This window comes from Jatrophihabitans sp. YIM 134969 (genome assembly GCF_054456675.1).
Genome location: NZ_JBTJEQ010000012.1, coordinates 57,672 through 101,789, shown reverse-complemented (window position 1 = coordinate 101,789; position 44,118 = coordinate 57,672). Strand labels below are relative to the sequence as shown.

Annotated in this window: 41 protein-coding genes and 1 tRNA gene (1 of these 42 cut by a window edge); 22 read left to right on the top strand and 20 right to left on the bottom strand. The window is 69.4% G+C overall.

Annotation, left to right across the window (positions count from 1 at the left end; genetic code table 11):
- The first annotated feature begins 236 nt into the window (after positions 1-236).
- Together ACXR2U_RS08900 and ACXR2U_RS08895 are read left to right on the top strand one after the other, a co-directional pair.
- Positions 237-986, top strand: a complete 750-nt coding sequence (locus tag ACXR2U_RS08900) for a beta-phosphoglucomutase family hydrolase (RefSeq protein ID WP_458824620.1) — start codon at positions 237-239, stop codon at positions 984-986.
- The gene (locus tag ACXR2U_RS08895; RefSeq protein WP_458824613.1) at positions 983-3,370 is read left to right on the top strand and encodes a glycoside hydrolase family 65 protein; all 2,388 of its coding nucleotides are present in this window, start codon (positions 983-985) and stop codon (positions 3,368-3,370) included. Before ACXR2U_RS08900 ends, ACXR2U_RS08895 begins: the two co-directional genes overlap by 4 nt.
- A 23-nt stretch (positions 3,371-3,393) precedes the next feature.
- On the opposite strand, the gene ACXR2U_RS08890 is transcribed toward ACXR2U_RS08895, so the two are convergent.
- Genes ACXR2U_RS08890 through ACXR2U_RS08880 form a run of 3 tightly spaced genes read right to left on the bottom strand, consistent with a single transcriptional unit; the run spans position 3,394 to position 6,026 of the window.
- The gene (locus tag ACXR2U_RS08890) at positions 3,394-3,600 is read right to left on the bottom strand and encodes a hypervirulence associated TUDOR domain-containing protein (RefSeq protein WP_458824612.1); all 207 of its coding nucleotides are present in this window, start codon (positions 3,598-3,600) and stop codon (positions 3,394-3,396) included.
- Between the two features lie 19 nt (positions 3,601-3,619).
- Positions 3,620-4,510: an alpha/beta fold hydrolase gene (locus tag ACXR2U_RS08885; protein ID WP_458824611.1), complete on the bottom strand. Its 891-nt coding sequence runs from the start codon at positions 4,508-4,510 to the stop codon at positions 3,620-3,622.
- 25 nt (positions 4,511-4,535) lie between these two features.
- Positions 4,536-6,026 carry a cryptochrome/photolyase family protein gene (locus tag ACXR2U_RS08880; RefSeq protein WP_458824619.1) on the bottom strand — a complete coding sequence of 497 codons (1,491 nt, stop codon included), beginning with the start codon at positions 6,024-6,026 and terminating at the stop codon, positions 4,536-4,538.
- Between the two features lie 71 nt (positions 6,027-6,097).
- Between ACXR2U_RS08880 and ACXR2U_RS08875 the strand changes: the two genes are divergently transcribed.
- The 4 genes from ACXR2U_RS08875 (at position 6,098) to ACXR2U_RS08860 (ending at position 9,375) form a co-directional block, all read left to right on the top strand.
- Complete coding sequence (locus tag ACXR2U_RS08875) at positions 6,098-6,877, top strand: response regulator (RefSeq protein WP_458824610.1); 780 nt, start codon at positions 6,098-6,100, stop codon at positions 6,875-6,877.
- The gene (locus ACXR2U_RS08870) at positions 6,874-8,082 is read left to right on the top strand and encodes a sensor histidine kinase (protein ID WP_458824609.1); all 1,209 of its coding nucleotides are present in this window, start codon (positions 6,874-6,876) and stop codon (positions 8,080-8,082) included. Before ACXR2U_RS08875 ends, ACXR2U_RS08870 begins: the two co-directional genes overlap by 4 nt.
- A 28-nt stretch (positions 8,083-8,110) precedes the next feature.
- Positions 8,111-8,365 (top strand): DUF2630 family protein, encoded by a 255-nt coding sequence (locus ACXR2U_RS08865; RefSeq protein ID WP_458824608.1) that lies wholly within the window; start codon positions 8,111-8,113, stop codon positions 8,363-8,365.
- Positions 8,366-8,493: 128 nt separating this feature from the next.
- Complete coding sequence (locus ACXR2U_RS08860) at positions 8,494-9,375, top strand: DUF559 domain-containing protein (protein WP_458824607.1); 882 nt, start codon at positions 8,494-8,496, stop codon at positions 9,373-9,375.
- Positions 9,376-9,399: 24 nt separating this feature from the next.
- Here ACXR2U_RS08860 and ACXR2U_RS08855 read toward each other — a convergent pair whose 3' ends face one another.
- Complete coding sequence (locus ACXR2U_RS08855; protein WP_458824606.1) at positions 9,400-10,479, bottom strand: LolA family protein; 1,080 nt, start codon at positions 10,477-10,479, stop codon at positions 9,400-9,402.
- A 79-nt stretch (positions 10,480-10,558) separates the two neighbouring features.
- Here ACXR2U_RS08855 and ACXR2U_RS08850 point away from each other — a divergent pair, with 79 nt between their 5' ends.
- Both ACXR2U_RS08850 and ACXR2U_RS08845 read left to right on the top strand, forming a co-directional pair.
- Positions 10,559-11,236 (top strand): response regulator, encoded by a 678-nt coding sequence (locus ACXR2U_RS08850; RefSeq protein ID WP_458824605.1) that lies wholly within the window; start codon positions 10,559-10,561, stop codon positions 11,234-11,236.
- A gap of 10 nt (positions 11,237-11,246) precedes the next feature.
- Positions 11,247-12,716 (top strand): sensor histidine kinase, encoded by a 1,470-nt coding sequence (locus tag ACXR2U_RS08845; RefSeq protein WP_458824604.1) that lies wholly within the window; start codon positions 11,247-11,249, stop codon positions 12,714-12,716.
- Positions 12,717-12,772: 56 nt separating this feature from the next.
- On the opposite strand, the gene pknB is transcribed toward ACXR2U_RS08845, so the two are convergent.
- The 7 genes from pknB to ACXR2U_RS08810 form a co-directional block, all read right to left on the bottom strand.
- Positions 12,773-14,647, bottom strand: coding sequence for a Stk1 family PASTA domain-containing Ser/Thr kinase (gene pknB, locus ACXR2U_RS08840; RefSeq protein WP_458824618.1), 1,875 nt, complete (start codon positions 14,645-14,647; stop codon positions 12,773-12,775).
- 18 nt (positions 14,648-14,665) lie between these two features.
- On the bottom strand, positions 14,666-16,144 hold the full coding sequence (locus tag ACXR2U_RS08835) for a peptidoglycan D,D-transpeptidase FtsI family protein (RefSeq protein ID WP_458824603.1): 1,479 nt from the start codon (positions 16,142-16,144) through the stop codon (positions 14,666-14,668).
- The gene (locus tag ACXR2U_RS08830; RefSeq protein WP_458824617.1) at positions 16,141-17,508 is read right to left on the bottom strand and encodes an FtsW/RodA/SpoVE family cell cycle protein; all 1,368 of its coding nucleotides are present in this window, start codon (positions 17,506-17,508) and stop codon (positions 16,141-16,143) included. Before ACXR2U_RS08830 ends, ACXR2U_RS08835 begins: the two co-directional genes overlap by 4 nt.
- Positions 17,509-17,558: 50 nt before the next feature.
- Positions 17,559-18,983: a PP2C family protein-serine/threonine phosphatase gene (locus ACXR2U_RS08825; RefSeq protein WP_458824602.1), complete on the bottom strand. Its 1,425-nt coding sequence runs from the start codon at positions 18,981-18,983 to the stop codon at positions 17,559-17,561.
- A gap of 1 nt (position 18,984) precedes the next feature.
- Positions 18,985-19,467: an FHA domain-containing protein FhaB/FipA gene (locus ACXR2U_RS08820; protein WP_458824601.1), complete on the bottom strand. Its 483-nt coding sequence runs from the start codon at positions 19,465-19,467 to the stop codon at positions 18,985-18,987.
- Positions 19,468-19,489: 22 nt separating this feature from the next.
- Positions 19,490-20,425: an FhaA domain-containing protein gene (locus ACXR2U_RS08815; RefSeq protein ID WP_458824600.1), complete on the bottom strand. Its 936-nt coding sequence runs from the start codon at positions 20,423-20,425 to the stop codon at positions 19,490-19,492.
- Between the two features lie 168 nt (positions 20,426-20,593).
- Positions 20,594-20,676, bottom strand: a tRNA-Leu gene (locus ACXR2U_RS08810).
- A gap of 61 nt (positions 20,677-20,737) precedes the next feature.
- Between ACXR2U_RS08810 and ACXR2U_RS08805 the strand changes: the two genes are divergently transcribed.
- Complete coding sequence (locus tag ACXR2U_RS08805) at positions 20,738-21,826, top strand: SGNH/GDSL hydrolase family protein (RefSeq protein WP_458824599.1); 1,089 nt, start codon at positions 20,738-20,740, stop codon at positions 21,824-21,826.
- Between the two features lie 26 nt (positions 21,827-21,852).
- Positions 21,853-22,917 carry an aldo/keto reductase gene (locus ACXR2U_RS08800; protein WP_458824598.1) on the top strand — a complete coding sequence of 355 codons (1,065 nt, stop codon included), beginning with the start codon at positions 21,853-21,855 and terminating at the stop codon, positions 22,915-22,917.
- A gap of 68 nt (positions 22,918-22,985) precedes the next feature.
- Here the strand turns inward: ACXR2U_RS08800 and ACXR2U_RS08795 are convergent, their stop codons facing one another.
- Both ACXR2U_RS08795 and ACXR2U_RS08790 read right to left on the bottom strand, forming a co-directional pair.
- A complete protein-coding gene (locus tag ACXR2U_RS08795) occupies positions 22,986-23,558 on the bottom strand; it encodes an adenylate kinase (RefSeq protein ID WP_458824597.1) in 573 nt (190 codons plus the stop codon).
- Between the two features lie 65 nt (positions 23,559-23,623).
- A complete protein-coding gene (locus ACXR2U_RS08790; RefSeq protein WP_458824596.1) occupies positions 23,624-23,827 on the bottom strand; it encodes a hypothetical protein in 204 nt (67 codons plus the stop codon).
- Between the two features lie 169 nt (positions 23,828-23,996).
- On the opposite strand from ACXR2U_RS08790, the gene ACXR2U_RS08785 reads away from it, so the two are divergent.
- The 3 genes from ACXR2U_RS08785 to ACXR2U_RS08775 are packed head-to-tail and all read left to right on the top strand — an operon-like array spanning position 23,997 to position 27,550.
- Positions 23,997-25,493: a S1C family serine protease gene (locus tag ACXR2U_RS08785; RefSeq protein ID WP_458824595.1), complete on the top strand. Its 1,497-nt coding sequence runs from the start codon at positions 23,997-23,999 to the stop codon at positions 25,491-25,493.
- A gap of 25 nt (positions 25,494-25,518) precedes the next feature.
- Entirely contained in the window at positions 25,519-27,114 is a 1,596-nt protein-coding gene (locus tag ACXR2U_RS08780) for an acyl-CoA dehydrogenase family protein (RefSeq protein WP_458824594.1), read from the top strand.
- A 7-nt stretch (positions 27,115-27,121) separates the two neighbouring features.
- Positions 27,122-27,550 carry a hypothetical protein gene (locus tag ACXR2U_RS08775; protein ID WP_458824593.1) on the top strand — a complete coding sequence of 143 codons (429 nt, stop codon included), beginning with the start codon at positions 27,122-27,124 and terminating at the stop codon, positions 27,548-27,550.
- A 101-nt stretch (positions 27,551-27,651) separates the two neighbouring features.
- On the opposite strand, the gene ACXR2U_RS08770 is transcribed toward ACXR2U_RS08775, so the two are convergent.
- Entirely contained in the window at positions 27,652-27,900 is a 249-nt protein-coding gene (locus ACXR2U_RS08770; RefSeq protein ID WP_458824592.1) for a hypothetical protein, read from the bottom strand.
- A gap of 115 nt (positions 27,901-28,015) precedes the next feature.
- Positions 28,016-28,885, bottom strand: coding sequence for an Fpg/Nei family DNA glycosylase (locus ACXR2U_RS08765; RefSeq protein ID WP_458824591.1), 870 nt, complete (start codon positions 28,883-28,885; stop codon positions 28,016-28,018).
- A gap of 149 nt (positions 28,886-29,034) precedes the next feature.
- Between ACXR2U_RS08765 and ACXR2U_RS08760 the strand changes: the two genes are divergently transcribed.
- The 5 genes from ACXR2U_RS08760 to ACXR2U_RS08740 all read left to right on the top strand — a co-directional run bounded on the left by ACXR2U_RS08760 (position 29,035) and on the right by ACXR2U_RS08740 (position 36,413).
- Positions 29,035-30,537 (top strand): DUF1800 domain-containing protein, encoded by a 1,503-nt coding sequence (locus tag ACXR2U_RS08760; protein ID WP_458824590.1) that lies wholly within the window; start codon positions 29,035-29,037, stop codon positions 30,535-30,537.
- Positions 30,538-30,581: 44 nt separating this feature from the next.
- Positions 30,582-31,895, top strand: coding sequence for a DUF1501 domain-containing protein (locus ACXR2U_RS08755; RefSeq protein WP_458824589.1), 1,314 nt, complete (start codon positions 30,582-30,584; stop codon positions 31,893-31,895).
- A 254-nt stretch (positions 31,896-32,149) separates the two neighbouring features.
- Positions 32,150-34,144: a glycosyltransferase gene (locus ACXR2U_RS08750; protein ID WP_458824588.1), complete on the top strand. Its 1,995-nt coding sequence runs from the start codon at positions 32,150-32,152 to the stop codon at positions 34,142-34,144.
- Entirely contained in the window at positions 34,141-35,172 is a 1,032-nt protein-coding gene (locus tag ACXR2U_RS08745; protein ID WP_458824587.1) for a polysaccharide pyruvyl transferase family protein, read from the top strand. Before ACXR2U_RS08750 ends, ACXR2U_RS08745 begins: the two co-directional genes overlap by 4 nt.
- Before the next feature lie 41 nt (positions 35,173-35,213).
- Positions 35,214-36,413, top strand: coding sequence for a polysaccharide biosynthesis protein (locus tag ACXR2U_RS08740; RefSeq protein WP_458824586.1), 1,200 nt, complete (start codon positions 35,214-35,216; stop codon positions 36,411-36,413).
- Here ACXR2U_RS08740 and ACXR2U_RS08735 read toward each other — a convergent pair.
- From ACXR2U_RS08735 to ACXR2U_RS08725, 3 genes are read right to left on the bottom strand one after another with little or no spacing between them, the layout of a single operon-like run.
- Complete coding sequence (locus tag ACXR2U_RS08735; RefSeq protein ID WP_458824585.1) at positions 36,319-37,545, bottom strand: acyltransferase family protein; 1,227 nt, start codon at positions 37,543-37,545, stop codon at positions 36,319-36,321. The two genes, ACXR2U_RS08740 and ACXR2U_RS08735, sit on opposite strands and share 95 nt — an antisense overlap.
- Positions 37,542-38,921, bottom strand: a complete 1,380-nt coding sequence (locus tag ACXR2U_RS08730; protein ID WP_458824584.1) for a tyrosine-protein kinase domain-containing protein — start codon at positions 38,919-38,921, stop codon at positions 37,542-37,544. The genes ACXR2U_RS08735 and ACXR2U_RS08730 overlap by 4 nt, the downstream gene beginning before the upstream one ends.
- A complete protein-coding gene (locus tag ACXR2U_RS08725; RefSeq protein ID WP_458824583.1) occupies positions 38,918-40,366 on the bottom strand; it encodes a hypothetical protein in 1,449 nt (482 codons plus the stop codon). Before ACXR2U_RS08725 ends, ACXR2U_RS08730 begins: the two co-directional genes overlap by 4 nt.
- Before the next feature lie 181 nt (positions 40,367-40,547).
- On the opposite strand from ACXR2U_RS08725, the gene ACXR2U_RS08720 reads away from it, so the two are divergent.
- Together ACXR2U_RS08720 and ACXR2U_RS08715 are read left to right on the top strand one after the other, a co-directional pair.
- A complete protein-coding gene (locus ACXR2U_RS08720) occupies positions 40,548-41,501 on the top strand; it encodes a TIGR00730 family Rossman fold protein (RefSeq protein WP_458824582.1) in 954 nt (317 codons plus the stop codon).
- Positions 41,498-42,055: a YdcF family protein gene (locus tag ACXR2U_RS08715; RefSeq protein ID WP_458824581.1), complete on the top strand. Its 558-nt coding sequence runs from the start codon at positions 41,498-41,500 to the stop codon at positions 42,053-42,055. The genes ACXR2U_RS08720 and ACXR2U_RS08715 overlap by 4 nt, the downstream gene beginning before the upstream one ends.
- A gap of 3 nt (positions 42,056-42,058) precedes the next feature.
- Here the strand turns inward: ACXR2U_RS08715 and ACXR2U_RS08710 are convergent, their stop codons facing one another.
- A complete protein-coding gene (locus tag ACXR2U_RS08710) occupies positions 42,059-42,565 on the bottom strand; it encodes a DUF6191 domain-containing protein (protein ID WP_458824580.1) in 507 nt (168 codons plus the stop codon).
- Between the two features lie 78 nt (positions 42,566-42,643).
- A complete protein-coding gene (locus ACXR2U_RS08705; protein ID WP_458824579.1) occupies positions 42,644-42,853 on the bottom strand; it encodes a hypothetical protein in 210 nt (69 codons plus the stop codon).
- 96 nt (positions 42,854-42,949) lie between these two features.
- Between ACXR2U_RS08705 and ACXR2U_RS08700 the strand changes: the two genes are divergently transcribed.
- Together ACXR2U_RS08700 and ACXR2U_RS08695 are read left to right on the top strand one after the other, a co-directional pair.
- Positions 42,950-43,297 (top strand): rhodanese-like domain-containing protein, encoded by a 348-nt coding sequence (locus ACXR2U_RS08700; RefSeq protein WP_458824578.1) that lies wholly within the window; start codon positions 42,950-42,952, stop codon positions 43,295-43,297.
- A gap of 278 nt (positions 43,298-43,575) precedes the next feature.
- Positions 43,576-44,118: the beginning of a sugar transferase gene (locus ACXR2U_RS08695; protein WP_458824577.1), read on the top strand. Its footprint extends 1,002 nt past the window's final position; 543 of the gene's 1,545 nt are visible here — the first part of the coding sequence; its start codon is at positions 43,576-43,578; the stop codon falls past the right edge of the window.

Sequence of the window (44,118 nt, the reverse complement as noted above, 5' to 3'; positions counted from 1 at the left end):
GCCAGGGCCGAGTCCAGCGCCGCGGCCACCTCGGCGCGGGCGGCGGCGAGCCGGGGGTCGACGACCCGGGCCGGGCCACGACGCCCGCCGGACGTCTTGGCCTCGCTGGGCGGGAGCAGCACGCGCACCCGGACACTCTCGCACCACGTCCCGATCCCGCTCGGCCGGTCCGGGGCACTCGGCCGGTCCAGGACGCTCGGCCGGTCGGCGGGACGCCGGGCGGGACGGGGGGCATGCTGTGGACCGTGCTCGGACTCCCTGACGGCGTGACCGCCCTGCTGTTCGACCTCGACGGTGTGCTGACCCAGACCGCGAAGGTCCACTTCGCGGCGTGGAAGCAGACCTTCGACGAGGTCCTCACCGCACACGGCGACGACCGCCCGTTCACCCAGGACGACTACAACACGTACGTGGACGGCAAACCGCGCGAGGACGGCGTCCGCGACTTCCTCGCCAGCCGTGACATCCACCCCGACCGCGGCGCGGTCGACGACTCGGCCGACACGCCGACGATCTTCGGCATCGGCAACCGCAAGAACGACCTGCTCCTGGAGAAGATCCACCAGGACGGCGTCGAGACCTACGCCGGTTCGGTGCGCTACCTCGACGCCGCCATCGCCGCCGGCTTGCGCCGCGCGGTGGTCTCGGCGAGCAAGAACACCGAGGACGTGCTGAAGGTGACCGGGCTCCGCGACAAGGTCGAGATCGTCGTCGACGGCAACACCGTCGCCGCCAAGGGCCTCGCCGGCAAGCCCGCGCCGGACCCCTACCTCGAGGGCGCGCGCGAACTCGGCGTGCCGGCGAGCGCCGCCGCGGTGTTCGAGGACGCCCTGGCCGGTGTCGAGGCCGGGCGGGCCGGCCACTTCGGTTACGTGATCGGGGTGAACCGCGTCGACCAGGCGGACGCGCTGAAGGCCCACGGCGCCGACGTCGTGGTCGACGACCTGTCCGATCTGCTCGACGACGCCCCGGAGGCCTCCTCGTGATCCGCCAGTCCCGCTTCCCCGTCGAACCCTGGGCGGTGCGCGAGATCGGGCTCGACCTCGCGTCCATGCCGCAGACCGAGTCGGTCTTCGCGCTGTCGAACGGCCACATCGGCCTGCGCGGCAACCTCGACGAAGGCGACCCCAACGGCCTGCCCGGCACCTACCTCAACTCGTTCTTCGAGCTGCGGCCGTTGCCGTACGCGGAAGCGGGCTACGGCTACCCGGAGTCGGGTCAGACGATCGTCAACGTCACGAACGGCAAGCTCATCCGCCTGCTCGTCGACGACGAACCGTTCGACCTCCGGTACGGCGACCTGCTGCACCACGAGCGGATCTTCGACCTGCGCGCGGGCGTGCTGCGCCGGGTCGTCGAGTGGGCCACCCCGTCCGGCAAGCGGATCCGGCTGCGGACCACCCGGCTGGTGTCGTTCACGCAGCGGGCGATCGCCGCGATCGACTGGGAGGTCGAGGCGGTCGACGACACCCGCGTCGTCGTCCAGTCCGAGTTGGTCACGAACGAGGAACTCCCGCGCCAGTCGAAGGATCCGCGGGTGGCGGCGGCGCTCAAGGAGCCGCTCCAGGCCGTCGCCCACTACGAGAACGACCTGCGCGCGATCCTGATCCACAAGACCCGCGCCAGTGAGCTGACCATGGCCGCGGGGATGGACCACGAGATCGTCGGTCCGGACCACGCCACCCAGCGCATGCAGACCGACCAGGACTTCGCGCGGATGACCTACGGCACCTTCCTCAAGAAGGGCGAGAAGCTCCGGATCACCAAGTACCTCGCCTACGGCTGGTCCTCGCAGCGTTCGGTCCCCGCTCTCTACGACCAGGTCGACGCCGCGCTGGTGGCCGTCCGCCACACCGGGTGGCACGGGTTGGTCGAGGAGCAGCGGGCCTACCTCGACGACTACTGGGACGGCGCCGACGTCCACGTCGACGGCGACCCGGCGCTGCAGCAGGCCGTGCGGTTCGGCATGTACCACGTGCTGCAGGCCGGTGCCCGCGCCGAACGCCGCGCCATCCCCGCGAAGGGACTCACGGGCCCCGGCTACGACGGCCACTCCTTCTGGGACACCGAGATGTTCGTCCTGCCGGTGCTCACCGCGACCAACCCGGGTGCCGCCGCCGACGCCCTGGCCTGGCGGTACTCGATCCTGCCCGACGCGCGGGAGCGCGCCGCGACCCTGCACCACAACGGTGCGGCCTTCCCGTGGCGCACGATCCGCGGCCAGGAGTGCTCGGCCTACTGGCCCGCGGGCACCGCCGCGTTCCACATCGACGCCGACATCGCCGCCGCGGTGATCCGCCAGTACGAGTGGACTCACGACGCCCAGTTCGCGAAGGACTACGGGCTGCCGATCATCGTCGAAACGGCCCGCCTGCTCGACTCGATCGGATTCGTCGACGACCACGGCGGATTCCACATCCACGGCGTCACCGGGCCGGACGAGTACACGGCCATCGTGGACGACAACATCTACACGAACCTCATGGCGGCCCACAACTTCAAGCACGCCGCGAAGTGGGTCCGGCAGTGGCCCGACGACGCGTCGAAACTCGACGTCACCGACGAGGAACTCGCCCGCTGGGAGCACGCCGCCACCCACCGCGTCCTGCCGTTCGACGACGAACTCGGCGTGTACCAGCAGGATCTCGGCTCGACCCGCAAGGAGGTGTGGGACTTCGAGCGCACCGAGGAGATGGGTCACTACCCGCTGCTGCTGCACGCGACGTACTTCGACATCTACCGCAAGCAGGTCGTCAAGCAGGCCGACCTCGCGCTCGCGATGCACTGGACGGGCGACCAGTTCTCGTTCGAGGAGAAGGCCAAGGCGTTCGAGTACTACGACCGGCTGACGGTCCGCGACTCCTCGCTGTCGGCGTGTACGCAGGCGGTGCTGGCGGCCGAGGTCGGCCACCTCGAACTCTCGCACGCCTACGCCCTCGAGGCGGCCCTGATGGACCTGCGCGACCTCGAGCGCAACACCGGCGACGGCGTCCACGTGGCGTCGCTGGCCGGGGCGTGGATCGCGCTCGTGGCGGGCTTCGGCGGGTTGCGGGACTACGGCGGCGCGCTGTCGTTCCGCCCGCAGCTGCCGGCCCGCATTCAGCGCATCGCGTTCACGGTGCGGTGGCGGGGCGCCCGGCTGCGGGTGACCGTCATGTCGGACTCCGTGACCTACCTGCTCGAGGACGCCCTCAACGACGGCGCGACGTCGCTGCGCATCACCCACCAGGGCGACGCGGTCGACCTCGAGACCGGCACGGCGCAGACCGTCTCGATCGCCCGGATCGAGCCGATCACCCCCGAGCCGACCCAGCCCGCCGGGCGCCGGCCGATGCCGGTCGACGAGGTCGAGGACGCCGGCGAGGGCTGAGTCGCGTCCGAGCCCGCCGCTCGCTACTTCTTCGAGACCGAACTGGCCTTGTGGGCGGCCTTCTTGCCGCTCTTGTCCGATTCGATGATCACGTAGGGCTCGTCGTCGCTGGCCTTGAACTTCTGGCCGTCGAAGGTGAACTCGGCGTGCTTCACCTCGACGACCTTGCCGTGGGTCTTGCCCTGCGAGGTGTTCCAGGTGACCTCGTCACCCTTGCTGATGTCTGCCACGTCAGAAGACCTACCCAGGTCAGCGCAGGAACGTCAGGGCTTCCTCGACCATCTCGTCGAACCGGCCGATGCCGACCGAGAGGTGACCCTCGCCGGGCAGCAGGTGCACCCGGGCGTCGGGCAGGTGCTCCGCGAGCCACTGGCCGTGCGCGTACGGCACCATCCGGTCCTCGCTGCCCTGCCAGACCGCGACCGGCACCGTGACGTCGGTGAGCTCGAACCCCCAGGGCGTCGTGAACGCGAGGTCGTCGTCGGCCCAGCCGTCGACCCCGCTGGAGACCGATTCCCGGAACGACGCCGCGACGTGCTCGGCGTACCCGCCGGTGAGCACGGCCAGATCGGGCGCGTCGACGAGGCCGCCCAGGGCCTCCCCGACCTGCGCGCCGGTGACGCCGACCAGTTCGGCCGCCTGCGGCTCGAGGTAGGTGCGCAGCGCCTGCTCGCTCTCGAGCGCGGCCCCGAACTCCTCGTGGTTCTCGGGGCCCGTGCCCTCGAGGAAGTCCAGACCGGACTCCGCGGCGCCGACGTACGGGGCGACCCCGGCGATCGACACCACGCCGGCGCACCGCGGCGCCAGCACCGCGCCGCTGGCCAACGCGTGCGGGCCACCACCGGACCACCCCATCGACAGGAACCGCTCGACCCCGAGGGCGTCGAGCACGGCGGCGACGTCGTCGGCGTCGTCGCGCACCGTGCGTCCGGGGCGGCGGGTGGACCCGCCGTACCCGGGCCGGCTACGGGCGATCCAGCGCAGCCCGCGGCTGGTGACGGCCTCGACCAGCGGCGGGTACTCCTCGTGCGCCTGCGGTGTGCCGTGGTGGAACACCACCGCCGGGGCGGTCGGGTCGCCCGCCAGGGCGAGGTCGACGTTGCGGCCGTCGGGCAGGGTGTGGGTCCGGTGCTCGATCACGGCCGCGAGGCTACGTCGGTGGTCCTCACGGCGCCCGCGAGCCCCGGCGCTCCTCCTGCTCGACGACGACCGGGAGGTCCTTCAGCCGCTGCGCGCCGGCCAGGGCGCGGGCGATGCGCTGGTTGCCCTGGAGCTCGGGCCTGTTGCGTTCGAGGAACCACCAGTAGCCGGCGGTGAACGGGCAGGCGTCCTCCCCGACCCGCTTCTTCGGGTCGTACCGGCACCCGCCGCAGTAGTCGCTCATCCGGTCGATGTACGCGCCGCCACCGGCGTAGGGCTTGGTGGCCATGACCCCGCCGTCGGCGTACTGGGACATGCCGATGGCGTTCGGGACCATCACCCAGTCGTAGCCGTCCACGAAGCTGCGGTGGAACCAGTCGAGGACGGCCGCGGGCCGCCAGCCGCGTTGCATGGCGTAGTTGCCCAGCACCATGAGGCGCGGGATGTGGTGGACCCAGCCGTGGTCGCGCACACCACGCAGGACGTCGGACAGGCACCGGGCCTCGACGGCATCGGCGTCCAGGTCGTCGAACCACTTCGGCAGTTTCGTTGCAGCATGCAACGCGTTGCGCCGCTGGTACGACGCGGGCTGGTACCAGTAGAGGTGCCACACGTAGTCGCGCCAGCCGATGACCTGCCGCACGAAGCCCTCGACGGAGGCCAGCGGTGCCTCGCCGTCGCGGTAAGCCTGCTCGGCGCGGTGCACGACCTCGAGCGGATCGAGCAACCCGAGGTTCATCGGTGCACTGAGCAACGAATGGGCCATCCAGTCGTCGCCGGCGAGCATGGCGTCCTCGTACGGGCCGAACGTCGCGAGCCGGTCGGTGACGAACCGGCGCAGGACCGACACGGCCTCGGACCGGGTGGCGGCGAACCGGCGCGGGCCGTCGTTGCCGACGAACGACACGTCACCGTCGCGTTCCCACCGGTCGAGGTCGTGGCGCACCTCCTCGTCGATCTCGTCCTCGGTCGGCCACCAGGGCTCGCGCACGTCGAGCCGCTCGGCGCCCTTGGGCGGGGGTTCACGGTTCTCGGCGTCGAGGTTCCACTTCCCGCCCGCGGGCTCGCGGCCGTCCATCAGCACGTCGAGGCGGCGGCGGGCGTCGCGGTAGAAGTCCTCCATGAGCAGGCGGCCCTTGCGGGCGTCCGCCCACCGGGCGAAGTCGGCCATCGGGCTCGCGTACCCGCGCGGGTCGAGGGCCTCGACGTCCGGCAGCGAGCTCACGAGGCGCAGGGCGCCCCGCGAGGTCGGGTGGCAGACGCTCACCGGCCCGCCCGGGAGCGCGTCGCGGTACCCGCCGTCGGTGCGGATGTACGTGCAACGGTCGCCGAGCTCCGCGGCGCGGTGGCGCATGGCCGAGAGCACGAGGTGGGCCTTCTGCCGGTGGAAGCGCCGACGCCGGAACACCGCCCGCGACTCGATCATCAGCACCCGTTGGTCGGGGCCGTCCAGGAAGTGCGGTCCGAGCTGGTCGCCGAAGCACCACCGGACGGAGGTTTCTGACACACCGGACAGATACCCCGGTTGCGTGGTCGGGTCATCAGTTCGCGTCGCAGGGTCTTGAGAATCCCGATATCGTCTCCGGCGTGTCCAGCAGCGGGCGGCCCGTGGCCCTGGTGGTCGAGGACGACGAAGCAGTGGCGTCGTTGTTGACCGAAACGCTCAGTCAGGCCGACTTCGACGTGCACCGCAGCGCCAACGGTCGCGACGCGATCACCGCCGTCGCCGAGGTCGACCCCGACCTGGTGACCCTCGACCTCAACCTGCCCGATCTCGACGGCGTCGAGGTGTGCCGCCGCATCCGGCAGTCCAGCGACGCGTACATCGTCATGCTCTCGGCGCGCGCCGAGGAGGTCGACCGGCTCATCGGCCTCGAGATCGGCGCCGACGACTACCTCACCAAGCCGTTCAGCCCCCGCGAGGTCCGGGCCCGGGTGCTCGCGATGCTCCGCCGGCCGCGCCGCGAGAAGGCCGAGGCCCCCGTCCCCGCCGCGGCGGCCGCTGCCACCGAGATCCCCGGGATGCTCCCGACCCCCGCCGCGAGCCCGCTCGCGGGCCTCGACGGCACGGTCCGGATCGGCGAGCTCGAGGTCGACGTCGACTCCCGCACCGTCACCGTCGGCGGTGCGGAACTCGCGCTCACCCGCACCGAGTTCGAGCTGCTGGCCACGCTGATGTCGAGCCCGCGCAAGGTCTGGCCCCGCGACGTCCTGCTCAAGACCGTGTGGGGCACGGACTGGGTCAGCGACGGCCACCTGGTCGAGGTGCACATGGGCAACCTGCGCCGCAAGCTCGGCGACGACCCGCGCCAGGGTCGCTACGTGCGGACCGTCAGGGGGATCGGCTACAAGATCGGCACCGGGTGACCTCCACGGTCGGGGCGCGCCGCCTCGACCGCACGGCCGCCGCGCACGCCGCCATCGCGGCCTACGACGTCCTCGGCTCGCCTCCCACCCAGGACCTGGTCGCGCTCGCGCAGCTCGCCACCGTCGTCTGCCGCGTCGGTTCGGCGGCGGTCAACATCATCGACGAGAAGACCCAGCACACGATCGCGACCTACGGCCCGATGCTCGACCCGGGCTCGTGCGAGCGCGAGGACTCGATGTGCGCCATCGGGTTCCAGACCGAGTCGCTCGTGGTCTCCGACGACGCAGCCAGCGATCCCCGCTTCGCCACGAACCCGTTCGTGACCGGCCAGCTCGCCGCGATCCGGTTCTACGCGTCGGCGACCCTGCGCACGCCCGACGGGTGGGAGATCGGCACGCTGTGCGTGTACGACGACCACCCGTCGTCGTTGTCCGAGGCCCAGCGCGGCGGCCTGCAGACCCTCGCCCGTCAGGTCATCGACCTGTTCGAGCTCCGGCGCCGCAGTGGCTTGCTGCAGGCCAAGCTCGAGGAACTCGAGCGCTCGCAGCGGCAGCTGGTCTCGTTCGCCGGGCAGATCAGCCACGACCTGAAGACCCCGCTGACCTCGATCATCGGCTTCGCCGAGATGGCGAGCGACCGGGCGTCGGTGGCGGGCGACGAGGTGGCGCTGCGCTACGTCGAACGCACCCAGGCGTCGGGCCGGCGGATGCTCGGGCTCATCGACGACCTGCTCGACTACGCCCGGGTCGGCGGCATGCTCCGCCGCGAGGAGGTCGCGCTGCCGGCGGTGTTCGAGCAGGTCAAGAGCGACCTGCGGTGGGCGGCCGTCGGCGCGGGCGTCACCGCGACGTGCGAGGACGCGACGATCTGGGGTGACCCGTCGCAGATCCGGCTGCTGATGCAGAACCTGCTCACCAACGCGCTGAAGTACGGCCGTCCGGTGCACGGCGAGATCTCGGTGACCGTGCGGCAGGTCGACGGCGCGCGCCAACTGCGCGTGGCCGACAACGGCCTCGGCATCCCGCCCGAGGAACGGGCGACCGTCCTCGAACCGCTCGCCCGCCTGCGCACCGACGTCCCCGGCACCGGCCTGGGCCTCGCCACCTGCCAGCGCATCGCCCGCGCCCACGGCGGTCAGCTCATGCTCGCCGAGACCCCCGGCGGCGGTCTCACCGTCGTCGTGGAACTGCCCGACCCGGAGTAGGCGGGCGCGCGGGTGCACGATGGTGCCCATGAGTGACGCCGCAGCCCGGGACAAGTCGATCCTCGCCCACATCGACGAACTGGTCGCCGAGGAGAAGACGCTGCGTGCGTCGCACCCCGGTGGCATGACCGACGACGACCGCGCCCGCCTCAAACTCCTCGAGGGTCAGCTGGACCAGGCGTGGGACCTCCTGCGCCAGCGCCGCGCCCACGAGGAGTTCCACGAGAACCCCGACGACTCCGTCGAGCGCCCCGTCGACAACGTCACCAAGTACCTCCAGTAGAACCAAATTCTGTGTACTTCTGCAGCCCCACGCGGCAGGAGTACACAGAATTTGGTCGTGTGGCGAGGTTGTCCACAGGCTGACGATTTCTCGCGCCAGCAGGCCCAGACGGCGCCAGGATCGGGCAGGTGCACTGGTGGGCAACGGCCGAGCGGCAGGGTGGCGTCATCGGCGTCGAGCAGCTGCGGGCGGTCGGCGTGACGGACGCCCAGCACCGCGGCATGGTCGGGCGCGGCGAGCTCGTCCTGGTACTGCCCGGGGTGTTCCGGGCGCCGTCGACGCCTCTGACCCCCCGCGGGCGCCGGTTCGCCGCCGTCATGTGGTCGCACGGCGTCGTCAGCTACCGCACCGCGGGGCGGATCTGGGACGTCGGGGTCGACGACGACCCGGACGCCGTCGACATCGCGGTGACCGACCGCCGTTCGCGCAACGGCCACCCCGACTTCGTCCGCGTGCACCGCGTGATCCTCGGTCCGGACGACGTCACCGAGGTCGACGGGCTCCCCGTCACCACCCGCAGTCGCACGACCCTGGACCTGGTCGGATCGCTACCCCGGGGGTCGGCGCGCGCCCTGTTCGAACGCGGCTTCCAGAAGCAGTGGTTCACGCTGGCCGATCTCGACCGTCGGCTCGAGCGCGAGAAGGGACGAGCCGGGAACACCCGGTTGCGCGAGCTCCGCGAGGAGATCACGCCGGGAGCGCAGTCGGAGTTCGAGCGCCGCTTCCACCGGCTGCTGCGACGGCACGGCATCACCGGCTGGGAGCCGCAGTACGAGATCCGGACGACGACGGGTGGGACCGTCACCGTCGACCTGGCATTCCCCGGCCGCCGCCTGATCGTGGAGCTCGACGGGTGGGCGACCCACGGCAAGCAGGAACGGTTCGGCCCGGATCGCAAGCGGGACCGACGCACGCTGGTCACCGGGTGGGACACGGTGCGCTACGTCTGGGCCGACCTCGATGATCCCGAGGCGATCATCGCCGAGATCCGGTGTCTTCTTGCAGCGTGAGGCTGCGAGAAGACACAGAATTCGCTACCCCAGAGCGGCGTAGAGGGCGGAGGGGGCCACGGCGCCGACCACGATGCGGCCGTCGGAGAGGAACAGCATCGACAGCAGCCCGCCGTTGGTCTGCAGCAACTGACCGCTCCCCCACGCCCCGGACACCGCCTGGAGGCGGGTGCCGAACTGCGCGGTGGTGGCGTCCTCCGCCTCGGGGGTGAGGTTCGGCGTCGTGATCACGGCGATGCGGGTCCAGGACCGGCCGACCGTGACGGTGCTGCGCAGGCCGAGCAGCGGGTCGGGGCTCGCGGCGAAGTCGGCGTCGACGCTGTCGAAGGTCTGCGCCTCGACGCCCGCGGGTGGCGTGAAGCGGAAGGCCTCGTCGTCGGGCACCTCGAAGGCGATGCTGGTGAACGCGAGATCGATCGACGGGTCGTCGGCGCCCCGCGCGTAGACCTGCGCGGCGAGCGGCATGCGGGTGTCGCCGTCGAGCCACAGCACGATGCGCCCGATGCGGGTGGCGGACGTCGACGGCGGCGTGATGACCAGCTGGTACGCGGGCCGGCCCGCGACCGTGCCGGGGGTCGACACCGTCACCGAGGTCGACGGGTCGACGGCGGCGACGGCTTGGCGGGCGAGGTCGTCGGGGGTGACGGTGGTGCCGTCGACCGGGATGCGGGCGCTGTCGGTGACCCGCCGGGGGTTGGCGATGGACTGGATCGCCACCCGCTCCTGGCTGTCGTACTGCCAGACCTGGTTGCCGTCGCGGAACAGGTCGCTCTCACCCTGGGCGTCCAGGACGGCGATGCGCTGCCGGTCGACCCCGCCGTACCAGACCTTGATGGTGTTGCTGCCCGACATCAACCGGGCGAGCGAGAGGCCCGACGCCGAGCTCGGCGCCTGGTCGATGAGCGTGCTGCGCTGTACCACCGTGCCCGAGTACCCGGCGACGTCGACCCGGCCGAGATCGGCCAGCAGGGAGGCCGCGGTCCGCGGTGGTGGGGTGCTGTTGGCGCCGGCGGTGAACGCCCCGGCGAGCACCAGGGCGACCGTCCCGACCACGACGAGGGGGACCAGGGTCCGCCAGCCGGTCTGCAGGGACGTCCACGGCACGTGGTGAGGATGAGCACGACGCTCTGTGACCCCCCTGAGTCGGGCCGCCCCGGACGGCCGGTCCTGGCAAGCTGACCCCGTGCGCCTGCTCATCGTGGAGGACGAGACCCGACTCGCGACGGCCCTGCAACGCGGGCTGGTCAGCGAGGGGTTCTCCGTCGACATCGCCCACTCCGGTCCGGACGGTCTCCACCTCGCCTCGGAGCAGACCTACGACGTCGTCATCCTCGACATCATGCTGCCGGGGCTGTCCGGCTACCGGATCGTCGAGGCGCTGCGCAAGGCCGAGAACTGGACGCCGATCCTCATGCTCACCGCCAAGGACGGCGAGTACGACGAAGCGGACGCCCTCGACCTCGGCGCCGACGACTACCTCACCAAGCCGTTCTCGTTCGTCGTGCTGGTCGCCCGCATCCGGGCGCTGCTACGGCGCGGCGCGGTCCCCCGCCCGGCGGTGCTCGCCGCGGGCGACCTCGTGCTCGACCCCAGCGCCCACACCGTGAAGCGCGGCGAGGTCGACGTCGAGCTCACCCCCCGCGAGTTCTCGCTGCTCGAGTTCCTCATGCGGCGCGCGGGCGAGGCCGTGAGCAAGTCCGAGATCCTCCACCACGTGTGGGACGTCAACTACGAGGGCGACACCAACGTCGTCGAGGTCTACGTCGGCTACCTGCGCCGCAAGATCGACACCCCGTTCGACCGGGCGACCGTCCAGACCGTCCGCGGCGCGGGGTACCGCCTCGAGCCCGACGGCCGCTGAGCCGCAGCCGGTGACCGCTCAGGCGGAACCCGCCCCCCGCGAGCGAAGTGCGTTCGCTGCGCGCCTGCGGGCCGTGCCGGTCACGTGGTGGCGACGGCTGACCCTGCGCGGCCGGATCAGCCTGGTCAGCACCGGGGTCGTCGCGATCGGGGTCGTCATCGGCGCGGTCGTGCTGGTCCTGGCCGTCCGGATCTCGCTCGAACGCACCCTCGACTCCTCGGCCCAACGGGCCGGCGCCAACGCCGCCGCCCTGTTCCGCGCCAGCGAACCGACGGTGCTCCCGATCAGCGTGGCGGGCGCCGAGCAGGTGCAGGTCGTCAACGCGGCCGGGACGTCGGTGCGGGCGGGGTCGCCGGGCAGCGACCGGGCCAAGCCCCTCATCAACGCCGGCGAGCTGCGGCGGGCGCTGACCGGTCAGGTCATCGAGGTCGACGCGGCGCGGGCCAACGGGGTCGACGACCTCCGGGTCGTCGCCGTCCCGGTCGGCAACACCGACGGCGACGTCGTGCTCGTCGCCACCCCCGCCTCGCGGATCGCCGACGCCGAGAACGCCGTGCGCGACGCCGCACTCGTCGGCGCACCGGTCGGGCTGCTGGCCGTCGCGGTGCTCACCTACCTGGTGGTCGGCCGCACGCTGCGACCGGTCGCGGCGCTGCGGGCGGGTGCCCGGTCGATCGCCGCGGGCGGGCGGGTCGGGCCGGAGGGTCCGCGGCTGCCACTGCCCACCGCCCGCGACGAGATCTACCGCCTCGCCGTCACGCTCAACTCCATGCTCGACCGGATCGCAGCCGCGCAGGAGCGGCAGCGCTCGTTCGTCGACGACGCCGCCCACGAGTTCCGCTCGCCGCTGGCGTCGTTGCGGGTGCAGTTGGAGGTGGCGGCCATGCTCGGCCCCGCCACCGACTGGAACGCGGTGACGGCCGACGCGATGGTCGACGTCGAGCGGCTACAGGCGCTGGTCGACGACATGCTCGCCCTCGCCCGGTTGGACTCCGCGGCCGACCGCCCGAGCGCCGCGGTGGACGAGCGGATCCCGGTCGTGGCCATGACCGAGGACGTCCTCACCGACTACCCCGACGTCACGGCCAGGCTCGACCTCGCAGGCGACGTCGACGTCATCGGGCAGCAGAGCGCCCTGCGCCGCGTGCTCGTCAACCTGCTCGACAACGCCCGCCGCCACGCCCGCTCGCACGTCGAACTGCGGCTGGACCTGCTGCCCGCGGGCGGTGACGTCACCGCCGACACCGTGCGGTTCGTCGTCGCCGACGACGGCCCCGGCATCCCGGTCGAGGAGCGCGACCTGGTATTCGACCGGTTCTACCGGGTCGACATGGCCCGCGCGCGCGACGACGGCGGCACCGGGCTGGGGCTCGCGATCGTGCGTGACGTCGTGGCGGCGCACCACGGCACGGTCACCCTCGGCGACAACCACCCGGGGCTGCTGGCCACCGTCACCGTGCCGGCGGCTCCGGCCGAGTAGCCGAGTTCGGTGTACTTCTGCGGCGTCAGGCCGCAGGAGTACACAGAATCCGGTCTTCAGCCACCGCCTCCACCGCCTCCGCCGCCTCCACCACCGCCTCCGCCGTTGGTGCGGGTGCTGGTACCGGTGCCACCGCCGCTGGGCGAGGTCGAGCAGGCGGGCAGCGGGGTGGAGGTCCCCGTCGGCGTGCTGGTGGGGGTGCTGCCGGGAGTGGTGCAGGTGGGCGCGGGCGAGGTCGGCGCGGTGTAGCGGCCGACCCGGATCGTCACGGGGGTGTCGGGCGGGAAGTAGAGCAGCTCGGTCGGGTCGGTCGACTGCACGATGCCCGCCTGCGCCGGGTCGGTGACGTCCTGCGGCACGGCGCTGACGTTGTTGAACCCGGCGGCGTTCAGCAGCGACGTCGCCTCCTGCTGGGTCTTGCCGCGCACCGACGGCACCATGACCTTGCCGTCGGACACCGAGAGCTGCACCGACGCCCCCTTGGCGGCCGCGGTGTTGCCCTTCGGGCTCTGGTCCGTGACGGTGCCGGCCGGCTGCTGGTTGTGCACGCTCCTCGGGGCCGGGACGTCGAACCCGAGCGCGGTGAGGCGCTCCTGGGCGTCGGCGAACGGGAGTCCGAGCACCGGCGGCACGTTGACCGTGCCCGCCTGGAACACGGTGAAGGTGACCGGCTGGCTCGGGTCCCGCATGGTGTTCGCGGACGGGTCCTGGGTGCAGACGTTGCCCTCGGCAACGGTGATGTCGACACCGTCGCCGCAGGGTCCGTTGCTGACCGCCGGCGACGACACCGGCGCGAAGCCCTTGTCGCGCAGGTCGTTGTTGGCCTGTGCCACGGTCTTGCCGATCAACGCCGGCATGGCGACCTGCTTGACCTTGCTGCTGTCGGAGTTGCGCAGCACCAGGTAGGCCACCAGGACGATGACGACGAGCAACGCCGCCACGACCGAGGCCCAGATGATCGCGCCCCGGCGGGACGACGGCGGATCGTCCGGAGCGTTGTCGTCGTCGAAGCCGATCCCGCCGACTCCCGCCGCCGCGATCACGCCCGGCCGGGCGATGAACTGGGTGCGTTCCTCGTCGGTGAGCGCGGTCTCCGCCCGCACCGGCTGGTCGGCGAGGATGCGCGAGAGGTCGGCGCCCATCTCCCCGGCCGACTGGTACCGGTTCTGCGGGTTCTTCGCCAACGCCTTCATCGTCACCGAGTCCAGCGCGCGCGGGATCTCGGGGTTGAGGGTCGACGGCAGCGGCGGCACCTCGCGCACGTGCTGGTACGCGACGGCGACGGGGGAATCGCCCACGAACGGCGGGCGTCCGGTCACCAGCTCGTAGAGCAGGCAGCCGGTCGAGTAGACGTCGGAGCGGGCGTCGACCTGCTCACCGCGCGCCTGCTCGGGCGAGAGGTACTGCGCGGTGCCGATGACGGCCGCGGTCTGGGTGACGGTCGCGGCGTCGTCGGCGACGGCCCGGGCGATGCCGAAGTCCATGACCTTGACCGAGCCGGTCCGGGTGATCATGACGTTGGCCGGCTTGATGTCGCGGTGCACGATCCCCGCGCGGTGGCTGTAGTCGAGCGCCGAGCAGATCTCGGCCGTGATCTCCATGGCCCGGGTGGCCTGCAGGCTGCCCTCAGCGCGCAGGACGTCGCGCAGGGTGCGGCCCTCGATGAACTCCATGACGATGAACGGCACGGCGCCGTTCGGCCCCATGTCCTCGCCGGTGTCGTAGACCGCGACGATCGAGGGGTGGTTCAACCGGGCGGCCGCCTGCGCCTCGCGGCGGAACCGGACCTGGAAGGACGGGTCGCGGGCGAGGTCCGACCGCAGCACCTTGATCGCGACCTCGCGGCCGAGCCGGATGTCACGTCCCTTGTGCACCTCGGCCATGCCGCCGTACCCGATGAGCTCACCGAGTTCGTAGCGTTCCCCGAACATCCGTGGTTGCGCCACGTCCTACGACCTCCCCGCCGACTTGAGGTACGCCTCGATGACGCTCTTCGCGATCGGCGCCGACCGGTCGCCGCCGGTGGTCTCGTCGGTCGAGGAACCGGCGCCCTCGACGATGACGGCCACGGCGATCTTGGTCGGGCCGGACGCCGTGTAGCCGATGAACCAGGCGTCGGGCTTGCCGCCGTCGTCGCTGGTGAAGCCGGTGTCGGCGGTGCCGGTCTTGCCCGCCACGGTCGTGCCGTCGATGGCCGCCCGCGTGCCGGTGCCGTTCGCGACCACCGACACCATCATCCGGCCGAGGTCGTCGGCCTGGTCGGGCGTCATCACGGTCGCGCGTTCCTTCGGGTCGGTCTTGCTGATGACCGAGAGGTCGGGCGCGAGCTCGCGGTCGACCAGGTACGGCTGCATGAGCACGCCGCGGTTGGCCACGGCCGCGGCGATCATCGCGCCCTGCAGCGGGGTCATGCGGACGTCACGCTGGCCGATGGCCGTCTGCGCCAACGCGGCGCCGTCGACAACCGGGCCGATCGTCGAGCCGTTGACCGGGAGCGGCACCTCCTGGCGGCCGGTGTCGAAGCCGAACAACGAGGCCTTCTCCGCGACCTTGTCCTTGCCGAGCTTGACCGCCTCGATGGCGAACGCGGTGTTGCAGGAGATGGTCAGGGCCTGCTGCAGCGTGATGGTGGAGTTGCCGCAGGACTCGCCCTCGAAGTTCGACAGCGTCGAGGTGGAGTCCGGCAGCTGGTAGGTGGTCGGCGAGTCGATCTTGGTGTCGGGGGTGGCGCCGGCCGCGAGGGCCGCGGCGCTGACGACGACCTTGAACGTCGATCCCGGCGGGTAGATCTGGTTGAACGCGCGGTTCAGCAACGGCTGCGCCGGATCGGCCGCGAGCTTGTCGTAGTAGGCCTCGATGGCGTCGGGATCGTGCGAGCTCAGCTGCGAGGGGTCGTACGAGGGCGTGGACACCGCGGCGAGGATCGCGCCGGTGGTGGGGTCCATCGCCACCACCGCGCCGCGCAGGCCCTGATCCGCCAGCCCGTGGAACGCGGCGAGTTGCGCCTGCGGGTCGATGGTGAGATCGACCCGCCCGCCCTTGGGGTCGCGACCGGTGAGGATGTCATTGAGCCGGGTGCCGAACAGCCGGTCGTCGTTGCCGGACAGCACGCTGTTCTCGGCCGACTCGATGCCGGAGGTTCCGTAGAACAGCGAGTAGTAACCGGTGATCGGCGCGTACTGCGCCCCGCCCGGGTACTCGCGCTGGAACTTCAGGGCGTCTGTCGTGGCGACCGACTGCGCGACCGGGTTGCCGTCGACGACGATCGGCCCGCGCTGCCGGCTGTACTCGGCGAGCAACTGGCGCCGGTTGGCGTCGTTGCTGGCCAGGGACGGCCCCTGGAAGAACTGCACGATCGTCAGGTTGACGAGAAGCGCGACGAGCAGGACCACGAGGGCTCCGCCGACGCGACGGCTGTTGAGGTTCACGCCGTCACCGCCGGTTGCGAGGCGGTGTCCTCGGTGCCGCCGGTCTGTGGCGGAGGCGGTGGCGGCGGGGCGTCACCGGGGCGGCGGGCGGCGTCGGAGATCCGCAGCAGCAGCGCCAGGATCGCGTAGTTCGCCACGAGCGAGGATCCGCCGTACGAGAGGAACGGTGCGGTGAGGCCGGTCTCGGGCAGCAGCCGCGAGACCCCGGCGACGACGATGAACACCTGCAGGCCCATCGAGAACGACAACCCGACCGCGAGCAGCTTGCCGAAGCTGTCGCGCGAGGCGGTGCCGATCGCGAGGCCGCGGGCGACGATCAACGCGTAGACCATGAGCAGCGCCGCGAGCCCGACCAGCCCGATCTCCTCGCCGAACGAGGAGATGATGAAGTCGGTCTGCGCGAGCGGCACGATCTCGGGGTGGCCGCCGCCGAGGCCCGCACCGAACAGCCCACCGGTGCCGAGCCCGAACAACGACTGCGAGAGCTGGTAGCCCGGGTCGCCGGCGCGCTGGGCGAACGGGTCGAGCCAGACGTCGACGCGCAGCTGGACGTTGCTGAACAACCGGTACGCGGCGTACGCCCCCGCACCGAACAGCAGGAACCCGATGACGACCCAGCTGACCCGCGAGGTCGCCACGTAGAGCAGCACGATGAACAGGCCGAAGAACATGAGCGACGTGCCGAGGTCGCGCCCACGGACGAGGACGGCGATGGCGAGCAGCCACGCCACGAGCAGCGGACCGAGGTCGCGGCCGCGGGGCAGGTCGAGCCCGAGGACACGCCGGCCCGCGAGGGAGAGGACGTCGCGCTTGCTCACCAGGTACGCCGAGGCGAAGATCGCCAACGCCAGGCGGGCGAACTCACCGGGCTGGATCGAGAACCCCGCGACCCGGATCCAGATGCGCGCGCCGTTGACCTCGGAGAACTGCGCCGGCAGCACGATCGGCAGGATCAGGAAGAACAGGCCGACCAGCGCGAGGGTGTACGCGTAGCGCTCCAGCACCCGGTGGTCGCGGACGATCAGCAGGACCGCCAGCAGCACGACCAGCCCGATGGCGGTCCACACCACCTGCGCACCCGCGGAACCGCCGTCGAACTCGACGCCGTTGGACTGCGCCTGCACGGCGAGGCCCAGGTCGATGCGGTGGATCATCACCAGGCCGAGGCCGTTGAGGAACACCACCAGCGGCAGCAGCAGCGGGTCGGCGTAGGGCGCGACCTTGCGGATGAGCAGGTGCGCGACGAGGCCGAGGACCAGCGGGACCGCGCCGTAGCTGACGATCCGGCTGCTGACGTGCCCGAAGCGGGTGGCCTCGACGATGCCTTCGGCGAACACCACCAGCGCGACGGCGAACAGGAGCATGACCAGCTCGGTGTTGCGGCGGGTGGGCACCTTCACCGGTGCCGCGGCGCTCACCCCCGCTCCCGGCAGTCGACGCCGGGGGTGGGGACCGACGGCGTGGCCGACGGCGAGCTGGAAGTCGAGGTGCCGGCCGAGCTCGACGCCGGCGTGCGGCCGGGCGAGGTCGGGGCCGTGGTGCGCGGCGTGGTGCGGGGCGGGGTCGAGCGGGCCGTCGCACCGGTGGACGACACCGTCACGCTGGGCGACGACGTGGCGCTGGGCGTCGGGCAGAACGGCAGCAGTTGGGTCGAGATCCGGTCGACGATCTGCTGGGCGTCGCCGCGGTCCTTCGCGGTGATGCCGCTGCGCACCTGGGTGCGGACGACCTCCTGCAGGTCGTCGACGTCGACGTCGGTGCTGACCTCGACCTGCGAGAACTGCAGCGGTCCGAGGGAACTGTTGACCCCGCGGAAGATCGCGACCTTGAGACCGGACTCCCCGACGTAGTACTGGGTCTGGGTCCAGAGGTAGGTGGCGACGGCCGCACCGCCGAGGACGACGACGACGGAGAAGGCGAGGATCCAGTTGCGGCGGCGGTGGTTCGACCGTTGCACCGGGCGTCGGTCGGTCGCCGGCTCGGCGGCGGGGCGGGTCAACGTGGCGGCGCGTTCCGCGGCCGAGAGCATCGTGGTGTCGTCCGACGCCGGCTCGGACGACAGGCCGTCGTCGGCGTCGAGGGCCCCACCGATCACCGGCAGGTCGTCGTTCCACGTGCCGTTGTCGCGTTCGACGACGTCGGCGACGATGCAGGTGACGTTGTCCGGTCCGCCGCCGCGCAACGCGAGGTCGACCAGGCGGTCGGCGCACTCCTGCGGGTCACCCTCCATGAGGGTCTCGGCGAGGGTCTCGGCCGACACGACGTCGGACAGGCCGTCGGAGCACAGCAGGTAGCGGTCGCCGACCCGGGCCTCGCGGATGGAGACGTCGGGTTCCACCTCGGTGCCGGTGATGGCCCGCAGGATCACCGACTTGCGCGGGTGGTGCTGCGCCTCCTCCTCGGTCAGCTTGCCGGAGTCGACGAGGCTCTGGACGTAGGTGTCGTCGTGCGTGATCTGCGCGAACGTCCCGGCGCGGGCGAGGTAGGCGCGGGAGTCGCCGACGTGCACGAGCCCGACCCGCGAGCCCGAGAACCGCAGTGCGGTGAGCGTGGTGCCCATGCCGTCGAGGGCGGGATCGGCGTCGACCGCGTTCGCGACGTCGCGGTTGGCCTGCTCGAACGCCGAACGCAGGTCGCCCAGCAGGTCCTCGACCGGGTGGTCCTCGTCGAGCCGCTCGAGGGCGTTGATGACGGTGGTCGAGGCGACCTCGCCCGCCGCGTGTCCGCCCATGCCGTCGGCGATGGCCAGCAACCGGGGCCCGGCGTAGACCGAGTCCTCGTTGTTGCCGCGCACGAGTCCCTTGTCGGAGCGGACGGCGTAGCGGAGGGCGATCGCCACGTCAGCGCAGTTCCAGGACGGTCTTGCCGATGCGGACGGGCACCCCGACCTCGAGCGGCACGGGCGAGTCGACCTTGTGCTGACCCAGGTAGGTGCCGTTGGTCGAGCCGAGGTCCTCAAGGAACCACCGGCCCTCGGTCTGGCTGATGCGAGCGTGCCTGGTGCTGGCGTAGTCGTCGGTGAGCACGACGGTGGAGTCGTTGGCGCGCCCGATCAGCACCGGGGCGCCCGTGAGGCTGATCCGGGTGCCGGCGAGGTCGCCCGCCGTGATGACCAGGTTCGAGGGGCCGGCGGGGCGTTCGGGGCGCGCCGCGGCCGGGGTTCCCGAGCGGGCCGCGCGGCGCCGCGGCGGTGCGGTGCCGACCCGGTTGGTGCCGGCCGCGCGCAGGTCGGAGCGGATCACGCGCACGGTCGCGAAGACGAACAACCAGAGCAGCACGAGGAACGCGAACCGCATGATCTGGATCGCGAGCGGTGAGTTCACCGCCGTGGCTCCGGGGCGGCGCTCACGAGGCTTCCTGGGTGTAGACCAGCCGGGTGTGGCCGATGCGGATGACGTCGCCGTGCTGCAGCGTGACCGCCTGCTGACCGATCTCGTGACCGTTGACCGTGGTGCCGTTGGTCGAGCCGAGGTCGAAGCAGATGGCGTTGACGCCGTCGAAGTCGACCTCGACGTGCCGGCGCGAGACCCCCTGGTCGAGCAGCTGCAGGTCGGCCTCGGTGCCGCGGCCGACCAGGTTGGCGCCGACCCGCAGCTCCAGGCGGTCGGACGTGCCGTCGACGACGAGGGAGGTGGTCGTGGTGCGGACCCCGCCACGCTCGGGGCTGCCGGCGTCGGCGTACTCGGGCACGCCCACCGGCTGCGCGTACTGCGGCGGGTAGGGGGCGGCGACGGGCTGCTGGAACGCTGGAGGCGGCGCGTAGGGGTTGGGCGCAGCGACCGGTGCCCCGACGGGCTGCTGGTACACGGGCGGGGGCGGCGGGACGGCCCCGGCCATGGGGTCGGCCGCGATCGGTATCGAGAGCGAGTCGTGGGGGCGCGAGCGGGGTGGCGCACCGGGCTCCATGCGCGAGGACACCCCGAACACCCCGGTGTGCAGCGCCGGGTCGAGGGCGAGGATGACCTCGACGTCGCCGATGGTGGTCCAGCCGTTCTCGTCCAGGTGCTCCTGGACCAGTTCGGCGAGCGAGACCGTGAGCTGGGCCTCCCAGGGCAGCAGGCGCTCGTGGTCGGACGGCGAGAGCGTCACGCGGTAGCGGTTCGGGCACATGACCGAACCCTCGCCCGAGCCGGAGCCCGGGAAGACGTTGCGCTTGTCGGCGGCCTCGCGCTGGAGCGCCGCGCCGATCTCGACCGGCTCGACCTGGCCCTTGAACACGCGGGCGAAGGCGGAGCCGACGAGGCTCTCGAGCCGGCGCTCGAAGCGCTGCGCGAGGCTCACGGTGCGAACCCCCTCGTCGTCTCGTCCGGTCCGGGACCGCGGGTGCAGCGCGGACCGGCGGCGCCGGGCGCGCCGCAACGCCAGCATGCTACTGACACCGCCGGAAGGACCGGCACACCACGCGAAACGCCCCGGCCCGTCGGGGCCGGGGCGCTTCTGTCACTCGGGTGGGCGTGGGGAGAGTTGAACTCCCACGTCCTTACGGACACACGGACCTGAACCGTGCGCGTCTGCCATTCCGCCACACGCCCGAGGCGACGGTCGACGTTAGCAGAGCGGCGCCGCTGAACCGCGTCTGGTATCCCGGACGCAGTGCGCTCCCTCCTCGTCGTCCTGGTCGCCCTGGTCTCCGGGGTCGGCGTCCCCGTCATCGCCACCACCCCCGCACACGCCGCCGCGGGCGAGCGCTACGTCGCGCTGGGCGACTCCTACGCCGCGGGCTTCGGCCTCACCCCCACCGACACCTCCCCCGGCGCGGCGGCCTGCGGGCGGGCGGCGACCAACTACCCGCACGAGGTGGCGGAGGAGCTGGGCCTCGACCTGGTCGACGTGACGTGCGGCGGGGCGGTGATCGGTGACTTCGCCGGCTCGCAGCAGACCGGCGGCACGACCGTCCCGCCGCAGTTCGACGCCCTGTCCGCCGACACCCGTCTGGTCACGCTCACCATCGGCGGCAACGACCTGGGCTTCGGGACGATCAGCTCCTACTGCGCGAGCATCGCGGGGCCCGACGGCCCGGTGCTCGGTGGCGACGGCAAGGACGCCAACTGCAAGGCCCACTTCGTCGACGGCGGTGACGACACCCTGGCCGACACGCTGACCAGCAAGGTCGAGCCGGATCTCACCGCGGCCCTGGCCACCATCAAGCAACGCTCGCCCCAGGCGCGCATCGTCGTGGTCGACTACCCGGCGCTGGTGCCCGACGCCGCCCACACGCCGTCCGCGGGCTGCTGGGCCAACCCGCTGCAGCAGAGCAACGTCCTGCCGTTCACCACCACCGACGTCGAGTACCTGTACGGCATCCAGGCCAAGCTCAACCAGACGCTCGCCGACGTCGCCACCCGGGCGGGCGCGGGCGTCGCCTCGGCCTACACCGCGAGCCTCGCCCACACCGCCTGCGGTTCGTCGCCCTGGGTGAACGGGGTGCTGGTGTCCGGGCTGTCCATCAAGGCCGGTTCGCTGCACCCGAACGCCGAGGGTGTCGCGGCCGTCACCGCGGCGACGGTGCCGGTCGCGCGGACGCTGCTCGCCGGCGGCACGGTGACGGCACCGCCGCCGCTGGCCGGCTCCACCGCCGACAACGGCGTGCCCGGGTGGGTGTGGGGTGCGGTCGCGGTCGGCGCCGCGCTGCTGGTCATCGTGGGGTTCGGGGCGTTCCGGGTAGTGCGCCGCCGCCGCTGAGGCGTGGGAGCGGGTAGGACGGACGCATGGAGTATCGACAGCTCGGACGTTCGGGACTACGCGTCTCGACCCTCACCCTCGGCACGATGGGCTTCGGCGGCGCCGGGGACTTCAGCAAGGTCGGCACGGCCGACCTGGACGCGGCGAAGCGGCAGCTCGACCTCGCCCGCGACCACGGCGTGAACCTCGTCGACACCGCCGACATGTACTCGGCCGGGTTGTCCGAGCAGATCGTCGGCGAGGCGCTGGAGGGCACCCGCGACGACTGGTTGATCGCCACCAAGGTCCGCTTCCCGATGGGCGAGGGACCGAACGACGCCGGGCTCTCGCGCCACCACGTGATCCGCGGGTGCGAGGCCTCGCTGCGACGGCTGCGCACCGACCACATCGACCTCTACCAGGTGCACGAGTGGGACGGCGCCACGCCGCTCGAGGAGACGCTCGGCGCGCTGGACACCCTCGTCCAGCAGGGCAAGGTCCGCTACGTCGGCGCGAGCAACTACGCCGGCTGGCAGCTGATGAAGGCCCTCGGCATCTCCGAGCGCGATCACCTCGCGCGCTTCGTGAGCCAGCAGATCTACTACTCGCTGCAGGCCCGCGACGCCGAGAACGAACTGTTGCCCGCTGCAGCGGACCAGGGCCTCGGGGTGCTGGTGTGGAGCCCGATCGCGGCCGGCCTGCTCTCCGGCAAGTACTCCCGAGGCGAGGACGGCAAGCTGGCCGGGCCCTCGGGTTCGCGGCAGCTCGCCGACTGGGGCGAGCCGCCCATCGACGACCCCGACCGCCTGTTCGCCACCCTCGACGTCCTGCGCTCGGTCGCCGACGCCCACGGCGTCTCCGGCGCCCAGGTCGCCCTGGCGTGGACGTTGCAGCGCCCGACCATCACGTCACTGATCGTCGGCGCCCGCACCGAGGAGCAGCTGACCGACAACCTGGCGTCGGTCGACCTGCAGCTCACCGACGAGGACGTCGCCCGGCTCACCGAGGTCAGCCAGGTGCCGCTGCTCTACCCGTACTGGCACCAGGCGGCCAACGCCCGTGACCGACTCTCCGACGCCGACCGGATCCTGCTCGGCCCGTTCCTGGACTGAGCCGAATCCTGTGTACTCCTGCGGCGTCGGGCTGCAGGAGTACACAGAATCCGGTCTCGGGAGAGCGGTCAGGCCCGGGGGACGTCGAGTTCGGCAAGGATCGCGTCGCTGACCTGGTCGACCGGCATCGTGCCGTCGACGTGGTGCACCAGGCCGCGTTCGCGGAAGAAGGCGATGACCGGCGCGGTCTCGGCCTCGTAGACGTCCAGACGGTGTCGGACGACCTCGTCGGTGTCGTCGTCGCGGCCGCGCGCGAGGGTGCGTTCGACGAGGGTGTCGGTGGGGACGTCGAGCACGATGACGGCATCGGGCGGGGCGGTCTCGTCGGTCTGGCCCGGGGCGCGCCACACGGCCGCCTGCTCGGCCTGGGCGACGGTCCGGGGGAACCCGTCGAGCAGGTAGCCGCCGCCTCGCGCGGCGTCGACCACGGTCGGCATGACGAGGTCGAGGATCAACTCGTCGGGAACGAGCGTGCCGCTCGTGAGGTGGTGCTCGACGGCGCGGCCGAGGTCGGTCCCGCTCGCGACCTCGTGACGCAGGAGGTCGCCCGCCGCGATGTGCTGGAGGTTGAGCCGGTCGGCGAGCACCGCACCCTGGGTGCCCTTGCCGGATCCGGGCGGGCCGATGAGCAGCACGTTCATCCGCGGGATCGTCCTCTGCGGCCGGGACCGGCCCGCAGCCGGGCGAGGTCAGAGCGGTCCGGGTCTCAGCGCAGCAGGAGCAGCACCAGGCCGCCGACCACGAGCACCAGCAGGACGACGAGCGCCACGATGGTGGCCACGACCTCACCCGAGGGCGTGCGCCGGTACCAGCGCCGGAGCCGCCGGAAGCGGCGTGGACGCGGCCGTCCAGCCGCGGCGGGTGGCACCGGCGCGCCACTCGGTGGCGGCGGTGAACCGGGGGTGGTCACGGGCCCTGTCTACCGGCTCCGGGCCGCCGGGAAGAGGTACGGCAGGTAAATCTTCTGTGTCCCTCAGCGTCGGTCCGACGTCGTACGGTCGGCTTTACCTGGTTCTGACACAGAGGCCGTCCATGAGACGCACAGGAACAGCACAGCGCCGATGGTCACGGTGGAGGACATGACCAGCTCGCCCGACCCGCAGGACCCGTCGCAGCAGCCTCACCAGGGTGCGCCGACCGGCCAGAACACCCCCGACCAGCACACCAGCCCGTACGGCACCGATCCGTACCGGTCCCCGGGCTACACCGGTCACGGCGCCACCCCGCCGTACGGCGGGGGCCACGGCTCGCCGGGCCCGGGCGCCGAGGCGGGTGCCGGCACGCCCGGCGGGTACGGCAACCAGGGGTACGGCAACCCGGGGTACGGCACGGGCAGCTACGGCGGCAGCAGCTACGGCTCGTCGCCGTACGGGGCGTCGCCGTACGGAACCTCGTCGTACGGCACGTCGTCGTACGGCGCGGGTTGGGACGCCCCGGCGTCCACGGTCTCGTCCCCCGCTCCGAAGCGCGGCGGCACCGGACGCACGGTGCTGATCGCCGCGGTCGTCGCGGTGGTCGTGGGCGGCGGGGTCGGCGCCGGCGCAGCGGCCCTGGTCAGCGACAACTCGTCGGGGTCGTCCGCGGGGCTGGCGCAGAGCACCCAGGCGGCACCCGCGGCCAAGCTCGACGGCAGCGTCGCCTCCGCGGCCAGCGCGATCAGCCCGAGCGTCGTCACCCTCTCGGTGGCGTCGGGGCAGAGCGGCGGGACGGGCTCGGGCATCGTCATCAAGAACGACGGCGGCACCGGGTACGTCCTCACCAACAACCACGTCGTGACCCTCGACAGCCAGACGCAGGCGAGCTCGAACCAGATCACCGTGACCCTGCCCGACGGCAGCACGAAGGACGCGACCGTGGTCGGCACCGACCCGGCCGACGACCTCGCCGTGGTCAAGGTCGAGGCCTCGGGCCTGAAGGCCGCGACGTTCTCGTCGTCGTCGAAGCTGCAGGTGGGGCAGACGGTCGTCGCCATGGGCGCACCGCTGGGCCTGTCCAACACCGTCACCTCGGGCATCGTCAGCGCGCTCTCACGCCCGGTGGCCACGGGCGACGGCAACGACGCCTCGATCTTCAACGCCATCCAGACCGACGCCGCGATCAACCCGGGCAACTCCGGCGGCCCGCTGGTCGACCTCAACGGCAACGTGGTCGGCATCAACTCCGCCATCGCGGGCACCGGTGACTCCAGCTCGGGAACGCAGAGCGGCAACATCGGCATCGGGTTCGCGATCCCGTCCGACGAAGCCGAGCGGATCGCGAACGAGCTGATCACCACCGGCAAGGCCACGCACGCGGTCCTCGGCATCACCGTCAACGGCGCGCAGCAACAGTCCGGCCCCACCAGTGGCGCCGGCGCGAAGGTGGGCACGGTGCAGTCCGGCAGCCCCGCCCAGAAGGCCGGGATCAAGTCCGGTGACGTGATCACCAAGATCGGTGGTCAGCGCATCGACGACTCCATCGGCGCCATCGCGGCCACCCGCTCCTACGCCCCGGGCACGACCGTGCCGGTGATCGTCAGCAGCGGCGGACAGACCAAGACGGTCAACGTCACGCTCGGCAGCTCGACCGACAACTGACACGCAGGGCTGGCATCCTCTGCACATGCCGACGCACGAGGTCACCAACGTCGTCCCGCCTCGGCCCGCCACCAACGTGGCCGACGACGACCTGGTGCTGCAGGCGGCGCTGACCGCGGCCGGTGTCACCGACACCGGCCGCAAGGCCGTGGCGGCCCTCGGCGAGCTCGCCGGGTCCGAGCAGGCCCGGGAGTGGGGGCGGCAGGCCAACCGGTCCGGCCCGGAGCTCAAGGCGTTCGAAGCCGCGGGGAACCGGGTCGACGAGGTCGAGTTCCACCCGGCGTGGCACCGGTTGCTCGAGGTGGCGACGGGTCACGGGTTGCACGGAACGCCCTGGGCCTCCCCCGAGCCCGACGCCCACACCGTGCGCGCCGCGGGGTTCTTCGCGTGGAGCCAGGCCGAGGCCGGCCACGGCTGCCCGGTGTCGATGACCTACTCGGTGGTCCCGGCGCTGCGGCGAGCGCCGTCGCTCGCGGCGCGGTACGAGCCCGGCCTCACCGCCACCGCCTACGAATTCGGGCTGCGGGAGTCCACCACCAAGGCCGGGTTGCTCGCCGGCATGGGGATGACCGAGAAGCAGGGCGGTTCCGACGTCCGGGCCAACACGACCCAGGCGGTGCCGGTCAACGACCACCACGTGCTCACCGGGCACAAGTGGTTCTGCTCAGCACCGATGAGCGATCTGTTCCTCGTGCTGGCCCAGGCGCCGGAAGGTCTGTCGTGCTTCCTGGTGCCGCGGGTGCTGCCCGACGGCAGCCGCAACCGGTTCGCACTGCAACGGTTGAAGGACAAGCTCGGCAACCGCTCCAACGCCTCGAGCGAGGTGGAGTTCGACGGCACGGTCGGCTTCCTCGTCGGTGAGTCCGGCCGCGGGGTCCGCACGATCATCGACATGGTCACCATGACCCGGCTCGACTGCGTCATCGGCTCGGCGTCGGGGCAGCGAGCGGCGTTCTCAGAAGCGTTGCACCATGCAACTCATCGGCGGACGTTCGGCGCCCGCCTGCTCGACCAGCCGGCCATGCGCGAGGTCCTGGCCGATCTGGCCGTCGAGTCCGCCGCCGCCACCGCCGTCGCGATCCGGTTGGCCCAGGCGGTCGACACCGGCGAGAGCGCGTTCCTGCGCCTCGCGGTCGCGGCCTCGAAGTACTGGGTCTGCAAGCGCACGCTCGTGACCGTCGGCGAGGCCCTCGAGTGCCTCGGCGGCAACGGCTACGTCGAGGACAGCGTGATGCCGCGGCTGCTGCGCGAGTCACCGTTGAACTCGATCTGGGAGGGCTCGGGCAACGTCATCGCCCTCGACGTCCTGCGCGCGGTGCGGCGGGATCCGGCGAGCCTGGCAGCTGTCCGCGAGGAGTTGGTCACCGGTGCCGACCCGGCGCTCGACGCCGCGATCGCCGACCTGGACACCCTCGCGGCCGGCGCCGACGAGACCTCGGCCCGGCAGTTCGCCGGTGCTCTGGCCCGCTGCCTGCAGGCGTCGTTGCTGGTCCGCCACCACGACCCGGCGCTCGCCACCCGGTTCATCACGACCCGCATCGCCGCGGCACCGCCCGCGGTGTTCGGCGACCGCCCCGGGCCGGACACCGCCGGCGTGCTCGCCGCCGTCGGCGCGGGCTGAAGCCGCGGTGCGGCAAGCGGTCGCGTTCCTGGATGTAGCGGTCGTCGCCCTCGCCCTGGCGGGCGCAGCCACCACCCGGTCGCGTGCCTGGGGCTGGGTGCTGATGCTGGCGTCCGGCGCCTGGCTGCCGGCCAACAACGCCGTGCTCGAGGGGCCGATCCTCGTGACGGTCGCGGCGGACCACGGTCTGACCGTCTCCGACTGCTTCGGGATCGCCGGGGTGATCGTCGGGGGGCTGCTCACCTGGCCGCCCGGCCGGTGGCGACCCGGGTGGTGGCTGGTGGCCCGGGCCGCCGTGGTGGCCGGGGTGATCGTGCTGGGGTTCCTGACGGCGCTGGTCGTCACCGACGAGCGGGTCGAGGACCAGTTCGGGTCACAGGGCCGATCCCCAGCTGTCCGGGTCCATCGCGCGTCGGCCGTCCCCCTCGCACCCTGACGCTGGCGGCCGCGGTGACCCATCGACTGATGCGCCTCGGTGGCGGGATGGTCGCGCCACTGAGGTTCTCCCGCCGCAACCACCGCCGGGCGTTCCCGGCGTCAGGCCGCCTGGTCGTCGACCTCGCTGCGGCGACGTCGTTGACCGCGGGTCTCGTGCTTGGCGGGCGTCGGCAGGACGTAGGACGGGCCGGGCCGGTGGCCCCAGCCCCAGCGGTACCAAGCCCAGGCCTTGACCCGGTCGATGACGGTTCGTTTGCGCGCCGCTGGCGGTCGATAGGTCGGGCCTTCCGGCCCGTGCCCGAGCGCCTTGTCCAGCGCACCGTTGTACTCCACCGAGCGTGTGTACATGGGTTTCCGGTGCTTCGACAGGAGGTGAGATCTGATCGAGACATCAACCGCTCAGCGTTCTCGAACCTGCCGCTGATCTCACCTCCACAGGTCGCCCGGCCGCACCTGAGCGCGGTCAGCGCAGCAGCTTGGACATCCGCCGGTCGGCCAACGGCTTGCCACCGGTCTGGCAGGTCGGGCAGTACTGGAACGACTTGTCGTAGAGCGAGACCTCCCGCACGGTGTCGCCGCAGACCGGGCACGGCAGCCCGGTGCGCGCGTGGACCTGCAGGCCGCTGCGTTTCTCACCCTTCAGGGTCGCGGCTTTCTGACCGACGGAGCGGTCGACGGCCGCCGTGAGGGTGGAGATGGTCGCTTCGTAGAGCGTGGCCATCTCGCCCTCGGTGAGGCGCGCGGCGATCTTGAACGGCGACAGGTGGGCCGCGTGCAGGATCTCGTCGGAGTAGGCGTTGCCGATCCCTGCGATGACGGTCTGCTCGGTGAGCGCGCCCTTGATCTGTTGCCGTTGCCCCGCCAACGCAGCGGTGAAGCCCTCGAGGTCCAGGGACAACGCATCCGGGCCGAGGCGCGCGATGCCGGGGACCTCGGAGGGGTCCTTGGCCAGGTAGACCGCGAGCCGCTTCTGGGTGCCGGCCTCGGTGAGGTCGAATCCGCCCTCGGCCTCGGTCTCCGGGTCGACGAGGTGGACCCGGAGCGCCAACGGCCCCTTGCCGGGCTTCGGCGGGATCGGCGAGAGCTTGTCGCTCCACCGCAACCAACCGGCGCGGGACAGGTGCGTCACGAGGTGGAGGCCGTCGACGTCGAGATCGAGGAACTTGCCGTGCCGCGCCGCCCCGGTCACGGTCATGCCCTGAAGCGCGGCCAGGGGCGGGTCGAACGTCTTGACGGCGCTGAACGACGCCTGGTCGACCCGTGTGACGATCCGCCCGACCGCGCGCTCGCGTAGGAACGCGGCGAGCGCCTCCACCTCCGGCAACTCCGGCATGCGACGAGCGTAGTCAGCTACCGCCGCGCCGGGATGCTCAAGAACCACAGTTCGAGTTGCGTCAGTGCTGACCTCACCCGAAGCTGCTCTTGAGTTTCCCGGTCCCCCGGCCGGTTCCGCCCGTCACCCACCCCCGAAGGTGACCCCCCATGCCCAGCCCTGCCCTGCCGCTCATCCGTGCCACCGCGGCCAACGCCATCAAGGCGGTCACCGCCAGTTCGCCGAACTCACGGATCCCCAAGCCGCTGAAGTTCGACCAGAACCGGCACCTGCTCTCGCGCTTCGCCTTCGGGCCGTGGGGCAGCGACAACCCCGGCACACCCGACACCTGGTTCGAGAAGCAGGTGGTGCTGGGCCAGAAGTCGGCGGGGTACGCCGGGATCGCGGGCCTGACCGACCTCTACCCCTACCTGCTCCGGCCGCCCGCCCAGACCCGCGCGCAACTGACCGCCGAGGGGAACCTGTACGGGGGCACTTCGCAGGACCAGGTGCTCAGAGCCACCCTGGCGTTGCAGGCCTGGAGCCCGGCGCAGTTGTACGAGACCGTCGTCGACTTCTTCAGCAACCGGCTCAACGTCGCCAACTACTCCGACGGCGTGTGGGCCAACCGCGCCTCCTACGACCGCGACGTCATCCGGGCCAACGCCTTCGGTACGTACCGGGCGATGCTCACCGCGGCCATGAAGCACCCGGCGATGCTGATGTACCTCAACGGGGACGTGTCGACCTGGGTGGCTCCGAACGAGAACCTCGGCCGAGAGCTGCTGGAGTTGCACACGGTCGGGATCACCGCCGGTTACACCCAGACCGACGTGGTCGACTCGGCTCGCATCCTCACCGGGCGCGGTGTGGACGGCCGGTTCTCGGACTACCAGTGGAGCAACGGCGCGCACTCCCCCGGACCCGTGCAGGTCCTGGGCTTCACCCACGCCAACGCCAGCACCGCCACCGGTGAAGAGATGGGCGATGCGTACGTCGCCTACCTCGCCACCCACCCGGCCACGGCCACCAGCCTCGCGCGCGCCCTCTGCGTGCGGTTCGTCTCGGACACCCCTTCGGCCGAGCTGGTGCAAGCCGTCGCCGACACCTACCTCGCGAACGACACCGCGATCGTGCCGATGCTGCGCACGATCCTGCGCTCGACCGAGTTCTGGGACAGTCGGGGCCGGAAGCTCCGGCGGCCGATGGAGAACGTCATCGCCACCGTGCGGCAGCTCAAGCTCACCGCCGTCGATCTCGACAAGGGGGCGACAGCCTTGGCCAACCTGGGCTCCGGGCTGGGCAACCGGCCGCTGCAAGCCGCGGCACCGCCCGGGTACGCCGACACCCAGCAGTCGTGGCTCTCGGCCGGCGCGTTGCTGCGCCTGTGGAACGCACAGCTGAACCTGCTCAACGGAGCGTGGCCGGACTCGATCACCAAGCCCACACCCGACTTCCTCTACGGCGGACCGGCCCCGGCGACGGTCTCGGTCGCCCTCGATGCCTTGGCCAAGACGCTCATCGGCACGGCCATGACGACCAACGAGCAGAACGCCCTGCTCGAGTACCTCGGCGAGTCGCCCGGTCTGTCGCTGACGCGGTCCAAGTTGCCCAGCATCCTGCCGCACGTCGCGGCGCAGTTGCTCCACACCGCCCACCACCACCTGCGCTGACCCGGCGCCACTCCCGTCCGACCCTCCGCCCCCGAGGAGAACCCGTGAACCCGCCCCCCGCCGTCGACCCGTTGACCCGACACGCCGCCGAGGTCGGCGCCGCCCTCGAGAGTCAGGACCAGGCTTGGTCCAAGGGTTTCACCCGCCGGCGCTTCATCCAGGGCGCCGGCATGGTCGGCGTCGCTGCGCTCGGCACCCAACTCGTCACCACCCGCGCCTCGTTCGCCGCGCCGACCGCTGCCGGCGCCGACCCGACCTCGCTGAACTCGATGGTCGTGGTGTTCCTGCGCGGCGGCTGCGACGGTCTGCGGGTCGTCGTCCCGAACTCGTCGACGCTCGGCTTCGACCACCTCGCGCAAGCTCGACCCGCGCTGCTTCCGGCAGCCTCGACCCTGCTGCCGCTGGCCGACGGTTGGGCGGCGAACGCCAGCCTCGCGCCGCTGATGTCGCTGTGGAACAGCGGCGAACTCGCCTTCGTCCCCGCGGTCGCGACGAGCCCCCTGCGCAGCCACACCACCGCGGCCCGGTACATGGAATCCGGCGGCCAGCCCACCCTCACCACCGGATACCTCGATCGCCTGCTCACCACCCTCGGCCCGGGAACCACGTTCCGCGCGGTGAGCGCCGGCTACGGCCAGCCCGACTCGTTCCAGGGCTACGAGGAGAAGATCGCACTCGACTCGTTGTCGGCCTACTCGATGCCGGGCTGGAGCACGGAGGACGCGGCTGTAGCCGCCGAATCCCTGTACCGGGGGCTCGACATGCCGCTGGCATCCAAGGTCCGTGACACCGTGGCGTCGCTCGCCACCGCGGCCACCGCGCGGGCGCAGGCGACACCCGCGAACGGCGCCGTGTACCCGAGCAACAACAGCTTCGCGAGCGGCCTGCGCGACATCGCCGCGATGCTCAAGGCCGAAGTCGGGTTGCAGGTCGCCACCGTCGACGTCGGAGGCTTCGACACCCACACCGACGAAGCGAACGACCTCGACCGGCTCCTCCTGTCCGTCTCCCAGTCGCTGGCGGCGTTCATGACCGACCTCGGCCCGCAGCGCCGGTCACGGGTGACGGTCGTGGTCATGAGCGAGTTCGGTCGGCGCGTTGCCCAGAACGCCAGCGGTGGTTCCGATCACGGATTCGGTGGGCTGATGTGGTTGCTCGGCGGTGGCCTCACGAAGTCACAGGTCGCCGGCCGATGGGATCAGCTGTCACCGACCGCTCTCGACCAGGGGGACGTACGAGGCCTCAACAGCCCCTTCGACGTTCTCGGCGAGGTCGCAACCGCCCGACTCGGAGCGGGGTCACTTGTGACCATGTTCCCGGACTTGGCACCCGCACCGCTGGGGCTTCTCCGCCGCTGATCACGCTCCCACCGGCTCGGCAACTCTGGCTTGACTGACAACCACCTCGTCCGCTCGTGCCCAGGTCGAGGAAAATACGACTATGAGCAGCCCAGCCGCGTTACCCAGCGGCCCATGACACACCCAAAGCGTGTTGAGTGGGTACTTAACGGCGATCCCGTCCTAGAGACTTTGTTACAGGGCGTGCCAGTACGATCACGGCTGGCCACCGTTGACCGTTACAACCCGTCACAATTTCCTAGGAGAACCGAACGTTGGCGCACACCCCGGCTGTTGACCATGTCCTACGCGTACGCGTCGCGATCGTCACGTTCAAGTCGGCTGGATTCATAAGCCAATGTTTGGACTCGCTCAAGGCCGCGGCCGAAGAGCTTGAGGGACGAGCCGTACTCGACATACGGGTAGTCGACAACGCTAGTCAAGACGCAACCTGCGCCGTCATCGCACGCAACTATCCCGAAGTTCAGCTCGTGCGCAGCCCTACTAATGACGGTTTTGCTGTTTCAACGAATAGGTCTATTCGCGACCTCGATTACGATCTTGCCTTAGTGATCAACCCCGACACGGCGGTGCGCCCCGGAGTTCTTCCACAACTACTCGATGACCTTGAAGCTGATGCGCGAATCGGGGTGATTGGGTGTCGCCTCGAGCTTCGGGATGGATCGTTCGACCATGCAGCGAAGCGCAACCTGCCGCGCGTGGGAAGCTCCGTTCGCTATTTATTGGATAAGCTTCGAGGTCGTCAGAGCGGTTCGGACTACCTGGCGATTTCAGTCGGAGAGCACGCTCGTGGCGAGGTGGGGGCGATCAACGGCGCCTTCATGCTCATCCGTCGCTCCGCGCTCGAGACTGTCGGACTCCTCGACGAGGGCTTCTGGATGTACGGGGAGGATTTGGACTGGTGTAGGCGGTTCATCGAGGCAGGCTGGCGAGTATTTTATGACGGCACAGTCACTGCCCTACATCTGAAAGGGGCGAGTTCTGGCCGGTACCGATCGCTCAGTCTTGACTGGCAGTTCCACGCCAGCATGATCAGGTACTTCCGTCGTTCCCGTTCGACCGGCTGGGCCATTTTTGACCCGATCATTATAGCCGGTGTACTCACCCATCTTGTCGTGAGTCAGGTACGAAACATTCAGGCTCGGCATCGCATCGGACGGTCCGAGGACTCTGAACAAGACGGGCGAAGATTCATCGTGGACGCGCTTGCTTCGCCAGCCCAGGGCGGCGGTATGCGGATGCACGCGTACGAGACGATCGAAGCTTGGCAACGCCAATATCCGTCGGATAAGCTCATCGTGGTGGGGCCGCCGTGGACTCGACGGGACATTTCCTCGTCATTCAACACGCGCCATCTGATTTGGCCGAACGACAACTTTATTTTGCGGGTGCTTGGCGAGTTTATCGTCATACCTGTCATCGCAATGCTCTACCGTCGTCACGTCCTCGTCTCGCTCAGTCCAGTGATTTCCCCGCTTGCTCCTCGGGCCAGGGCGTTCTCGGTTGCGCATGACTGGCGACACTTGGTGAATCATCACGAATTCACTCGTGCTCAGCACCTGTACCGTCGCCAATGGCGCGCGTCGTTGAAACGGTCAAACATCATATTTGCGATTTCCGAGAAGACAGCTCGAGAGACCCGCGCGGTTGATCCGACGGCAAAAGTACTTGTCGTCGAGAACGGACGTGACCACCCTGCACGGTGGTCGGTCAAGAGGCGTCAGCGAGACGACCACGACACCAGGCTTCGTGTGGTCACCTTTGGCCACAAGAACAACAAGCGCCCCGAGTTGGTCATCGCGGCAGTGGCCGAGCTTGATGATGGGGATCGCCCCCTCTTGACAGTTCTTGGCGCCGTGGGCGAGTACCAGACTGAACTCGCCGCACTTGCCGCGAGGTTGGGAGTCTTGAACAATGTTAGCTTTCCAGGGTTTGTCGATGAGCTCGAGTATCGCCAACTTATTGCCGACGCGGACGTCGTCGCGTTCGCGTCGAGCGATGAGGGATTTGGGCTGCCCCTTGCCGAAGCAGAATGGTTCGGCGGACGTGCCTTGATTGCAACCGATAGCGGGTTGGGCGAGATCCACCCCGCGGCTGTGACTGTGCCGCCCACGCCGCAAGGCTTCGCGGAAGGCATGCGTGGCGCCGCGGTGATTCGTGACCCGGTTCAACCACCAGAAGTCTGGTCTTGGGGCGATGTCGTCACCAGTCTCCGTGACGCCGTGAACTCTGCAGGTGAAAACTCATGAGCAGGGTCCTCATCGTGTCGTCCGACCGCAGTGGCCCACAGGGGCTCGCAATCAACCTTGGCGATTGCCTGCTGTCAGACGCGTTGGCCGACCGCGTACGTGCGGCCGGCCACGCGGTTGAGGTTGCTGATTTCGGCTCCATGCCGCGCGCTGACGGTAGCCGGGTCATGCTCGCAGGGCTTGGCGACCTCGCTCGTGCGGTCCGGACCGCGGACCTGGTGCTGGTTGGCGGAGGCACAATGCTGCAGGACGACACACCAGAGAAGCGCCTCGGAGGTCTACCTCGTCTCTGCCTAGCGGTCGCCCTCGTAGCCGTGATTGCGAGGGTGCCCGTCGCCTACATCGCAGTCGGCTGTGATCCGGTGAAGCGGTGGGGACAGCGACTTGCCCTCACTACGGCGGTGCGCGTCGCCAAGGAAGTCTGGGTGCGGGACGCCCGCTCACAGGCGCGGGTCCGCGAGATGTTGCACCGACGTGCTGAGCTGGGTGCGGACGCCGCTCTGCTTCTTCGTACACGAGATGCAGGACTAACGCATAATCCTCGCGAGCGCAGCGGATGCGTCATTGCCCTCAATCGGGTCGACGCGGCAAAATTAGACGCAACGGTGGTTTCCGCGTTGGGGCGGCGCCACGGTGGTGTCACCTTCCTCTCCATGGACCAAGGTGAAAATGCAGATTCCGAGTCGCTCACGCCCGAGGCGGCCAAGGCCTTCGACACTCTGACGTCGAATCTCACCGTCGACGACGCGATCGGCGTCATTGCCTCCGCGCGTATGGTAATCGCGTCCCGTATGCATGCTCTCTACATTGCTGCTCTGACTGAAACTCCTATGACCGCGATCGGACGGGCGACAAAGGTCGCGGCGTTCGCCGATGAATTTCTTATCCCTGTCGCGGACGAGGTATCAGAACAGGCGGCGGGAACATTGGCTGATTCGGACGTACTGGGTGACGCTGTATCTCGCGCTGAATACTCCGTCGGCGCCGTTGTTGCTGGGCTCGAATCGAAGTTCAAGTCCGACCGGTGACGGCCTCACGTACGGGTACGCGGCAACTCGCCTCGCGCACGGTGATCGTGCTGAGCGCGTCGGTGTTTGCGCGAGTAGGGACATTGCTGTGGGCGGCGGCGTTTGGCCGCGCATTGCCGCATGACGTATACGTACAGATTCTCTACGCGGTCGGGGTGTCACTCGCAGTCCAAGTGATGCTCGACCTCTCCAGTCTCACGACCTACTTCCTTCGCACGAACGGCGAGTACGAAGGGCGGTCTCTTTGGGATCGCGGTGTCCAAGTCGGATCTGTCGTGTCCGTGCTCATCGTGGTGGCCACATGTGCGGCATCGGTGCTCGGCGCGGGTACACGGTCGGAAGTTGCGATGGCGATCGCTTCCATCGCAGCTCTTGCAGCCTCAGAGGGCTTTGCGCGCTATTTGCGGTGGGTATGGCAGGCAAATGCCCACTTCGGTCGTTATGCGTTTGTCGATGTGGCTATCGGTATGGAGCGCTTCTGTATTGCCGCGGCGGTATATTGGACAGGGTCCGTGGGGGTTCTGATTGGCGCGTCGCTTACGGCCGCGGCTGTTCTGCTCATACCGACCATGCTGGCGTCACGCCGCAACGCGAACACCCTGTGGACGTCTGGGGGCCAAGTCGGCTTGGGCGCGCTGATCCGTGAGAGCTGGCCCTACGCACTCTCGATTACCGCATCAAGCAGCTACTCACAGCTGCCGACTGTTCTCGTCGGCTTACGCGCGAGCGTTAGTCAGGGAGCGTTGTACACAGGCGTGACACGGGTTACGCAGCCTACCGAGCTCATACCCGGATCCATCGCCAACGTCGCCCTGCCGAGCCTGATATCGCAGCCGCTTGCCCGACGAAAGATCGCCACGGTACAAATTGCGGCAGCTTTGGCCGCAGGTGTCGCAGTTGCTATTGCCGCCGTAGCGACAGTACCCGAGATCTCGCGATTTCTCGTTCTGCCGGAAGCTCAAGTTAGCGCCATTCTCGTGATTCTTGTGCTAGACCTGCCCATTAAGTACGTCAACTACCAACTTGTTGCGCTCGCCGTCGCACAGGGTCGTATCAAGGCACGTCTCGCAGCGACGTGCGTCGTCGCTGCGCTGACCGCCGTCACGTTGTGGTTCACGACGCCATACGGTGGTCGCGCCGCTGCAATCACGGCTGTGGCCGCTGATGGTCTGCTGCTTCTCGCGCTGGTGGGATTGCAGTTTGCGCCGCGGCGCTCGCGGGCGCCGACTCCGCGAAACTAGCCGGCGAGGACGCGCGGTCCGTTGACTCGTCGGGCCCATTCAGCCCCGATCGGTTCATGCGCGTCCGCCACCGGGCGACCGGCCGTTCGATGGCGACGTGCATCACTGACGCGACAGCGATCGCAAGCACAAAGCTGACCGCAGCACGTGGGTACGTCCCGGGCACGGGCGTCTTCTCGATCAAGAAGATAATGATTCTGTGCACAAGATAAAAGCCGTAAGAAATTGTGCCAAGCCACACTACTGCGCGTAACTCCAGCAACCGCGTCGGCAGTCGCCGAGGCTCTCGCACAAGGGCGTCGAAAGCTAGCCAGCACGCGGCGGCCTCAAGCGTGTAGCCGATTGTCAGACCGAAAGGCAGTGGCATGATCCGAGCAATCGCGAATAGTATCGCGGCAGCGACGAGCCGCGTCCAGTACCCGCGTGAGCCCATCGGCGCTGAACGCCTGTCAAGCCATGGATTCGCCACCATTGCAAATATCGCACCGAGCAGGATGCCGTCTAAACGGGTGTCGGTTGAAAGGTATAGACGATCGTCGCTCGCGTTCAGGACGAACTCCAACACGCAGCGCCATGTCAGAATTATGGCGCAGAAGAAGGCTAGGATCAGACCGCGACGACGCCAACTACCCACCAGAGCAAGCAGGGCCAACAGAGCGAAAGGGAATAGTAAGTAGTAATGCTCCTCCACTGCGAGCGACCAGAACTGGTTGACCCCGGCGGGCAGGTTGTCACGCGAGCCAAAGACGATCCAGTAGTTCGCAGCAAACGCCGCCACGGCAACGACGCCTCCTGTGCTCATCGCTGGTTGCCGCAGCACTCCTGTGAGCGTCAGGATGACCGCGACAACCAACGTTACGTACATTGGCGGAAAGATTCGTAGCGCTCTTCTCGCGTAAAACTGTCGGATGGAAAAGTGGCCGGCGCGTGTCACCTCCGCCCGAAGCAGAGTTGTAATGAGATAGCCCGACAAGAAGAAGAAGATCGTGACGCCTGTAGCTCCGCGAATAAATTGCGGTAGGCCCGCGTGATCCATAAACACAAGGATGATTGCAATAGCACGGATTCCGTTCAGTGCAGGAATCGATGACCGCTTGGCTTCCCGCGCCGCTGCTGCCCCGCGCACTGTCACGAGGTTGAGGTAGTTGGTTGAGGTGCGTAGTAGCGTTCGTAATAGTATTCCGATGACCCCAGGCTAGAACCTCGGACCATGGACATGACCGCCCCGACCGGCACTACCCCGACATTCGTGAGATTGCCTAGCGCACGTGCGAGCTGATCGCGAGTGGTTCTGCCCGTGTGGACCGTGAGCAGAGCGGCGTCTGCAAGTGCAGCAATCTGTGCTCCGTCGGCAACGGGGAGTAGAGGCGCAGTATCGAGGATGACGAAGTCGACTGCCGACGCAACCTCATCGATGATCTGCTTGCACTTCTCGCTGGAGAGCAGTTCCGTCGGGTTGGGCGGGACTGCGCCGCAGGTCAGTACCGCAAGGTTTCGACCCGCGTTCTGAATGACGTCTTCGATCTCTGATTGCCCCGTGAACACATTGGTCAGTCCGACGTTGCCCACCAGACCCAGGCGCTCGGCGATCGTGGGCTTGCGTAGATCAAACTCGATTACGCACACCCGCAGGTCAGACTCTGCCAACGCTGCCGCAAGGTTTAGGGCGATGTGGGTTTTGCCCTCACCCGGCAGCGCGCTGTGCACGGACACCACCTTCGGCGGGTGGTCCACGTCAATGAACTGGAGGTTTGTTTTGAGCTGACGGAAGGCCTCGGCTCGACGCCCGTGGGGATCGCTCCGCAACGCGAGGACATTATCGGGGGCAGTCTTGTCCATGGGCACCGCGCCTAGGACGGCGAGATCAGACAATTCTGTCACTTCGGCGGCCGACTTCACGGTATTATCCGTAAATTGTCGCAGTACCGCCGCTACGGCGCCGAGTACAAGCCCGACCAGTAGGGCCAGCCCGAAATTAAGGAAGGGCTTGGGGGAGCTGGGGGATGTGGGGGCCACAGCCGGCTCGATGACCGTGAGATTGACCGGCGACGCGGTGGTGCCGCCGCCTGTTGCCTCCAGCTTGGTGATCGTCGTGACAAATTGATCGGCAACCGCATTCGCAAGTTTAGCGGCCTCGGAGCCCGACCGGTCCACTACTGCGATGTTGACAAGCGTCTTACCTGCCGGCGCAGTCGCAGTAATTTTCGCTTTAAGTTGGGCAGCCGTTATCGACAGCCGGAGCGAATCAACGACTGGCTGGGTCACCTTTGGACTCGTTGCAACCGCCGTATACGTTTGCACCCGTGATTGAGTGAAGGTGTTACCTTGCGCAATCACAGCGAGGTTGTCCGCATCCGCTGATGTGGATACAAAGATTTGCGTAGAGGCCACGTAGGTCTTTGTAGCGGTGAATGTAACGAACGCCGCGACCCCCAGGGAGACCAGTACGACGACTGCAGCGAACTTCCAGCGCCGACGGACCGCATTGATGTAATCCCTAAATCTCATGTACGAGCACCTCTCAAGGTTCGCGTTGCCACGGCAGCGTCGCCGCGCACCGAAGGGCCGGAACTCCTCACCCAGAACGCAGTAGCGAGCAGAACTAGGGCACCAATCACGGACAAGTAGCTGAGCCGGAAGAACACCGGGATCACGTCTGCGACGGCAAGGTAGACAACAACGGCGAGCAGCGCTCCTCCAGGTCCAACTTGGGCCACGATCCGGCGAAGTATCGCGGTCGTCAGGCCGGTCAGTACACCGCTCACGAAGCTCACGATGATTACGCCTGGCCAGCCAAAGCTCACTAAACCCCAGATGGGTGCTGGCAAACGCAGCCCTCCCGAGTTGATACTAGAAATGGATTGGGTTGGATTGACTACGCCGAGGGACCACACCGACGGGTTCCACCTAAAGTTGCCTGGGACCAAGCCACCGACCCACGTCAGGCCATGTGTGTACGAGGGGCGAGAAGTCCAAGCGGTAAGGAAGCCGAGTTGGTCGTGCACGTCGGGCGAGCCTGCAGCAATCTGCTGTAGCCAAGAGGTGCTCACAGCTGGCCCCTGCGTGAACGCAGAGAGCCCGACCGACGCGAGCAGGTAATATAGTCCGCTACCTAAGACGTAAACGCCGACTAGGACTAAGAAGTAGACGGACATTCCGCTAGCTCGAAACGCGATGAGCACTCCGGCGCAGACCAGCACTCCGCTCACTGCTGGGTCTCGCTGGAGCGAGATGAGCATGACAACCAGCGCCGCGGCAAAACCGGATATGTACGCAGGCGTGCGCCTACGCCATGCATACAGCGCGAGTAAAGGCAGAATCACGGCTAAGACAGTGGTGCAGAATCTGTAGAGAGGCGCAACCGGTGCATACGCAGCTGCATACTCGCCCTTGAAGAACTTAGCGGCGAACGGATCCGCGGCGAAGGCCGGAATGAAGCCCATGACCGAAAACGAGACAAGCATCCCGCCCACGGCGACAAAACCTAGAATGAGGATACGCGGGGGCGATATCAGAGACGCAACTTCTACCCTCGCTACCCACCGGCTCAAAGTCGGGCGGAGATCTGCGGCGTTTCCCAGGACAGCCCCAAGAATCGTTCCAAATGCCGCGAAAAGGAATCCTACAACGATGACCTTTGTGTACAAGTTCACTATGGTAGGTGACGCATCGTCAAGGATGTGCAGACCAAAAATGGGAAGAACATATGCAATCAAAGCAAAGGCTAGCTGGGCGTGCGCCGGAACGTTCCACCTGCTGGGCCATGGGATGTAAGAAACTACCGAAAGACCAACCAGTCCCGCGCACAGCAGGAATGGAATCAGATCTTTACCCAGCGGACTCGTTCCGGGTGCCGCCGCATCCGCGGTTGCCAAAAGCACACCCCAGACAACGACGGCAGAACCCCCCACTACCCCCAAGGCGGTCAGGGGGCGTTGCCACGCAGCGGTCATGGCAGTCCCGTCCTCTCGCCGCCCCCGTCCGAGGGCGCGTACTCCAGTTTGACGATCAAGAATCTCAGTGAGCCGCCGCAGGTTACCTGGCGAGAACCCCAGTGGAGAGCCGTCGTTCAGCGCACTCTGGGAGAGTTGCCTCGCCCATCTCTGCATTGACCATCCGCCGTAGACTCTTGGAGTGCGGGTCTGCGTCTACTGTGGTAGCTCGTCGACTGGGTCGTCGGGCCTGCGTGACACCGCTTCGTTGGTGGGAACCCGATTGGCCGATTGCGGGATCGGCCTTGTCTATGGTGGCGCGCGAGTCGGGCTCATGGGCGCCGTCGCCGACGCTGCGCTCGCCGCCGGCGGTGAGGTTGACGGCGTCATCCCGACCTCGATGATGACGCGCGAAATCGCGCACCGAGGACTCACCCGGCTGCACGTCGTCGACACCATGGCGCAACGCAAGGACCTCATGGCCGAACTCTCGGATGCCTTCGTCGTGCTCCCCGGTGGCATCGGCACCCTCGACGAATTCTTCGAGACCTGGACGCTGCACCATCTCGGCGAGCGGGTGAAGCCGATCGCGTTGCTCGACGTCGACGGCTTCTTCGCGCCCCTCCTGCGCATGATCGAGCACACGGTCGAGGCAGGGTTCCTCGCCCGCAGCACAGCGGACTCGCTGATCGTCGAGACCGACGTCGACGCCCTGCTCGACCGCCTCATGCCGGCGACCGGCACCACCGACGACGCGCTCGACGTCGTGGCGTGGGTGTTGGTGCGGGACGGGGCGCTGCTCGTCGCCCGCACCCGCGGCAGCGACGCCTTCTACGCCCCGGGCGGCAAGGTGGAACCGGGCGAGACGCAGGTCGCCGCGCTGGTCCGCGAGATGCGGGAGGAGCTCGGGGTCGAGGTCGACCCGCTCACGGTCACACCGCTCACCACGGTCACCGCCCCCGCCCACGGTGGCCATGCGGGACGCACCGTCCGACTCGCGTGCTTCACCGCCTCGACCCTCGCGGACTCACCCGAACCACGTCCCGCCGGCGAGATCGAGGAGCTCCGGTGGGTCCACGACGGCGACGGCACCGTCCTGGCACCCGCCAACCGGGTTCTGTTCGACCAGCTCCGCTCCCGCGGCCTGGTCTGGTGAGTCGTCGCACCAGACTCGTCGCGCGGTTCACGGCGATCGGGCTCGTGGTGCTCGCGGTCGGGTGGGCGGCCTGGGCACACGCGGTCATCCAGACCCCTCGCGTGGAGAACGCCGCACCGGTCGACGCGGTCCTGGTGCTCGGCGGCCTGGACGGCACCGCCCGCACCCAACGAGCACTGGACATGGCCCGGGGCGGGCTGGCCGACACCGTGATCCTGTCGATGCCCGTTGGCACCACCGACACCCTGGCGGTGGCGACCTGCGAGCGGCCGCCGGTCGACCTCGACGTGATGTGCTTCCGGCCCGACCCGTCGACCACGCGGGGCGAAGCCCGCGAACTGAGACGACTCGCCGAGCAGCACGGCTGGACGCGGGTGGCCGTGGTGACCTCGACTTACCACGTCTCGAGGTCGCGCATGATCATCGCGCGCTGCTACTCCGGCACGCTGCTCATGGTGCCGTCACGCGAGTCCACATCGGTGGCCATGTGGGCGTACCAGTGGCTCTACCAGACGGCGGGCTACGCCAAGGCCGAGGTGTTGCGCGGCTGCTAGCGGTCAGCCCCGGCGCGCCCAGGCGTTCGCCGACAGCTGGCGACGCCGGGCCGGAGCGACCGCGGGCTCAGGGGCGGACGCCTCGATCGGCTCGTTGTCGTCATCGTCGTCGTCCTCGGCCTGGTCGTCGGCCGGGGCCTCGGTGGCGACGGCCTCGACCGCGGCGACCGACGCCAGGACCTCAGGCTGCTGCTGCTCCACCGGCACGCCCGCGTCGACCGTCTCGGACTCGTCGACGACGGGCGGCGTGATCTCGGCGTCGTCGGTGGCGAGGGCGACGGCCGGCAGTTCCTCGGCCTCCAGCGCCGGGGCCGACACGGCGTCCTCGGCGTCGTCGGTGGGGGTCACAGAGCGACGCACGGCGATGGACACCTTGCCGCCCTCGAGGTCGATGCGGCGGCCGCCGGAGTTGTCGCCGATCTCCTCACGGGTCGACTGCAGCCGGCGCTTCTCGTCGTCCATGTGCCGCTTGCCCGGGTTGAAGAGGTTGTCCAGGCCCCACTGCGTCATGACGGGCGAGAGTACGCGGATCGTGAGCGCCCGGCCGCCCGTGCACGCTCGCCGGATGGAGTCGGAACGGGCGTCGGGTCAGCTACCGAGACGGTTGTAGTAGACCGTCGCCACCGAGTAGCCACCGACCTGCTGGGCCGGGTTGACGGTCACGTCGCGGACCGAGACGTCGCCGAGCCCTTCGAGGTGGTCGGCGAGCTGGCGCAGGAGGTCGGGGAGGTGTTCATCGCCCGCCGGGGCCGAGACGGAGAAGAAGAAGGTCGACACCCGGTCCTGTCCGTGGAACACGCAGCGGCACACTAGTGGAGGGAAGTCCGGCCATGCGAACGATTGCAGGTCGATGTGCGCAGCATCGCCGCCGCCTGTGAGACGAGAGGGACACCAGTGCAGATTCCGCAGATCTCGGTCGAGGAGTACGCGGCCATCCCCGCGGGCGAGGTCGTCCTGCTCGACGTCCGCGAACCCGAGGAGTGGGAGGACGGCCACGCGGCCGAGGCCGTCCACGTCCCCATGAACAGCGTGCCGGCCACCGTCGCCCACGATCCGGGACCCCTCACCCCCGACGCGAAGATCGTCGTGACCTGCAAGGCGGGCGGGCGCTCCGCCCAGGTGACGGCGTGGCTCAACCAGAACGGGTTCGACGCGGTCAACCTCGAGGGCGGGATGCTCGCCTGGGCGACGGCGCACCGCCCCATGGTGAGCGAGACCGGTGCGCCCCCGAGCGTGCGCTGACTCTTCCTGAGAGTTCACATTGATGTAACAGCTAGCGGTTGCCTGTCAAAACGGTGGCGATAGTCTGGCTCCGCGTCGCGACTTCACCCCCCATGTCCGTTTTCGCGTGTGACAACGCTTCCGGGCAACGTGTGATCCACACGACGTGTCGACCAGAAGTTGTTCCCGCGTAAGAGGTTGTAAGGCTTTCGCACACGACGTAACGTGCGATCGCACGCACCGTCATGGTTGATGGGTGATCCCCCCGATCAGTCGCCTCACCCGAACGGATGTCCCCGATGACCGAAGTCCTGCCAGACGCTGCTCGGGTCGCCCCCACGACCCTTGCGTCCGAGTCCCAGCAGGTGCTCGCGCCCCTCCCGGTCGGCAGCGCCCCCCACGCGCCGTGGCCCGGCCTGAAACGACGGTCGCCGTTGCGTCCGTGGGCGCGGCAGTACGGGGCCGGGTTGCTCAGCCTCGACCTCGGTCTCATCCTGCTCGCCGTCTCGGCCGCGTTCCTCCTGCGGTTCACCGCGCTCGACGGGACCGGGACGGGATCGGTGCAGTTCCTCGCGGTCTGCGCCGTCATCGTCGGGGTGTGGGTCGCGGCGCTCGGCGCGGTCGGTGCCTACGACGCCCGGCACGCCACCAGCGGGCCGGAGGAGTTCAAGCGGGTCATCATGGCCTCCGGCATCACCGCGGGCGCCGTCGCGATCGTCTGCTACGTGTTCCGGATCGAGATCGCCCGCGGGTTCGTGGCCGGCGCCATCCCCATCGGTGCCGCCCTGCTCCTGCTCGGACGCGTCCTGTCCCGCCGGGTCGTCCGCAGCCGCCGCGCCGCC

Excerpts from the sequence above, each read along its gene's own strand:
- ACXR2U_RS08770 (WP_458824592.1), bottom strand. The coding sequence starts at position 27,900 with ATGTACACACGCTCGGTGGAGTACAACGGTGCGCTGGACAAGGCGCTC.
- ACXR2U_RS08730 (WP_458824584.1), bottom strand. The coding sequence starts at position 38,921 with ATGAGATTTAGGGATTACATCAATGCGGTCCGTCGGCGCTGGAAGTTC.
- ACXR2U_RS08725 (WP_458824583.1), bottom strand. The coding sequence starts at position 40,366 with ATGACCGCTGCGTGGCAACGCCCCCTGACCGCCTTGGGGGTAGTGGGG.
- ACXR2U_RS08760 (WP_458824590.1), top strand. The coding sequence starts at position 29,035 with ATGCCCAGCCCTGCCCTGCCGCTCATCCGTGCCACCGCGGCCAACGCC.
- ACXR2U_RS08795 (WP_458824597.1), bottom strand. The coding sequence starts at position 23,558 with ATGAACGTGCTGCTCATCGGCCCGCCCGGATCCGGCAAGGGCACCCAG.
- ACXR2U_RS08865 (WP_458824608.1), top strand. The coding sequence starts at position 8,111 with ATGAGTGACGCCGCAGCCCGGGACAAGTCGATCCTCGCCCACATCGAC.
- pknB (WP_458824618.1), bottom strand. The coding sequence starts at position 14,647 with ATGTTCGGGGAACGCTACGAACTCGGTGAGCTCATCGGGTACGGCGGC.
- ACXR2U_RS08745 (WP_458824587.1), top strand. The coding sequence starts at position 34,141 with ATGAGCAGGGTCCTCATCGTGTCGTCCGACCGCAGTGGCCCACAGGGG.
- ACXR2U_RS08830 (WP_458824617.1), bottom strand. The coding sequence starts at position 17,508 with ATGCTCCTGTTCGCCGTCGCGCTGGTGGTGTTCGCCGAAGGCATCGTC.
- ACXR2U_RS08785 (WP_458824595.1), top strand. The coding sequence starts at position 23,997 with ATGACCAGCTCGCCCGACCCGCAGGACCCGTCGCAGCAGCCTCACCAG.
- ACXR2U_RS08710 (WP_458824580.1), bottom strand. The coding sequence starts at position 42,565 with ATGACGCAGTGGGGCCTGGACAACCTCTTCAACCCGGGCAAGCGGCAC.
- ACXR2U_RS08800 (WP_458824598.1), top strand. The coding sequence starts at position 21,853 with ATGGAGTATCGACAGCTCGGACGTTCGGGACTACGCGTCTCGACCCTC.
- ACXR2U_RS08765 (WP_458824591.1), bottom strand. The coding sequence starts at position 28,885 with ATGCCGGAGTTGCCGGAGGTGGAGGCGCTCGCCGCGTTCCTACGCGAG.
- ACXR2U_RS08780 (WP_458824594.1), top strand. The coding sequence starts at position 25,519 with ATGCCGACGCACGAGGTCACCAACGTCGTCCCGCCTCGGCCCGCCACC.